Below are 54,422 nucleotides of genomic sequence, written 5' to 3'. Positions count from 1 at the left end.
GTGCGTTCGCGCTCCCGCGAAAAGGTGCCGAAAGCATCGGTGTCGAGCCCTTGGGCAAGGTCGCAGACAAGCCCGAGGGCATCGGCCAGCACCGGCGCGATCACCTGTTCCTTGCCATGCATGGTGGCGATCACCGCGCGCGCGCCCGCCAGCGCAAAGCGATCCGTGGCCGCGTCTGTCAGGCGATGGCGCGCACCAACCATGCCTTGCACCCCATCATGACGCCTTGGCCTGCGACATGGCGCTCGGTGAAAAGCGCCACCAGATCGGCCCGCGCGGCTGCTTGCACCGCTTCGCCATGGTCTGCGAGCGCGCGACCGGCCGCCATGGCCGCCAGCACGAAATCGGCAGCGTCCTCGGGCGAAGCCCCGGGCCCGCCGACCGCCTGCTGGCCGACATAAGGCATCACATCCATGCCAGTGAACCCGCCTGCGGCGAGCACGTCGGCGAGATAATCGAGATCCTCGAAGGCGAAGGGTCCCGGCGTGCGCGGCACCGCGGGCGGGATGTCGATATGCGCGCGCACCACGCCCATCATCTCCATCATCCACAGGTTGTCGCGCGGGTTCGCCCAGACCGCCAGATCGATCCGAGCGCCGGGCTTCAGCAGCGTGTGAAGGTGGGCAAAGGCTCGCTTGGGCTCGGCAAAGAACATCGAGCCAAAGCGCGAGAACAGCCGATCATAGGGTGCGTCTTCGAGCGGCGTGGTGGCGGCATCGCCGCAGACGAAGCGGGCATTGGCAAGGCCCATGGCGGCCGCACGCGCCTGCGCTTCGCGGGTCAGGTCGGGCGAGATATCAAGCCCGACCGCCTCGCCCCCCGGCGCGACGGCGGCGGCAATCACGCGGGTGGTGGCCCCGCCGCCGCAGCCGAGATCAATCACCCGTTCCCCGGGCTGGTATGCGGCGCGCGCCAGCAAGGCTTCGCCGATCGGGGCGATCATGCCTTCGAAGCGATCGAGATGGCTGAGCCACTTGGTGCCCATGTCGCCGGCCCAATCCTCGCCCTTCAGGGCTTCGACAGGCTTGGCGGGTGCGGTCTGTGTCATGGCAGGGCTTTCACGAAAGGCGCGCGAAGTGGGCAGCGCCGGGAGGGGAAGGGCGCGGCGCTGCGGGCGCGGCGCTGGGTACGGCCGCCTGTCCGGGAAGGAGGCCGGTGAGCACGTTCGACAGGGCAGCAAGTTCAGCAATCATCAGACGATAGAACACCAGCTTGGCTTCCTTGCGGGTCTCGACCAGTCCGGCTTTGCGCAGCACACTCAATTGCTGGGAGAGTGCTGGCTGCCCGATGCCGGTCGCCTGTTCGATCTCGCCGACATTGAGCTCGCTCTGGCCGAGCGCGGTGAGAATGCGCAGCCGCAAGGGATGGGCAACCGCCTTGAACTGCTCGACCAGCGCCTCTTCGGTCTTGGCATCGCGCATCAGCCTTGCTCCGACGAGAGATCGGCATCGCCGCGCAGAAACCATCCAGTGGGCTCGTCGCTCGCGAATACATCATCGAGCGATTGGGCGGCAGGGGCCAGCAGGGGGTCTCCTACTTGCCAATTGGCCGGAGCGAGCCCGCCCGCGGCATCAATCGCCTGAAGCCCATCGAGAATCCGCAGCATTTCGGGGACGGAGCGGCCGAGATTGGCCGGGTAACAATTCATCGCGCGGATCGTGCCCGCAGGATCGATAAAGAAGGTGGTGCGCACGGTGGCGCTGTTGCTGTCGGCCGGCGAGACCATGCCATAGGCGCGTCCGATCACCAGAGTGGGATCCTCGACAATCGGGAAGCGCACCTCGATGCCGAACCGGTCGCGGATCAGGCGCAGCCACGCGAAATGGGCAAACAGGCTGTCGACCGAAAGCGCCATCAGCGCGCAGTCACGGGCCTCGAAGGCAGCGCTTTCGCGGGCGAGGGCGACGAATTCTGTGGTACACACCGGGGTGAAATCCGCCGGGTGCGAGAACAGCACCAGCCAGCGACCGCGGAAAGCCGACAGGCGCACCGGGCCGATGGTGCTGCGCGCTTCAAAATCGGGCGCGGTGTCACCGATGCGCAAGCCTGCGCAAGGTGCAAGAGGGGATGGGGTAAGGGCGGTTGGATCGCTCATGCGGGTTTCATACCACTTGACTTCAGGATTGCAATACATATACACGATTTATGAAAATGAAGTGGAGAAATGCCATGACTGCCCACGATCCGGTGCTGGAAGCCGCCACCGCGCAAGTGCTGCGCGCGCGCGATGATGCCGCACTGCGGCCTGAAATCGCGGCTTTCTTTGATCCCGCCACTTTCACTGTCACCTACGTCGCGCATGATCCTGCAACCTTGGAGGCGGCAATCATCGATTCGGTGCTCGATTATGATCCCAATTCCGGGCGCACATCGACCGCATCGGCGGATGCGGTGATAGCTCATGTCACTTCGCATAATCTGAAAGTGACATGGCTGCTCGAAACCCATGCCCATGCCGATCACCTGTCGGCAGCGCCCTACCTCCAGGAGAAGCTGGGCGGCAAGATCGCCATCGGCGCGGATATTACCAAGGTGCAGAATGTCTTCGGCAAGCTGTTCAATGCCGGCACCGCGTTTGAGCGCGATGGCTCGCAATTCGACGCGCTGTTTTCGGATGGCGATACCTTCAGCATCGGCACACTGCCGGTGACGGTGATGCATGTCCCCGGCCATACCCCGGCCTGCATTGCCTATGTCGTGGGCGAGGCGGTGTTCGTCGGCGATACCATGTTCATGCCCGATTACGGCACTGCGCGGGCGGATTTCCCCGGTGGTGATGCACGCAGCCTGTTCCGCTCGCTGCGGCGCATCCTTGCGCTCCCGCCCGAAACCCGCCTGTTCATGTGCCACGATTATCTGCCCGCGGGCCGCACCGAATATTTCTGGGAGACGACGGTTGCCGCAGAACGCGCGGGCAATATCCATGCCCATGATGGTATCACCGAAGATGAATTCGTCGCCATGCGCGAAGCCCGCGATGCGACGCTCGCCATGCCGCGCCTGATCCTGCCATCCGTGCAGGTCAACATGCGCGCAGGCCACATGCCACCGCCGGATGAAAATGGCATTGTCTACCTCAAGATCCCGGTGAATGCGGTATGAGTATCCTCGCAACGAGCCTGCCCGGATTTCCTGATGCCGCTCCGGTGGCGGGGCTTGCCGGCGGGGTGCTGATTGGCCTTGCCGCAGCGCTGATGCTGCTGGGGGCAGGGCGGATTGCCGGAGTGTCCGGCATTGCCGCGCGCGCTTTTGCCATTGGCGAGGGTGCGATGCAGCGCAGCGCCGCTTTCGCCTTTCTCATCGGCCTGCCGCTTGGCGCGCTGATCGTGACGCTGCTGACAGGCGCGCCCGCGCCGCAATTTGCCTCACCGCTGCTGCTGGCAGTGGCCGGGGTGATTGTCGGCATCGGTACGCGGCTGGGTAGCGGCTGCACCAGTGGCCACGGCGTGTGCGGGATGAGCCGCCTGTCGCAGCGCTCGCTCGTCGCCACGGCCAGCTTCATGGTGACCGGCTTTGCCACCGTGGCGGTGATGAATGCGCTTGGCATCGTCGTGCTGCCATGATGCGCGCTGTTGTGGTGGCGCTCGCCTCAGGCACGATTTTCGGCGCGGGTCTGGCGCTTGGCGGGATGACCGATCCGGCACGCGTGCGCGGATTCCTTGACTTGTTTGGTGCGTGGGACCCGACGCTTGCCTTTGTGATGGGCGGTGCGGTGATGGTGATGGCGCTTGCCTGGATCGTGCAACGCAGCATGCAACGCCCGCTCTTTGCCGAAGCCTTTGCCTTGCCCAATCGCAGCGATTTGACGCCGCGGCTGATCGGCGGCTCGGCGCTGTTCGGCATCGGCTGGGGCATTGCCGGGCTGTGCCCGGGGCCTGGCTTCGCCGCGCTGGCAATCGATGCGCCTGCGGCGGCGATTTTCCTTGCGGCGATGCTGGCCGGCATGATGCTGGTGCGGCTGGTTGACCGGCCCGCCTGACCATGCGCCCGCACAGCCGCATGGCGGCCTTCTTCCCGATCCTCGCATGGGGGCGCAGCTATGATCGCGCTGTCCTGACAAGCGATCTGATGGCGGCGGTGATCGTCACCATCATGCTGATCCCGCAGAGCCTCGCCTATGCGATGCTGGCAGGCCTGCCGCCGGTGGTTGGGCTCTATGCCTCGATCATGCCGCTGGTGCTTTATGCGATCTTCGGCACCAGCCGCACGCTGGCCGTGGGGCCGGTGGCTGTCATCTCGCTGATGACAGCGAGCGCGGCGAGCGCGGTCGCGCCGGTTGGCACGCCCGAATATCTCGAAGCGGCGGTCACGCTTGCCGCGCTGTCGGGGGTGATGCTGACAGTGCTGGGACTGCTGCGCCTCGGCTTCCTTGCGAACCTGCTGTCGCACCCGGTCATCAGCGGCTTCATTACTGCGAGCGGGATCCTGATTGCGACCTCGCAGCTCAAGCATATCCTCGGGGTGAGGGCGGAGGGCGAGACTTGGCCCGCCATGCTGCATGGCCTCGTCAGCAATCTCGGTGCGATCAATCCGGCGACCGTGGCGATCGGCATTCCGGTGCTGGCATTCCTTTTCTGGGTGAGAAAGGGCCTGAAGCCTGCCCTGCAGGGCCTTGGCATGTCAGCCCGCGCGGCAGATATGAGCGCCAAGGCCGGGCCGGTGATGGCCGTGGCGCTTACCATTCTGGCGGTGATCGGCCTTGATCTGGGCAACCGCGGCGTCGCCGTGGTCGGCGCGGTCCCGCAGGGTCTGCCGCCGTTCACCGTGCCTTCGGCTGATCCCGCCCTGATCGCACAATTGTGGGTGCCAGCGCTGCTCATCTCGATCATCGGCTTTGTCGAGAGCGTCTCGGTGGCGCAGACCCTTGCGGCCAAGCGCCGCCAGCGCATCAGCCCGGATCAGGAGCTGATCGGCCTTGGCGCATCCAACATCGCGAGCGCGCTTTCGGGCGGCTATCCGGTGACGGGCGGCTTCGCCCGTTCGGTGGTCAATTTCGATGCTGGCGCGCAGACGCCCGCGGCGGGAGCCTTTACCGCTGTGGGGATCGCGCTCGCTTCGCTCTACCTCACGCCGCTGCTGTTCCATCTGCCGGTGGCTACGCTTGCCGCGACGATCATTGTTGCGGTGCTGAGCCTTGTCGATTTCAAGACTCCGCGCCAGCTCTGGGCCTATTCCAAAGCCGATTTTGCAGCCCATGCCGCAACGATTATTGTGACCCTGCTGGCAGGGGTTGAGCTGGGCGTGATCGCAGGCGTTGTGGTCGGGCTGCTGCTCTACCTGTGGCGCGCGAGCCGCCCCCATGCCGCCATTGTTGGCCGCGTTCCCGGCACCGGCCATTTCCGCAATGTCGAGCGGCACGCTGTCATCACCCTGCCGCACCTCCTGGCGCTGCGGATTGACGAAAGCCTGACTTATCTCAACGCCCGCTGGCTGGAGGAATACGTTCTCGAACTCGTCGCCGAGCGGTCGCAATTGCGCCATGTCGTGCTGATGTTCAGCGCGGTGAATGCGGTGGATGCGTCGGGGCTGGAAAGCCTTGAGGCGATCAACCACCGCCTTGGCGAGACAGGGGTGGGTTTGCATCTCTCCGAAGTCAAAGGCCCGGTGATGGATCGGCTGCACCGCAGCCATCTGATCGAAGAACTGAACGGCCGCGTGTTCCTGTCGCAGGATCAGGCCTTTGCCGAATTGGCCGATGATACCGGCGTGCCGCCGCCGCCGGTCGATCACTACGAGGCGCGCGGTTTCATCTGACACCTTGCAATCGCGCTCCAAGCGCTCACATCGACCGGGATGACATCTGCTCCGCTCAAGGTCTGGTATGATGGCGCCTGCCCGCTGTGCCTGCGCGAAATCGCGTTGATGCGGCGGCTCGATACACGCGGGGCGATCACCTTTGTCGATGTCGCGGCCGGGGCTGATCCGGCCTGTCCGATTGATCGGGCTGCGCTGCTCGCGCGCTTCCATGCTGAGGAGAATGGCGAAGTGGTCAGCGGCGCGGCGGCCTTTGCCGCGATGTGGCGGGCCATTCCTGTGCTGCGTCCCTTGGGGTTGCTCGCACGCAACCGGCTTGTGTTGCGCCTGCTCGAAGCGGCCTACCTGCAATTTCTCAAAGTGCGCCCGCGGCTCCAACGCTTCTTCGCCTGACCGCTTGGCAAGGCGGTGATTTGCCGCCAAGCTGCGGCGCATAGCACAAGCAACAGGGAGAGGCGCGCGTGAGCTATTTCGGCGCGATGCAGAACGAGATCTACAACGCTGGGCTGAAGGGCATCCTGCCCGATTATCCCGTCGATTTCGCCACGCTGGAAAAGCGCGCTCACGAAGCGCTTGGCCCGATGATGACCAATTATGTCGCGGGCGGCTGCGGCGACGAGCATACCCAGAACAGCAACGCTGCGGCTTTTCACCACTGGGGCATGGTGCCGCGGATGATGGTGGATTGCAGCACGCGCGATCTCTCGATCGAGCTGTTCGGTCACACCTACCCGACCCCGCTGTTCATGGCGCCGATTGGTCTCAATGGCGAAGCGACACAGGATCGCCACGGCGATCTGGCTGCGGCGCGGGCCTCGGCCATGACAGGTGTGCCATTCTGCGCCTCGACCTTGGCCAATGATCCGCTGGAGGATGTGAAAGCGGCCTGCGGTGATACGCCAGCCTGGTTCCAGCTTTACACGCCGCGCAACCGCGAGCTGGCGGAAAGCCTGATCCGCCGGGCCGAGGATGCGGGCTACAAGGCCTTGGTGGTGACGCTCGACACTTGGGTGACCGGCTGGCGCCCGCGCGATCTCAACGCTTCGAACTTCCCGCAGCTGCGCGGCAAGGTGCTGGTCAATTACTTCTCCGATCCGGTGTTCCGCTCGCTGCTGGCCAAGCCGCCCGAGGAAGATCCGGCGGCGGCGATCTTCACCTGGGCCGCGACCTTCGGGCAGGTGCTGACGTGGGAGGATATGGCGTGGTTCAAATCGGTGACGAAACTGCCGATCGTTCTCAAAGGGATCTGCCATCCCGATGATGCGCGCCGTGCGGTCGATACCGGGGCGGATGCGATCTATTGTTCGAACCACGGCGGGCGTCAGGCCAATGGCGGGATCGCGACCATCGATCTGCTGGCCGATGTGGTGAAAGCCGCAGGCGATGTGCCGGTGCTGTTTGACAGCGGCGTGCGTTCGGGCACCGACGCTGTCAAGGCGCTGGCGATGGGCGCGCGCGCCATCGGCGTCGGGCGGCCTTACACCTATGGCCTCGCGCTGGGCGGTGCCGCCGGGGCTGCGTGGGTGCTGTGTTCCATCCTCGCCGAGGCCGACTTGCTGATGGCGGTCAACGGCTATCCCACGCTGGCGGCGGTGCGCGAAGCCGGGGTGCAACGGGTCGGGTGAGGGGCCGTGACAAAAATTGCATTGTCCGCAGCTTGTTAATAGGTTTTCCACAGTTTCGTGTTATCCCGTCTCAATGATATTTTGCGAATCGGGGACGCGACTATGGAAAAGCCGACCATCTGGTCCAGCCGGCCAGATCGCATGTACCGCACTGTCTGCATTGATGATTCCCAGTCGCGCCGTGCCAGATACGGCCGGATCCGCCCGATGGAGCAGCCCGGCGCTTTGCGCAGCCTGATTGCGCGGATTATACCTCTGACCTGATGCGCACATCATCAGCCGTGGCGGCCATAGAAGGGCTGCTTCCGGCATGATGATCGCCGCGGAGGAACTCTCAACTGCACCCTGCGTTGTGTTTTTTTGAAACAGGGATCGGTCACACTGTGGTATGATCACACCGATCAGCGCAGTGTTTGGAGTGCAGGTGCAGTCATGAAGCCGTTTGATACCCGCCCGATGGTCCGGCAGGTCAACCTCGATGTTGATCTCGATGTCCATGTGGCCCCGCAAGGCACGAGCGACAAGGTCGCTTTCGGCTTTGTGAAGCTGCTGCGGTTCTTCGCCGACAAGTTCTTTGCCAAGCGGTACGGCCACCGCGCCGTCGTGCTTGAAACCGTGGCGGCGGTGCCCGGCATGGTTGGCGGGCTGTGGCAACACCTCACCGCGCTCCGGAAGATGCGCGATGATGAAGGCTGGATCCGCACGCTCCTCGACGAGGCCGAGAACGAGCGGATGCACCTGATGACCTTCATCGAGATCGCGCAGCCCAATTGGTTTGAGCGCGCGCTGATCGTGGCGGTGCAGCTGGTGTTCTACAATTTCTACTTCTTCCTCTATCTGCTCGCGCCGCGCACCGCGCACCGCGTGGTTGCCTATTTCGAGGAAGAGGCGGTGTTCAGCTACACCCAGTATCTCGCCGAGGTGGATGCAGGCCGCCATGAAAACGTGCCGGCGCCGCAGATCGCGATTGATTACTGGCAGCTTCCACAGGACGCACGGCTCCGCGATGTGATCCTCGCTGTGCGGGCCGATGAGGCCGAGCACCGCGATGTGAACCACTTCTTCGTGACAGCGCTGGATCGCCGTCACGACGAACAGGATGCCCCTGCAATCGTGCCCGATACGCTGTCCTGAGCAATCAGACCGCGACGACTTTCTGCTCAATCGCGCCGAAGATCGAATGATTGTGCGCATCGCGCATTTCGATCCGCACGCTGTCGCCTGCTTGCATGAACGGCGTTGTCGGCTGGCCGCCGGTGATGGTTTCGATCATGCGGATTTCGGCGATGCAGGAATAGCCCGTGCCGCCTTCTGACACCGGCTTGCCGGGGCCGCCATCCGCGCCCTTGTTCGAAACCGTGCCCGTGCCAATGATCGAGCCCGCGCCGAGATGGCGAGTCTTTGCCGCATGGGCGACCAATTGCGCGAGGTTGAAGGTTGCGTCCTTGCCCGCATTGGCCCGGCCAAAGGGCTGGCCATTGAGATCGACCATCAGCGGCAGGTGAATGAGGCAATCGGCCCAGGCCTCGCCGAGTTCGTCGGGCGTCACGGCTACAGGCGAGAAAGCGCTCGCGGGCTTCGACTGGAAGAAGCCGAAGCCCTTTTCCAGTTCAGCCGGGATCAGGCCGCGAAGGCTGACATCATTCACCAGCATCAGCAACTTGATGTGGCCAGCGGCCTCTTCAACCGAAACGCCCATCGGCACATCATCGGTGATGCAGGCGATTTCGCCTTCCATATCGCAGCCCCATGCCGGATCGCCCAACGGGATCGCGGCACGCGGCGGCAGAAACCCGTCCGATCCGCCCTGATACATCAGCGGATCGTGATAGAAGCTGTCGGGCACCTTGGCCCCGCGCGCCTGACGCACCAGCTCGACATGGTTGATGTAAGCACTGCCATCGGCCCATTGGAACGCGCGCGGCAGGGGAGAATGGGCCTCGCGCTCGTGGAACCGCTCGCACGGCACCGCTTCGTGTTCGACATCGCGGGCCAGCACTTCAAGCTGCGGGGCGATCCGCTCCCAATCATCCAGCGCGGCTTGCAGCGTAGGCGCAATGTAGCCAGCCGCGCAGCAGCGGGTGAGGTCTTTCGAGACCACCACCAGCTTGCCATCGCGGGTGCCATTGTTGAGGGATGCGAGCTTCATTGAGGTTTCCTCTCGGGGGAATCTTGCTGGTTATCGGGGTGCGCAGCCACGAAGGCGGGCAGGGCAAGGCAGGCGGCCTCGATGCGGGTCATATGCGGGCTCGCCGACAAGTCGTAGGCAAAGCGCCGCGCATTGGCGAGTTGCGGGATCAGCACCACTTCGAACAGGCCGGGCGCGTCACCACGCAGGTAATCGCCTGTCCCCAGCTGCGCCAGTCGCGCCTCGACCGGATCAAGCGTGCGCTTCAGCCACGTGCGATACCAGATATCGATCTCGTCCTGCGTGTGGCCAAGCGGGTCCTTCAGATACTTGAGCACTGGCAGGTTGTTGACCGCGTGGATCTCGGTCGCGATGCCATAGGCGAGTTCACGAACGGTGTAGCGCGCCTCGATATCCTGCGGGAGCAGGCGCGGTTCAGGATAGGCTTCGTCGAGCCATTCGAGCAGCGCCATCGACTGCGCCCGGTCACGCCCATCGGCTTCGAGCATCGGCAGCGAGCCGAAGGGGTTACGCGCGGTGAAGGCCGGGTCCTTGTTCTCGCCGGTAACAAGGCTGACAGGCACATTCTCGAAGGCGAGGCCTTTGAGGTTCAGTGCGATCCTGAGGCGATAAGAGGTGGACGAGCGGAAGTAGCCATAAAGCTTCATGAGCGTGTGCCGTTCATGTTCGGGGCCAATTTGCTTGCGTTGGATACACGTGAGACACTGTTATAAGGCGAAAAACGACGCCCCACGCAGGTCTTCCGGAAAACGGCCACAGGAAAGACGGTTGGCAACGCGGTCATTGCGTCATCATGGCGCAAAAGGCGACGGTAGGACATGGGCTCTGTGTCGCCCCGTGGCGGAGCGCGCATCAGAACGCCGCAATCCCCGTGATCGCGCGGCCCAGGATCAGCGCGTGGACATCATGCGTGCCTTCGTAGGTGTTGACCGTTTCAAGGTTCACCGCGTGGCGGATCACCTGATACTCCTCGGAAATGCCGTTGCCGCCGTGCATGTCGCGGGCCTGCCGGGCGATATCGAGCGCCTTGCCGACATTGTTGCGCTTCACGATCGAGATCATGTCGGGGGCGAAGCGGCCCTCGTCGATCAACCGTCCGACGCGCAGCGACGCTTGCAGCCCGAGCGCGATATCGCTCATCATGTCGGCGAGCTTCTTCTGGAACAGCTGTGTCGCGGCGAGCGGCCGCCCGAACTGGTGGCGATCAAGGCCGTATTGGCGCGCGGCGGCGAGGCAGAATTCCGCTGCGCCCATCGCGCCCCACGAAATCCCGTAACGCGCGCGGTTGAGGCAGCCGAACGGGCCTTTCAGCCCTTCGACATGGGGGAGCAGGGCCGAGGACGGCACCCGCACCTCGTCCATTATGATCATGCCGGTGGTGGATGCACGCAGGCTGATCTTGCCCTTGATCTTGGGGGCCGACAGCCCGGCCATGCCCTTTTCCAGCACGAAGCCGCGGATCGCGCCGCCGTGTTCTTCGGACTTGGCCCAGACGACAAAGACATCGGCAAAGGGCGCGTTGCTGATCCACGTCTTGGAGCCGGAGATGACGTAGTCGTCGCCGTCCTTCTTCGCCCAGGTCTTCATCCCCGCCGGGTCGGAACCCGCATCAGGCTCGGTCAGGCCGAAGCAGCCGATCAGCGTGCCGGCGGCCAAGCCGGGCAGGTACTTGCGGCGCTGCTCGTCCGAACCATAGGCGTAGATCGGATGCGTCACGAGGCTCGACTGCACGCTCGCCATCGACCGGTAGCCACTATCCACCCGCTCGATCTCGCGCGCGATCAGGCCATAGGCGACATAGCTTGCGCCTGCGCCGCCGAATTCTTCGGGAACGGTCGCGCCCAACAGCCCGGCCTGTCCCATCAGCGGAAACAGCTCGGGCGCATCGGCTTCTTCGCGGAACGCGTCGATCACACGCGGCTGGAGTTCGGATTGCGCAAAGCCGTGCGCGGCATCGCGGATCATCCGTTCTTCTTCGGTCAGCTGGCTTTCCAGATCAAAGGGATCTTCCCAGTTGAACGGGGCCATCGCGCCGCTTTTCGGCGAGCTGGGCGAGGTGCCGTGCATGGCGGTGCTCCTGCTGCTTGTTGTTTGCCTGCCGGCCTGCTCTTGCAGGCTTGGCGGGCCAGAGCAAGGGGGCAACGTCGCCCGCTGCCCCGGCGCCTAAGGTTTGGCCAGCATCCGGTGGATCGTATCGATGAATTGCGCAGGCGGGCAGGGCTTGGGCAGCGTCGCCGCTTTCGGAAAACGCGCCGCAATATCGGCAGGCACATCGGCCCCTGAATGGAAGATGATAGGCACGTTTTCTTCTTCGAGCTTCTGCGCGAGCGCGAACAGCGGGCCTTCCCCGAGCTGATAATCGAGGATCGCGAGATCGGGCCGCACTTTCTGCAAGGCGAGCATCGCCGAGCTCATCCCGAGATGCGGGCCTTCGACGAAATAGCCCGCTTCCTCGCAGGTGTCGCAGATGTCGACACCTTCAATGAAATCATCTTCAGCCACAAGAATCGTGTGAGTCATTTGCACCTCCCCAACGATCCCGGCGCAAGACTATCACAAGACGTGAGCAATCCTTGTATGAATATTATCCATTCTGGCCGAATTTTTTGGCAAATCCTGCTTCGTCGCCCGCGGCGAGCAATTGGGCCTGGGCAATCCACTGATCGCGGCTGATTCTTCCGCTGAACCGGCCGAGCTGCGCATCGATGGCTGCGGCGTCTTCCGCGCTCCAAGCTGCGATTTGGGCATAGCTTGTCACGCCCAGTTCGTTCAGCAGGGCCGCGATCTTGGGGCCGAGTCCCTTGATCCGGGTCAGATCATCCGCGCTTGCCGCAGGTGCCGGGGCGGCCACCGGCGGCGGAGTCGGCGCAGGGGCGGGCACAGGAGCAGGTGCAGGTGCAGGTGCAGGTTCAGGCTTCACCACCGCAGGCGGCGCGTCGATCAGCGCCTGGTTGCGGCTCGCGCGGGCAGCCCCTTCATCGAGCACATCGCGCTTGAGGCTCTCGGCTGCGTCGATCACCTTGGCTTTGCGGGTGGCGCGCAGCAGCGCCCACACCGCGATCGCCAGAACCAGCACCCCGATCAGGATGAAGGGCAGGGCATTGCTCATGTCAGCAGTCATGGCGCGATCAACTCCTTTGCAGGTGGGGACATCCGGGCCTTAAGGCCGTTCGGGTTCTGCCTCGGTTTCAGAAGCAATATTCTTGCGGAACAGCACGCGGTCTTCGGGGCCGAACCCGCGGTGCCAGATAACATAACCATAGACGGCGGCAATCGCAGGCACGCCGAGCAGCAATTCGGCCCATTCGGGCAGCAGCTTGGCCCCGAAGCCGACAACCACCGCCGCCGCTGCGGCATAGACCAGCGGCCAGCGCCAGTTGCTCACCGGCGCTTTGAGCAGGCTTTTCAGCAGCACCGCCTTGATCAGCGAGGAGGCGCCCAGCGCCAGCAGCAGCGCACCCGCGGCGCCCGCTGCCTTGAAGCCTTCGTCCATGCCCATGCGGTTGGCGAGCGTGATCAGCCCCATCGTCAGCGCGGCCTGCAAGGCGATGATGCCCACCGAGATCGCCAGATTGCGCTTGCGCGCGATGTAGACGAGCACGCTTTCGGCCACCACGGCGGTCGAGGCGGCGACTTCGGCGGCAAGCAGGAAGGCCAGCGCTGCCGTCCCTGCGACATAGCTCGGCCCCCACAGACCCATCACCGCTTCGCCCGGCAAGGCAAGCATCAGCGCAATCCCGGCCTGCACCGCGATGATCCAGAACCCGACCTGCCGCACTTGCGCGGCGATGGCAGCCAAATTGCCGGTGCGCAGGTTCTTGGTGATGACGGGCGAAAGGATCGGCTCGAAACTCGTCTTGAGCTTTTGCGGCAAGCTCGCGATCTGCTGCGCTGCGTAATAGATCCCCACCGCCGCGGGCGGGGCAAACAGGCCGAGGATAAAGATATCGAGCAGGCGCGTGCCTTTCTCGATGGCATCGGCGCCGATCAGCGGGAAAGCGCGGCTCGACATGCGCAGGAACTTGCGCGGCGAGGGCCGCCAGTCGCGCGGCAGGCCATAGGTGCGCAGGAACGGCCAGGCCGCGGTCAGCAAGCCGGCATAGACCGAAGCGATGAAGGCAAAGGCCAGCCCGGAATCGCGCGTGCCCGGCAGGTAGAAGAACACGCCTGCGCCAATCGAGATCACCCAAGGCTCCACCACCGCGCGGGTGCGCACCGTGGTGGCGATGTCAAAGCGGTACGCCTGTGCAGCCAGCAGGATTTCGGTGATGGCAAAGGCCGGGATCGCCGCGATCAGCCACATATCGGCAGGGCTGTTCATGCCATTGGGGAACATGGGCGCAGGGAAGAGCCACAGGATCAGCCCGGTCACGCCTGAATAGAGCAGCGAGAGCACAATCCCGTCATAGACGACGTTCGCCTCCTTGCTGCGATCATCGCCCGCACCTTCCGAGAGGCGTTGGGCAAGCCCGCGTTTCTCGCCCAGCGAACAGACCAGCGCGATAATGTCGATCAGCACAAGGGCCGAGGCAAAACGGCCCAGCGCATCGGGGCCATAAAGCCGCGTCGCAATGATCAGGAAGGGAATGCGCGCGATCAGGCGCAGGACAAAGCCCATGGTGTTGGTGCGCCCGCCCTTGGCAAGCGCGGCCATATCATCCTGATTGGCTTGGGGCTTGGTGGGGCTCACGCAGCAAAATCCTGTTCGGCCTTGAGCGGGCGCGCCATCAACCCGGCCACGACCGCGCGCGCTTCGGCTCCGTTCATCAAATCATTGACCGCGCTGACAATCGGCATAGCAATACCATGCTCCGCCGCCAGCCGCGCCAGCACCGGCGCGGTGAAGGCCCCTTCGGCCACCGTGCGCCGATCCGCCAGCAGGTCTGCGGCGCTATGCCCTTCGCCAAGCGCCTTGCCGAAGGAGAAATTGCGGCTTGCCGTGCTTGAACAGGTCAGCACCAGATCACCAAGGCCGCACAGGCCGGTGAGGGTTTCGGCGCGGGCGCCCAGCGCTTCGCCAAAGCGCAGCATTTCGGAAAAGCCGCGCGCGATAAGTGCGGCGCGGGCGTTCTGACCAAGCTGCAAGCCGTCTACCACCCCGCAGGCAATCGCCAGTACGTTCTTGATCGCGCCGCCAACCTCGGCGCCGGTGACATCATCGCTGTAATAGGGCCGGAACGCAGGGCGCGAGAGCGCCGGGGCGAGCCGCTGCCATTGCGCCTCGCCGCCTGCGCAGGCGAGCGTTACCGCCGTGGGCAGACCAGCTGCGACTTCGTGGGCAAAGGTCGGGCCGGACAACACGGCGAGCATGCTCGCTGGTGCGGCGCGCCGAGCGACATCATTCATCAGCTCGCCGGTGTTGGCATCAATCCCCTTGGAGCACAGCACCAGATCGCGCGGCAGCGCGGCAAGCCCGCCGAGCACCTTGCCGAGCACTTGGGCTGGGGTCACGACCAGCACGATCTCGCACCCGGCCAGATCGGCAAGATCGCCGGTGGCGCGGATCGTCGGCGCAAGGTTCGCTGACGGCAGATAGAGCGGATTGCTGTGGCTGGCGTTGATCGCGTCCACCACCTCGGCCTCATAGGCCCACAGCATCACGGTGCTGCCATCGCTCGCGAGCATCTGGGCGAGGGCGGTGCCCCAGGCTCCTGCGCCAATCACGCCGATCGGGGGAGGCGCGCCGGTCATGCCTTTACTCCGGCCCCGCGCACGGCTTCGGCGCTGTCATCGAGCGGCCAGCGCGGCCGCGCCCGCAGATCAAGCGGATCGCCTGCAAATTCAGCGCCTTGCGCGGCCATCCGTTCAAGGCCGGCCCAGGCGATCATCGCCGCATTGTCGGTGCACAAAGCCATTGGCGGAGCGCAAAAGCGCATTGCGTGGCGGCTGGCAAGCGCTTCGAGCGCGCCGCGCACCGCCTTGTTGGCGGCAACGCCGCCCGCCACCACGAGCGCAGGCAGCGCGCCGTGATCGCGCAGCGCCTTTTCCAGCCGGTCAATCAGGCAATCAATCGCCGCCTGCTGAAAACTCGCCGCGATATCAGCGGGCTGGTGCGCCCCGCTCTCGACCGCGCGCAGCGCCGCGCTTTTCAGCCCGGCAAAGGAGAAATGGGGTTCGGCCGACCCTTTGAGCGGGCGGGGCAGGGGCACGGCTTTGGGATCGCCCTCTAACGCCAGCCGCTCGACCGCTGGCCCGCCGGGATAGCCGAGCCCGAGGATCTTGGCGGTCTTGTCGAAGGCCTCGCCAAGCGCATCATCAATGGTCGTGGCGAGGCGGCGATAGCTTCCGACGCCTTCAACGCGCAGGATCTGGCAATGCCCGCCCGATACCAGCAGCAGCAGATAAGGGAATGCGAGATCCGCATCGGCAAGGCGCGGCGAGAGCGCGTGGCCTTCAAGATGGTTGACCGCGATCAGCGGCTTGCCGCTCGCCATGGCAAGCGCCTTGGCGCTGACCAGCCCGACCATCACCCCACCGATCAGACCCGGCCCGGCGGTCGCCGCAATCGCATCGACATCGCCAAGCGCCAGCCCGGCATCGCCCATCACCCCTTCAAGCATCGGGGCGAGCCGTTCGGCATGGGCGCGCGCGGCGATTTCCGGCACCACCCCGCCATAGGGCGCATGCTCCGCTTCCTGGCTGGCGATGCGCTGGGCGAGGATCGTGCGATCGGCGCGCACCAGCGCCACCGCGGTTTCATCGCAGCTCGATTCGATACCCAGAATGATCGCCGGACTGGCAGGATTGTGGGAGATCGCGCTCATGGCGCTTTCCCTTAGTCATTACCGGGGCTAGGGCAAGCATCGCCATGCACGACGAGCCTTTGTCCACCCCCACCATCCCGCGCGCCCCCGGTATCCGGATGCGCCTCGGCACCCGCCAGTCCCCGCTTGCGATGGCGCAGGCCGAGGAAACCCGCGCCCGCCTGTGCGCCGCGCATGGCTGGTCGCCTGACGAGATCGAATTGGTCCCCGTTGTGGCCAGCGGCGACAAGGTGCTTGATCGTCCCCTCGCGGAAATCGGCGGCAAGGCGCTGTGGACCAAGGAACTCGATGCCTGGCTCGCCGAAGGCCGGATCGATTGCGCGGTGCATTCGGCCAAGGATGTCGAAACCCAGCGTCCTTCGCAGTTTCACTTTGCGGCTTTTCTCCCGCGCGCGGACCGGCGTGATTGTCTGGTCGGCGCCAGCAGCATCGCAGATATTCCGCAAGGCGCGACCGTCGGCACCAGCGCGCCGCGCCGCGCTGCGCAATTGCTCAACCTGCGCCCCGATTGCCGCGTGGTGATGTTCCGCGGCAATGTCGCAACCCGGCTTGGCAAGCTGGCAGCGGGCGAAGCTGATGTGACGTTCCTTGCGGCGGCTGGCCTTGAACGGCTGGGGCAGAGCGAACATGGATCGCCGCTGGCGCCGACGGAATGGATCCCCGCCGCCGCGCAAGGCGTGATCGCGATCGAATGCCTTGCCGCTAATGCAGCGGTGACCGAGGCCTTGGCCGCGATCAACCACGCGCCAACCCGCGCCGAGATCGAGGCCGAACGCGCGCTGCTCGCCGAACTGGGCGGCACGTGCCATTCGCCGGTTGCCGTGCTGTGCGAAATGGCGGGAGACGGCCTTGCAATGCGCGCCGCGCTGTTCAGCCCTGACGGGGCCGAGCGGATCGAAGCCAGCGCCACCTTCGCCGTGGGCGATCATGCCGCGGTGCGTGCGCTTGCCGCCGATCTGCTGGCGCGGGCCACATCCGGCATCGCGCCGCATTTCCAGCTTGGCTGATACGCCGGTGCTGCTGGTGCTGCGCCCTGAGCCTGGCTGCGCCGCCACGCTCGCCGCGGCACAGGCGATGGGCATGGCAGCGGCAGGCTGCCCGCTCGGCCGGATTGTGCCGGTCGCTTGGGATGCGCCCGATCCGGCGGGTTTGGATGGGCTGCTGATCGGCAGCGCCAACGTGTTCCTCCATGGCGGCGCCGCGTTGGAGGCACTCCGCAGCAAACCCTGCTTTGTGGTCGGCAAGGCGACCGCCGATGCCGCGCTGGCGGCGGGTTTCACCGTGGCGACGGCGGGCGAGGGCGGCTTGCAGAAGGTGCTCGATCAGATCGCCGCGCCCGCGCATCTGTTGCGCATCGCGGGGGAGGAGCATCTGGCGCTCTATGTCCCCCAAGGTATCACCATCACCACGCGGATTGCCTATCGCAGCGAAGCTCTCGCACTCGATCCCGCGCTGCCGGTGCTGGAGCAGGCGGGTGTGATCGTGCTGCTGCATTCGGCCGCCACCGCCAGGCATTTTGCCGGGGAATGCGAGAGGCTTCGTGTCGATATTTCGCAGATCATCGTGGCTGCGCTTGGCCCCCGTATCGCCGCTGCGGCGGGGTCAGGCTGGCGCGCAGTGCATACCGCCGCGGCCCCCAATGATGCCGCACTGCTGGAATTGGCCCGTGACTTATGCAATGACGCCTGAGACAAGCGCGGGCACCTCGACATGCGGCTCACCCGGCTGCATCACCGGGCGACACCCGTAGCGGGCGCAGAACGGATTGTGATGGAATCGAATTACGGCAGTCGTCGCAAGCCTACCTCGACGCGCGCCCTTGTGCTGGCGGGCCTGCTCGCCTTTGCCGCAGGTGGCGGGTTGGTGGGCTGGGTGGTGTGGTACAATCTCCAATCACCGCGGGTCGCTGGCATGCTGGCGTCTTCCGCAGACGAAAGCACGCAAGACGCCGCAGCCTTGCCGGATGCCTCGGCAACAAGCGACACCGTATCCGAAGCGGCCGTTGCCGAGGCGAGCGAAGCCGTAACCCGCGTGGCCGAGCAACAAGGCGGGATCGATCAACGCCTCGCCGCTGCCGAACAGCGCCTCGCCCGGCTGGATCTGCAAGCCCAGGCCGCCGCCAGCAATGCCGCGCGCGCGGAAGGCCTGCTGATCGCCTTTGCCACAAGGCGTTCGGTCGAGCGCGGGGCAGAATTGGGTTATCTTGCGGATCAGTTGCGGCTGCGCTTTGGCGATCAATGGCCCAATGCGGTAGCGACGATCATCGATTTCTCGCGCAAGCCGGTGCGGCTCGACAGTCTGGTCGCCCGGCTCGAAGGGCTCGGCCCGCAATTGCGTGAACGGGACGCGGGGCCAAGCTTTGCGACCTTCCAGCGGGAGCTTTCGCAGCTTTTCGTGGTGCGGCGGGAAAGCACGCCGTCACCCCAGCCTGAACGGCGTCTGGAACGGGCGCGCTGGGCGTTGGAGCAGGGCCGCTATCAGACGGCCATCGACGAAGTGCGCAACATGCCGGGCGCGGACCGGGCGGAAGGCTGGATTGCCGATGCCGAACGCTACCGCGATGTGATGCGCGCGCTTGAAACCATCGAAACCGCTGCCGTGCTCGATCAGCGCGGGCTGCGCGACGGGGCAGGCAATCCGGTGCGCGAGTTGAACAGTCCGCTGATCAAGATGTAACCCTTACGCCTTGAGCAATTCGGGCAAATCGCCCGATACGCCGCGCGCTTCGTCCATGAAAAACTGCTTGAGCATCGGCGTGCGCTGGATGCCCGCCATGCCGATACGGCGGATCGCCGAGACGGTCTTGCCCGGCGCGCCGAAAATGCGGGTAAGGCCATCGGTGGCCAGCGCCACCATGAAGCTGTCGAGCCCGCGCCAGTTTTCATAGCGCTTGAGCAATTCGGGATCGCCCGGATCAAGCCCGAGCCGCGCCCCATCGGCCAGCACTTCGACGAGCGCGCCAACATCGCGCAGCCCGAGGTTGAGCCCTTGGCCCGCAATCGGATGGATGCCGTGGGCGCTATCGCCAATCAGGGCGAGGCGTTCGGCGGTGATTCTCGCGGTGTGGTGGAAGCCAAGCGGCCAGCTGGAACGCTTGCCCACCGACAGCACTGGCCCGAGCACTCCGCCCATCCGCTTTTCGACCTCGGCAAGGAAGGCGCGATCGCCGAGCTTCATCACGCCCGCGCCGTCTTCTTCCGACACCGTCCACACCAGCGAGGAGCGATGCGTGCCATCGGCATCATCATTCATCGGCAGCAGGGCAAACGGCCCTGCCGGATAGAAGATTTCCCACGCCACGTTGCCATGCGGCTTTTCATGGGTGAGCCCGGCGATGATGGCGCGGTGGTGATAATCCCACTTGGCGATGGTGATCCCGGCGGCATCACGGGTGGGCGATTGGCGGCCTTCGGCAGCAATCATCAGCCGCGCCTTGAGCTTGCGGCCATCGACCAAGACAGCGGCAACGCCGTAATCGCTGCGCTGCCGTTCGGTCACATCGGCCTTGGCGATCCAGTTGATAAGTGGCTCCTTCGCCGCCGCCTCGAACAGGGCAAGGCGCAGGCGGCGGTTGGGGAACATCCGGCCGAGCGTGCCATCATCCGGCCCCGGCACGAAATCGAGCCGTCCGGGCTTGTTCTGATCAGTCACCGCAATGCTGGCGATGTCGCAGGCGAATTGTTCGAGGCCCTCGGCGATGCCGATATTGTTGAACAGGTGCCAGCTTGCGGTTGAGATCGCGGTGGCGCGATCATCAAAGCCTTCCGCCGTCAACTCCGCCGGATCGGCGCGGTCGACCACGTGGCTCGCCATGCCCTTCTTCGCCGCGGCGAGCGCCAGGGTCATGCCCACAAGTCCTCCGCCCAGGATCAAAAGATCGGCGGTGTCGTTATCAGTGATGGCCATGGCGTTTGCTGCGCTTTCTCTTTGCAATGGGGCAGGCCGGGCCTATCTGGCCAGCCTCACCCGGTTCTTAGCGGCTTGACGATCAGAGAGACAAGTTTGTTCCAAGCATCCCGTCTTGCACCTTGCGCAAAGTCGCTGTGGCTCATGCTGTTGGCCGTGCTCACCGCTGCGCTGCTGCTGGTGGGCGGGAGCGCGCGGGCCGAAGTGCCGACCGCGGCCCGCTATGGCGATGCGAATATTGCCGCGCAGCTTTATGCCGAGGGCGCGCCGCGCGCGGGCGAGGTCTGGATGCTGGCGCTGCGATTCACCCCGAAAAGCGCGGAGTGGCATGGCTATTGGACCAATCCGGGGGATGCAGGGCAAGGGATGCGGTTGCAACTTGCCTTGCCGGAAGGCTGGCAGGCGGGAGAACCGCTCTATCCGGTGCCGGAAAAGCTGCTGATCAGCAGCCTGATGAACCATATCTACAAAGGCGCCTACACCGTGCTGGTGCCGGTGAACGTACCCGCAGGCGCCAACCTTGCCAACCTGCCGCCCATCACCGGGCATGTCGAATATCTCGCCTGCACCGATCAGATCTGCGTGCCGCAGGATGCGGTGCTGTCTGCCGCTGAGGGCGGCGATTTTGCCCGGTGGCGGGCCGAAGTCGCGCCGCTGATCGAGGCCAAGGCGCGCTTTGCGCTGGGTGGCACGGCGCTGCGCGTCGCGATCCCGCTGCCAGCGAGTGTGACGCTCGCCGATCCGCATGTCTTTGTCGCGAACGAGCGGCTGGTCGCCCATGCCGCTGCACAAGTCTTCCGCCGCACGGGTGATCTGCTGGTGGCGGAAATCCCGCTCGATCCGAACGGCGCAGGCCCAGCCGCGAACCTCGAAGGCATTCTTGCCTTTGGCGACGGCGCCGGTGTGCGCTTTGTCGCGATGCCCGGCGACGTGCCGAGCGGCGGCACCATGATCGCGGGCGCAGCCGCGCTGCCGGTCTTGCCGCCGCTGTGGACGCTGATCCTCGGCGCGCTCGCAGGGGGCTTGCTGCTCAACATCATGCCCTGCGTTTTTCCCATCCTCAGCCTCAAAGCGCTGTCGCTGGCCCGTGCAGGTGAGAGTGAGGCCAAGGCCCGTTCCGAAGGGCTCGCCTATACCGCCGGGGTCGTGCTGGCCTGCGTGGCGCTGGGCGCGCTGCTGCTGGCCTTGCGCGCAGCGGGCGAACAGGTCGGCTGGGCCTTCCAGTTGCAGGAGCCGGGCGTGGTGGTCGCCCTGCTGGTGCTGGCGAGTGCGATCACCGCGAATTTTGCCGGCGTGTTTGAATTGCCGTCGCTCAGCTTCACCCGTTCCGGCCAGCCTGCCGGAGCCTTTGCCACCGGGCTGCTGGCCGCCTTTGTCGCAACGCCGTGCACCGGCCCGTTCATGGCGGCCGCGATGGGCGCCGCGCTGATCCTGCCGATAGGTGAAGCCCTGCTGTTGTTCGCTTGCCTCGGGCTCGGGCTGGCCTTGCCCTTCCTGCTGCTGGGTTTTGTCCCGGCCTTGCGGCGGCGGCTGCCCAAGCCGGGTGCGTGGATGGAACGCTTCCGCCGGATCATGGCCGTGCCGATGGGCCTGACCGCGCTTGCGCTGCTGTGGCTCACCGTGCAGCTCGGCGGGCGCAGCTTTGCGCTGTTCGCGCTGATCATGCTGTTCGGGGTGATCCTTGGCCTGTGGGTGGTCGGGCGCTTGCAACGCGCTGGCAAGATGGCCTGGCCTGCCTTCGCACTGGTTGCGGCGCCCTTCCTGATCTTCGGCGCTTTTGCGCTTCCTGCCAGCTTTGCCGCACCTTCTGAGAAAGAGCGCGTCTCGCTCCATGCGCCGCTTCCCTTCAGCGAGGCGGCGCTTGCCGAAGCCCGCGCCACTGGCAAGCCGGTGTTCGTGTGGTTCACCGCCGATTGGTGTGTCACCTGCAAGGTCAATGAAAGCGTCGCGATCGAGCGCGAGGACGTGCGTGCGGCGTTCGAGCAGGCGGGGGTCATCACGATGGTCGGCGATTGGACGGTGCGCGATGAAGCGATCACGCGCTTCCTGACAGCGCAGGGCGCGGCGGGCGTTCCGCTTTACCTGTGGTACGCGCCGGGCGCGGCAGCCCCGCAGCAATTGCCGCAGGTGCTTACCCCCGACATGCTTATCCAGCGGGCACGAGGCTCCGGCACCCCTCCAGGAACGCCATCGGCAGCGGGCTCGGATTAAGCCGCACCAGGCCTGCGCCCGGCACCGTTGCGGTGATCTCGCGCGGGCCATCAAGCGGCTCCCAGCCGATATCATCGGCGGGGGCCTCGCCCTGCCAGATCTGGCGCTGGCCCTGACGGGTGGCATCCACGGCCAGCCGCCCGATCGCGCCATTGCCGATCAGCGCGAGCAAGGCGCCGGCATCGCGATCCGCCGGGGCGTAGCGCGCAATGCGGATGAAAGCGGGCGCGCTGCCTTCACCGGGGAGACATTCCAGCGTCAGCAGCGCAGGCTGCCCCGGAATGCCATAGACGATGCGGTTTTGCTGCTTGGTGCTGATGCTCCACACCGCGCCCTTGGTATCAGGGGAGGCGTGCGGTGCGGACGGAGCATCGAGGCTCACAATCGTGGTCACGCGCGCCATGTCGCTATCGGTTGGCGGCGGCTTGCACGCTGCCAACCCCGCAGCCAGCAGGGCAAGCAGAGAGGCCGCGTGACGGGATGACAGGGACAAGACGGGTCTCAGCGTGCCCGGATGAAAGCGCGCAGATCGGCGCTCAACTTGGCGCGATCCTCGTCACGAATATACATCATGTGGCCCGCATCGTAATATTTCCACGTGATCCGGTCCTGCGGCATGCCGGTGCGCTTGAGCGAGTATTCCGCGCCGAAAAACGGCGTGGCGAAATCATACCAGCCTTGCCCGTTGAACACGCGCAGCTGCGAATTTTGGCGCAGCGCGCGGCTAATCAGCGGCGCGATATTGAGATAGGCGTTGCGACCCCAGCCGCTGCCGAGGGACCAATCCCATTGCCGCCCCGGCTCGCTGCCGATCGACTGGTATTCGCGCGGCGTCTGATAGCCCAGCGTTTCGCGTGCCCAGCTGTTGATCGCTGCGGTATAGCCGCCATCAATCCCGTAGAAGCTCGGGTCCGCGTCAGGGGTTTCCCCGGCATTGTCGAAATCGCGCCCGGTGTAGCGCGAATCCAGCCGTCCGATGGTCAGCCCGCGATCGCGCAGCAATTCCTTGTAGAAGCGCTGGTCGGTGACGCGCAGATCTGCCTGCTCGAGATAGGTTTCCGAAAGGCCCGTCAACCGCGCGAGTTCGCGGCGCACGTTGGCGCGTTCTTCAGCGGGCAGCTCCTGCCCCTTGAGCAAGGCCGTGGCATAGGGCCCGATGGCAAAGCGGCGGGCTTCTTCCGCGATCGCCTCGACCGAGGGCGCCTGCACCTTGCCGTGGAACCATGCGGCGGTGGCCATGTTCGGGAGTGCAACGACATAGGCCATTTCATTGCCCGGTGTCGGCTCGCGCCCCGCGAAATCGAGGATCGTCGAGATCAGGATCAGCCCGTTGAAGGCGACATCATTATAGGTGCCGCCTTCGAGCTCGTCGATCACCATGGCGGTGCGGCTGGTGCCATAGCTTTCGCCGCCGAGATATTTCGGGCTGTTCCAGCGGCCATTGTCATTGAGCCAGCGGCGGATCACCTGTGCGACCGCGCGGCCATCCTGCTTGAGGCCATAATACTTTTTGGGATCAGTGCCTTGCGTGAGATAGCTGAAACCCGTTCCCGGCGGATCGATGAACACCAGATCAGCGACATCAAGCAGGCTGTCGGGATTGTCGAGCAGCGGATAGGGCGGGGCGCCGTCATCGCGCGCGTCAGACGGGATCGCCACGCGCTTGGGTCCGAAGGCGCCCATCTGGAGCCACACCGAACCCGAGCCCGGCCCGCCATTATAAATGAAGAACACCGGACGCGAGGGATCGGCCGGGGTCTTCACGTAGGAGGTGGTGACGATCACCGCTTCGGCCTTGCCCTCATCGGTGTTGAGGATCGTGTCCGCCATGGTGACGCGGTAATTGATCCGCTGCCCGCCAAAAGTGCCCGCCAGATCGCGGGTGCGGACCTGTGCGACGGGCGGCGCGGGGACCGGCTTTGCCGCCTCGGCCTTGGCGGCGTCAGGCTTGGGCGCGTCCTGCGCGGCGGTGGGGACGGCAAGGGCGGGGATGCTGGCAGCGGCCAGCAGCGCGAGGAATCGGATGCTCATGGAGCAAGGGAAGTGACAGGCTTGTGAACGCGGTTCAAGAGCAGGGCCAAAAGCTACCCACCCCTTCGCGACAGGATCACGCTGCGCGGGGTTGGATCCGGTCCAATTCACCGTTTAGCGCGCGCTTGGCCGTGCGCAGTTCGGCACTCGTCTGAAGGCGGAGGAAGAAGCCCTCCGACATGCGGAAATAGCGCGATAGCCGCAGGTCAAGTTCGCCGTCGATGCGCGTCTTGCCATCGATTATTGCCTGCAGACGCGCAGGATCGACCGCGATAGCATCAGCCAAAGCAGCGGTGTCGAGCTTCAGAGGCTCCATGAACTCGATAACCAGCATTTCACCCGCGTGCGGGATGTGCAGCCAGTCCGAGGTGTCAGTGGTAGTCGACGATTTCGACATCGTATGCGTTTCCGTTTTCCCAGCGGAAGCATATACGCCATTTCATGTTAATGGAAATGGAATGCTGACTCGCGCGGTCGCGGTTGAGCTCGTGCAGGCGGTTGCTCGGCGGCAGCTTGAGGTCGTCCAGCGTTTCGGCGGCATCAATCATGTTGAGCTTGGCGAGTGCGCGCTGCTGGATGTCCGCAGGCAGCTTGCGGCTGCGGCGGCCGTTCCAGATGCTCTCGGTTTCGGCACAGGCGAAGGAGTGGATCATGGCTGCCTCTTAGAAGTGCAGCCAATCAGTAATCAGGCAAAATCTAGTCGGGCAACAGTTCGATTTTAAAAAAAGTGAAATTTTCCTGTTGACTCGCTTCCAGCCCGCAGCACGCCTCACAGTATAATTTATTGACCATCTTCAAGTGTTGTGGAGAACTACGGCTTTCCACCCATGCGCTTGTAGCGCGTCTTGCCATAGCGGGTCTTGCGCGTGCCCGGCTTGCCTTCGTTCGAGCGGCCAACCATCGGCGCTTTCTTCTCGCCATCGGGAATGCCGAGCTCGTCCGCTTCCAAGCGGCGGATTTCATCGCGCAGGCGCCCGGCTTCCTCGAATTCGAGGTTGGCGGCGGCATCGCGCATCCGCTTTTCCAGATCCTCGATGTAGCTGCGCAGATTGTGGCCGACGAGATTGTTGCGTGTCTCATCGCCGGTGTCGATCACCACACCATCCTGCGAGGCGGTGTGGGCGACGATATCGTGGATGTTGCGCTTGATCGTCTGCGGCGTGATGCCGTGCTCTTCGTTGAACGCCTGCTGCTTGCTGCGACGGCGATCGGTTTCGGCCAGCGCGCGTTCCATGCTGCCCGTCACCCGGTCGGCATAGAGGATCACCCGGCCATCGACATTGCGCGCGGCGCGGCCGATGGTCTGGATGAGCGAGGTCTCGGAACGCAGGAAGCCTTCCTTGTCGGCATCGAGAATGCACACCAGCCCGCATTCGGGAATGTCGAGCCCCTCGCGCAGCAGGTTGATGCCGACCAGCACATCATAAACCCCGAGCCGCAGGTCGCGGATCAGCTCGATGCGCTCCAGCGTCTCGACGTCGGAGTGCATATAGCGCACCCGCACGCCGGCTTCGTGCATGAATTCGGTGAGGTCTTCGGCCATGCGTTTGGTGAGCGTCGTCACCAGCGTGCGGTAGCCGAGCTTGGCGGTGGCAAGGCATTCCTGGATACAATCCTGCACCTGATCTTCGACCGGGCGGATGGTGACTGGGGGATCGATCAGGCCGGTGGGGCGGATCACCTGTTCGGCAAATACCCCGCCGGTCTGCTCCATCTCCCACCCGCCGGGGGTGGCTGAAACGCAGACGGTCTGCGGGCGCATTGCGTCCCATTCGTTGAAGCGCAAGGGGCGGTTGTCGATGCAGGAGGGCAGGCGGAAGCCGTATTCGGCGAGCGTCAGCTTGCGACGGTGGTCCCCGCGCGCCATCGCGCCGATCTGCGGCACGGTCTGGTGGCTTTCGTCAACGAAGAGCAGGGCGTTTTCGGGAAGGTATTCGAACAGGGTTGGCGGCGGCTCCCCCGGCAGACGCCCGGTGAGGAAGCGCGAATAGTTCTCGATCCCCGCGCAGCTCCCCGTCGCGGCAATCATCTCAAGATCGAAGTGCGTGCGCTGTTCGAGGCGCTGGCGTTCCAGCAGCTTGCCTTCGGCTTCCAGCTCCTTGAGCCGCTCTTCCAGCTCGAACTTGATCGCCTCGGTCGCCTGCTTCATTGTCGGCCCGGGCGTCACATAGTGCGAATTGGCATAGACCCGCACCTTGTCCAGCTTCGCGCCCTTGGTGCCGGTGAGGGGATCGAATTCGGAGATTTCCTCGATCTCGTCCCCGAAAAAGCTGACCCGCCACGCCATGTCTTCATAGTGCGAGGGGAAGATTTCGAGGCTGTCCCCGCGCACCCGGAAGCACCCGCGGGTGAAGGCCGCGTCGTTGCGCTTGTATTGCAGCGCCACCAGCTTGCGGATGATGTCGCGCTGGTCCTGGGTTTCGCCGACCTTGAGATCGAAGATCATCGCCGAATAGGTCTCGACCGAGCCGATGCCGTAAAGGCACGAGACCGAGGCGACGATGATCACATCATCGCGTTCAAGCAGCGCCCGGGTGGCCGAGTGTCGCATCCGGTCAATCGCTTCGTTCACGCTCGATTCCTTCTCGATATAGGTATCGGAGCGCGGGACGTAGGCTTCGGGCTGGTAATAATCATAGTAGCTGACGAAATATTCGACCGCGTTTTCAGGAAAGAAGCTCTTGAATTCGCCGTAAAGCTGCGCGGCGAGGATCTTGTTGGGCGCGAGGATCAGGGCCGGGCGCTGCAAGGTTTCGATCACCTTGGCCATGGTGAAGGTCTTGCCCGAGCCGGTGACGCCGAGCAGCACCTGCGTTTTTTCGCCCGCAAGCGCGCTCTCGGTCAGTTCCTTGATCGCCGTCGGCTGGTCGCCGGCCGGCTCGTAATCCGAAACGATCTTGAACGGCCGCCCGCCCATCGACTTTTCAGGACGTGCGGGCCGGTGCGGCACGAAATCCGCGCCGGTTTCGGGCTCGGCAAGGCCCCTTCTGATCACGAGTTCAGCCATCCTTGCCCTATGCAGGCAGGGCGCGTGCTTGTGAAGTGGCGCAGCGCGGCGTAGGCTCATGATTTCTGAGGCGCGACAGGGGACATGCAATGCGAAACGGGGCATTTCTGGTGGGCGTGGCTGCCCTGATGCTGGCGGCCTGTTCGGGCGAGAGCGAGACGGATGGCGCTGATGCAGCAGACGGTGCCCGAGGCGCCGCCGCTGATGCCGCCGCCGACATGCCCAAGCCCGAGGCCGGGCTGTACCGCGCGACCATCACCATGACAGGGATCGATGTGCCCGGCATGGGCGCGGCGATGGAAGGTCATGGTGGCGGGATGACGACCACCAATGAATATTGCCTCACCCCCGCCGATGTCGAACAGGGCTTCAAAGAGATGATGAAGCGCGGGCAGGATGGTTCCTGCCGCTACGAGACATTCAACCTTGCGGACGGTCAGCTTGATGCCGTGATGCTGTGCCAGACCGATCAGGGCGAAGCGCGGATGGAAATGAAGGGCACCGCCACGCCGACCGCTTCGGAATTCGACGCCAGGATGCGGATGGACCTTGATGGCATGGGCAATGGCACCATGCGCTTCAACGCCAAGCACGAGCGTATCGGCGATTGTCCGTGAGCGCGCTGCCATTGCTTCATGCGCGATTCAGCGTGCGCGGCGGATAGGGCTCGCATGACCCGCCCCGAACCTCTTGATCCTGCCCCCCGCTGGCAAGCCGGGCGCGCGCGTGCCCGCGAACGTGCGCGCGCCGGTGCCCAAGCGGCGCGCGAGGCCTTTGCCGCGACCGATCTGGCGCGCCGGATCGCGCTCGCACGGGAAGAGCGTCCCGAAGAGGAGTTGGGCCGTCCGCAATTCACCCGCCTGATCGGCGAGCTTGATGTGCTGGCCGAACCTGCACGCCGCCTGCTGCGCCGCACCGACATCCCGCCCGCCCGCAATCCGCAACTGGTGATGATCCTGCCCGGCTTTGCGACCCATCCGGTGCGGATGCGCTACCTTGCGCGCCAGCTCGAACAGGCGGGCCACCGCACCAAGCGCTGGGGGCTGGGCTTCAACTGGGGGCCGGACCCGGAACGTTTCGATTTCCTCGAACAGCGCCTTGTCGATCTGAGCGAACGCCATGGCCGTCAGGTGGTGCTGCTCGGCTGGAGCCTTGGCGGGCTTTATGCGCGCGAATTGGCCAAGCGCCAGCCCGACAAGGTCGCCAAGGTGATCTCGATGGGCTCGCCTTTTTCCGGGAGCCCGCGCGCCAATAATGTGTGGCGGGTCTATCAATTCATCACCGGCCATTCGGTCGACTCCCCGCCGATCGAAGCGGATCTCGCGGTCAAGCCGCCGGTTGAGACCGTGGCGCTGTGGAGCCCGCTTGATGGTGTGATCGCGCCCGCCTGTGCGGCCGGTGTTCCGGGTGAACGCGACCGCGCCATCAAAGTGCGCTGCACCCATATCGGCTATACCTATGCGCCCGAAGTGGTGGCCGCCCTGCTCAAGGAGCTTGACGGGCAGGGCTGAACAGCCGCGCTGCTCGTCAAGCAGAGGCCGAACAAAAAACGTCCGGCAGTGCTTTTCTTTTGTCAATCGCCGGTTAGACTGCGCTTTCCACACAGCGTTGGAAACGGGGGGCAATGCAGGGATCGCCGGACACTTTCGATGAGATGTTCGATGCTGCCGGCCAGACGCGCGCCGCTTACAAGGACTATTGCCGCTGGTTCGGCGAACAGGAACCGGGCTGGCTGAAACGCAAGAGCCGCGAGGCGGATGATACCTTCCGCCGCACCGGTATCACCTTCAATGTCTATGGCGAGGAAGAGGCGGAAGAGCGCCTGATCCCCTTCGACATGGTGCCGCGCATCATCACGGCGGCGGAATGGCGGCGCCTGTCGCGCGGGATTGAACAGCGGGTGCGCGCGCTCAATTCCTTCCTCTATGATCTCTATCACCGGCAGGAAATCATCCGCGCCGGACGCGTGCCCGAACGCCTGCTCCACAATAACGAGGCGTGGCTTGCCAATATGGTGGGCTTCACGCCGCCCGGCGGGATCTACACCCACATTGTCGGGATTGATCTGGTGCGCACCGGGCCGGATGAATTCTTTGTGCTGGAGGATAATGCGCGCACGCCATCGGGGGTCTCCTACATGCTGGAGAACCGCGAGACGATGATGGGGATGTTCCCCGATCTGTTCAGCCGGATCGCGGTCGAACAGGTCTCGAACTACCCGCGCCGTCTGGCCCGTTCGCTTGCCGCCTGCGCGCCGCCCGCCTTTGCCGGCAATCGCAGCCGGGGTGAAAAGCCGACGGTGGCGGTGCTGACGCCGGGCGTGTTCAATTCGGCCTATTTCGAGCACGCGTTCCTCGCGGACCAGATGGGCGCCGAACTGGTTGAGGGCAGCGATCTGCGCGTGGTTGAAGGGCGGGTGCAGATGCGCACCACCCGCGGCTACAAGCCGATCGATGTGCTCTATCGCCGCGTCGATGACGAATTCCTCGATCCGCTGACCTTCAATCCCGATTCCGTGCTCGGCGTGCCGGGGATCATGGATGTCTATCGGGCAGGCGGGATCACCATTGCCAACGCGCCCGGCACCGGCGTGGCCGATGACAAGGCGATCTATTCCTTCATGCCGGACATCGTCGAATTCTACACCGGCGAAAAGCCGCTGCTGCCCAATGTCCAGACGTGGCGCTGTGCCGACCGGGACAGCCTGCAATATGTCCTCGATCACCTGTCCGAACTGGTGGTCAAGGAAGTCCACGGATCGGGCGGCTATGGCATGCTGATCGGCCCGGCGGCTTCGCGCCGTGAGATTGCCGCCTTCCGCCAGAAGCTGATGGCGCGGCCCGAGAATTACATCGCGCAGCCGACGCTCGCGCTGTCGACCTGTCCGATCTTCACTGCCAAGGGCTTGGCACCGCGCCATGTCGACCTGCGTCCCTTCGTGCTGGTGTCGCCTCAAGGGATCGATATCACCCCCGGCGGGCTCACCCGCGTAGCGCTCAAAAAAGGATCGCTGGTGGTCAATTCCTCGCAAGGGGGCGGCACCAAGGATACCTGGGTGCTCAAGGACTAGGATGGAGAGCCGCATCCCATGCTAGGCCGCACCGCCAACGCGCTGTTCTGGATGTTCCGCTATCTCGAACGGGCCGAGAACACCGCGCGCTTGCTCGAAGCGGGGCTGCGCATGGCCTTGACGCGCGATGTGGTGACGGCCGAGGCCGAATGGCGTTCGGTGATTGCCACGCTCGGCCAGCAGGCCGCGTTCGAGGCCGCGCATGATAGCTATGATGGCCTTGCGGTCTGGAACTTCGTGCTGCGCGGACCTTCCAATTCCGGCAATGTCCGGGCGATGTTCGCGATGGTGCGCGCCAATGCCCGCACCGCGCGCACCAATATCTCCAGCGACGTGTGGGAAGCGGTCAACGAAAACTGGATGAAGCTCGACAAGCTGCTCGCCCGCCCCGTCGGCCAGATGGCGGTGGGCGAAGTGCTGGGCGCGGTGCGGCGCGCGGGCACGCAGGTGCATGGCGCCTTTGATGGCTCGATCCTGCGCGACGAAGGCTATCACTTCGCCCGGTCGGGCACCTTCATCGAGCGCGCGGACAGCACGGCGCGGATTCTCGACATGAAGTATTTCCTGCTGCTGCCCTCGCTTTCCTACGTCGGATCGAGCCTTGATACCGGACAGTGGGAACAGGTGCTGCGCTCGGTCGCGGGGGCGAGCGCCTATAGCTGGCTCAACGCCGGGCAGATCGAGGCGCGGGGGATTGTCGAATTTCTGGTGCTTGATGAACGCTTCCCGCGCAGTCTCGCGTTTTGCCGCAATGCCTTGCGCGCCAATCTGGCGGAGCTTGCCCGGATGCATGGGATTGACGGGCAATGTCAGGCGCTGATGCGCGAGGCCGACAACCGCATCAATCATCTCACTGTCGATGAAGTGTTCGAGCAGGGGCTGCACGAATTTCTCGTCGATTTCATGGCCAGCAATGTCGGCATCGCCAATGCGATTGCGGCCGATTACCGGTTCCACGCATGAGAGGGCAGGGGCGATGAAACTGGCGATCCGCCACACCACGCATTACGCCTTTGCCGAGCCAGTGGCGCACGCGCTGCAACGCCTCCGGCTGACGCCAAAGGAAACGCAGGGCCAGCGCATTGTCGAATGGACGATGCAGTTCGAGAATGCCGAGCGCGAGCTCGAATTTGACGACCAGCATTGCAACACCGTCACCCTGATCGGGGTCAATGCCGGCATTCGCGAAGTCACCGTGATGTGTTCAGGCGTGGTTGAAACGCAGGACCATGCTGGCGTGATCGGCCGCCATTCGGGGCACTTGCCCTTGTGGAGTTTCCTGCGCCAGACCCCGCTGACCCGTCCGGGGCCGCGCCTGCGGGCGCTGCTGCGCGACCTGCCCGAACGCGATATGTCCGCGCCGCTCGGATATCTTCATGCGCTGTCCGATCTCATCCGCGAATGCATCACCTATCAAAGCGGCACGACCGGGGTGACCACCACGGCCGAGGAAGCGGTCGTCCACGGCTATGGCGTGTGTCAGGATCATGCGCATATCTTCATCGGTGCGGCGCGCGCGATCGGGATTCCGGCGCGCTATGTCAGCGGCTACCTGATGATGGATGACCGCATCGATCAGGACGCGACCCACGCCTGGGCCGAGGCACATGTCGATGGGCTGGGCTGGGTCGGGTTCGATATCTCCAACGGCATTTCGCCCGATCCGCGCTATGTCCGTGTCGCGACCGGCCATGACTATCGCGATGCCGCGCCGGTAACGGGGATCAGTTTCGGCGGGGCCGATCACGCCTTGCATGTCGAGGTTGCGGTGGAACGGCAGCAGGATCAGACCGCGCAATAGGCATGCGCAGATCGCAGGCCTTTGCGCGGCTGCGGCAATTGCGCTAGCGCGGCAGGCTGGCGGGCTCAGGAGAGATGTGGCGAGATGACCTATTGTGTGGGCATGGTGCTCGATCGCGGGCTGGTGCTGATGAGCGACACCCGCACCAATTCGGGCGTCGACAACATCTCGACCTTTCGCAAGCTGTTCCACTGGAGCGTGCCGGGCGAGCGCATGATTGCCGTGATGACAGCGGGCAATCTGGCGACGACGCAGGCGGTGATCAGCCAGCTTGAGGAACGCACCAAGGCACCGGACGAGCGTGACAACACGTTGATCAAGGGGCCGACAATGTTCAGCGTCGCCACCGAGATCGGCAGGCTGCTGCGCCAGACCATCGAGGAGGCGCAGGCCGCCAATGGCGAAGCCGGCAAAGGCCGCTTTTCCGCGACCATGATCCTCGCCGGGCAGATCAAGGGGATGCAGCCGCGGCTGTTCATGATCTACCCCGAAGGCAATTTCATCGAGGCAAGCTGGGACACGCCCTTTTTCCAGATCGGCGAGACCAAGTATGGCCGCCCGATCCTGCTGCGCGGCTATGATCGCGCCATGAGTTTCGAGGATGCTATCAAACTCCTGATGGTATCCTTCGATTCCACGCTGAAAGCGAACCTTTCGGTGGGCATGCCGCTCGATCTGCTGGTGATTGGCAAGGATGGCTTTGCGCCCGCCCACGAACACCGCGTGACCGCCGATGATCCCTATTTTGATCAGATTTCCAACGGCTGGAGCGATGCCCTGCGCTTGGCCTTTCACTCGCTGCCACCCTACACCTTCGGGTGATCCGGGCGGCGGTCGTCGCTGATAGCGGGGAATTTGCTCCAAAATCGAGGGTTTTCAACGTGTAAATGCGCGGCTCTGTAACAATCAGGGCCACGGATTTGTCCGTAATGGCAGCGGTCTGGCGTGAACTGGCGTGGGGGCTTGCGCATTATCGGCGGCATGACACGCAAAGCCTCTCTCCACTTCGTCGACCCTTGCAGCCGCCAGCGTGCCGAAATGGCGCGGATCGGTTTTGGCATGGGCCACCATTGCGAAGTCTATAGCGATATTGCCGAGCTGGCGGGGCACCCGCCGCGCGATGGCATTATCATCGCGCGCGACATGGTGCCCGATGGCGGGGTGGCCGCGATCCTCGGGCGGTTGAGCCGGATGGGGATCTGGCTGCCGCTGATCGCGGTCGAACTGCAACCGCGCCCGCGCCATATTGTCGAAGCGATCAAGGCGGGGGCGCTGGATTATCTCTCGCTCCCGCTCGACGCGGATCGCTTTGCGCGCTGTCTCGCGCGGATCGATCAAGAAGCGGCGCGCTACGGCGCCGCGCGGCGGCGGATGATCTGCGCGCGCGAACGCATCGCCACGCTTTCGGCCCGCGAACGCGAGGTGCTCGAATGGCTGGCAAGGGGTGGCAGCAACAAGATGATTGCCCGCGAACTGGCAATCAGCCCGCGCACAGTGGAAATCCACCGCGCCAATATGATGAGCAAACTGGGTGCGCGCCACGCCGCCGAAGCGGTGCGGCTGCGGCTTGAAGCCGCGATGGAAAGCGGGGCGCAGCTCTAGCTGGCTCAGGGGCGGGGCCGGCCAATGGCAAGGCGCAGCCTAGCGGCAGAACTTCGCGCCGGTGCCTTCGAGATGAAAATGATCGGCATGCGCGGCATTATATTCCGGGCCGAGCACGGTGCCGAAGCGCTTGCAGGCGCTGCCGTGCACGACCCGCAGGAATTCGCGCACCTCGGGCGGGCCGCCATGCCAATCGCGCTTGAGATCGATCCGGCGCCCGTCGGCAAGCACAAAGCCGGCCACATCAATCGCCTCGGCGCGGGCATGGGCCGAAAGGCGCTGGCTGCCCGCGACATTGCGGCAGGCATAGCTGCCCATGGTCTCGATCCGGGCAAGGCGACTGCCGAGAATTTCCCGCGCCGCGCGATCAACCCCGAAGCGCGCCCAATCGCTGAACGCCTTGGCCGTGCCGCATTGCACCGGGCCGATATTGCTGACCCCGAACACGGAGGCATCGCCTGCCAGGGCTGAAAGCTGCACGGTGCCGAGCTTGTTGCAGCCCGGTGCGGCGTAGGTATCGGCAACCGGGGTGAAGCGCGCGCCCGCTGCGCCAAGCTCGGTCATGCAGGCGCGATCATCGGGGCGCGGGGCATGGCTTTGCGGGGCTGAGGCGATGCGCGGGGCAGGGGTGGTGCTGGCCGTGCTGCGCGCGGCTGTGCCGCCGCCACTGCCTTGCGGCACTATACCGCACCCGGCGAGCGTGAGCGCGCCCAGCAGCAGCGTCCATCCGCGAAGAGTGTCTCTGGCCATCATGCCGAGGAACTATCACCCGAAGATGGTTAACGAAGAGTAAACATCGTTAGCCAGCGCCGGTCGATCCTGCCGGGATCGCGCAATTGCGCCAATAGGTTACCGGGCACGTCCGTCGTGCCGGGGCAAGTCAGGCGGTGCGCGGACGGGTCAGCAGGCTCACCACCACGATCGCGAGTAGCGCAGCGCAAAAGCCCGGCACGATCTCGTAAAGGCCGGGGCCGCCCAGGAAGGCCTGGTTCCATCCGAGCGCGATCCAACCCGCGACGACGCCCGCGCCCGTCACCAGGCCGGCCACGGCGCCCGCGCCGGTCATCCGGTCCCATGTCAGCGAAAGCAGGATCAGCGGCCCGAAGGCTGCACCGAACCCGGCCCAGGCATTGGCGACAAGGCCCAGCACCTCGCTTTCGGGATCAGCGGCAATCACCAGCGCGGCGGCGGCGACCAGCGCGACCGATAGCCGCCCGATATTGACCGCCTCGCGCTCGGATGCCGTGCGGCGCAGGAACAGGCGGTAGAAATCCTCGGTGAGCGAGGAAGAGGACACCAGCAGCTGCGAGGCAATGGTGCTCATGATCGCGGCCAGCAGCGCGGCATAGAGACAGCCTGTCACCGCCGGGTGGAACAGGACTTGAGACAGGATGATGAAAATCGTTTCGGGATCCTTCACCACCAGCCCGTTGGCTTCGGCATAGGCGCGCCCCGCAAGCCCGACCGTGACCGCACCCAGCAGCGAGATAACCATCCATCCCATGCCGATCATCCCTGCGCGCGGCACGTTCTCGACCCGGTCAATCGCCATGAAGCGCACGATGATGTGTGGCTGCCCGAAATAGCCGAGGCCCCAAGTGACCGCGCTGATCACGCCGACCAACGTGGCGCCTTGGGTGAGGCTCAGGAAGCCCTCCTGCGGCACCACCGAAAGGTTGAGCGGCGCGGTGCTGCCAAAGCCCGAAAGGATCACCAGCGGCATCACCACCAGCGCGATCATCATGATCATGCCTTGCACGAAATCGGTGAGGCTGACCGCGAGGAACCCGCCGATGGTGGTGTAGACGAGCACGATCCCGGCGGTGAGGAGGATGCCGAACATGTAGTCTGAAAGGCCCCCGGTCGGCAGGAAGCCGGCAAAGGCGGTGGCAAACAGCTTGCCCCCGGCGACCATGCCGCTCGCGGTGTAGACAGTGAAAAAGCCGACGATCACCACCGCCGCAACGACGCGCAGCAAGGTGCCGGCTTCCGGGAAGCGGTTGGCGAGGAATTGCGGGATAGTGAGCGCATCGCCCAGCCGCTCGGTCTGCTCGCGCAGCCGCGGGGCGACGATAATCCAGTTGAGCGCGGCGCCGACAGTAAGCCCGATGGCGATCCACGCTTCCACCAGCCCGCTGGCGAACAGCGCGCCCGGCAGGCCCAGCAACAGCCAGCCCGACATGTCGGAAGCGCCTGCGCTCAGCGCTGTCACCGCTGGCCCGAGCCCGCGCCCGGCCAGCAAATATCCCGATGAATCGGCCCGCGTCTTCGCCCAGGCATAAATCCCGATGGCGATCATCAGCGCGAAATAGGCGACCAGCGCCGCGAGCGTGTAGGCGTTCATGGGCGAGGGGGGTAACAAGCGCGATTGCGCGTGGCTACCTCATCCCGGCCTTTATCCCACAAAGGCGATCAATCGTCCTTCTTGCGCCGCGCCTTCTTGCGTTCGTGCGGGCACAGGATCGCCTTGCGCAGCCGGATCGACTGCGGCGTCACTTCGACCATTTCATCATCGTCGATATAGGCGATGGCCTGTTCAAGGCTCATCCGGCGCGGCGGGGTGAGGCGGATCGCATCATCCTTGCCCGACGAGCGGATGTTGGTGAGCTGCTTGGCCTTCAGCGGGTTCACTTCGAGATCATCGGGCTTGGCGTTCTCGCCGATCACCATGCCTTCATAGACCTTCATCTGCGGGCTGATGAACAGCGTGCCGCGCTCTTCCAGCGAGTTGAGCGCATAGGCCACGGCCTCACCATCACCGTTCGAGATCAGCACGCCGTTGATGCGGCCTTCGATCGGGCCCTTGTAGGGGCCATACTTCTCGAACAGACGGTTCATGATCCCGGTGCCGCGGGTGTCCGACAGGAATTCGCCATGATAGCCGATCAGCCCGCGCGAAGGGGCGGAGAAGGTGATGCGGGTCTTGCCCTGGCCTGATGGGCGCATTTCGGTGAGATCGGCCTTGCGGCGCTGCATCTTCTCGACAACCGTGCCGGAGTGTTCGTCATCCACGTCGATCACGACGGTTTCGTAAGGCTCGGTGCGCTTGCCGTCTTCCTCGCGGAACAGGACGCGCGGGCGGCTGATGCCAAGCTCAAAGCCTTCGCGGCGCATCGTCTCGATCAGCACGCCGAGCTGCAATTCGCCGCGCCCGGCGACTTCGTAGCTGTCCTTGTCCTCGCTCTCGGTGACGCGGATCGCGACATTCGTTTCCGCCTCGCGCAGCAGGCGATCGCGGATCATGCGGCTCGTCACCTTGCTGCCCTCACGGCCTGCGAGCGGCGAGTCATTCACCGAAAAGCGCATCGCGAGCGTCGGCGGATCGATCGGCTGGGCGGCGATGGGTTCGCTCACCGAGGGGTCGCAGATGGTGTTGGCGACGGTCGCCTTCTCGAGGCCGGCCAGCGCGATGATATCGCCCGCGCGCGCGGTTTCGACCGGGACGCGCTCGAGCCCGTCAAAGCTCATCAGCTTGGTGGCGCGGCCGACTTCGATCACCTTGCCATCCATGTCGATGGCGTGGATCGGATCATTGACCTTGATCGTGCCCGATTGCACCCGGCCCGTCAGCACGCGGCCCATGAAGTTGTCGCGATCCAACAGGGTGGCAAGGAAGCTGAACTTGGCATCGGGATCGAGCCCCGGCGGCGGCACATGGTCAACGATGCGGGCAAACAGCGGGGCAAGGGTGCCCGAACGCGCTTCCTGATCATCGCTGGCATAGCCATCGCGGCCCGAGGCAAACAGCACCGGGAAATCGAGCTGTTCGTCGGTCGCATCAAGGCTGACGAAGAGATCGAACACTTCGTCGAGCACTTCCTGCGGGCGGCCATCGGGGCGATCGATCTTGTTCACGACCACGATCGGGCGCAGGCCCAGCGCCAGTGCCTTGCCGGTGACGAACTTGGTCTGCGGCATCGCGCCTTCCGCGCTGTCGACCAGCAGGATCACGCCATCGACCATGCTCAGGATGCGCTCCACCTCGGCGCCGAAATCTGCGTGACCGGGGGTGTCGACAATATTGATGCGGGTGGTCTCGCCGGTGGCGTCATTGGTCCATTCGACACTGGTGCACTTGGCCAGAATGGTGATGCCGCGTTCCTTTTCGAGATCGCCCGAATCCATCGCGCGTTCTTCGACCCGCTGGTTGTCGCGGAAGGTCCCCGACTGGCGGAACAATTGGTCGACCAGCGTGGTCTTGCCGTGGTCAACGTGCGCGATGATCGCAATGTTTCTGAGGCCGGAGGGGCGCTGCGAGGAGGACATTCTTCTGGTTTCCATCATGCGGCCTGAACGTCACGGCGGGGTGCGTCAGGACAAGAACGAGGCCGGGCACATTTTTAGGCGCGCCGGGATAGTGCGGGTTTGTGGCGGGTTTGCGACAGGCGGGAGCATTGCGGACATGGCTGGCCCGCTCCCTGCTTGCTGCGTTGCAACATGGCGCGCCGCCTAGCGCAAGTCGGGCCTCACGGCAAGCATCGCTGCATCGGGGCTGCGCCATCGCGTGAGGGGGCATGGTTACAAAACTGCAACAACAGAGTCGCGGACAGGGCATAAATACTGCTTTCCGACTTGTCGGTCTTTGTCGGCTTGCCTATCAACTTCCCGAGGCACGGCGTAGTCGAGCAATAAGAGATCCGCCGCGTCAGGGATTGAGGAGAGGAATTTCCATGCGTTTCACCAAAACCGGCTTTGCCGGAATGCGTCGCTTTACCCTTTTGGCTGGCGCGGCAGCGATTGCCTTGCCCGGTGCAGCTTTCGCGCAGGCGACCGATCAGGATCAGGCCGACGAGCCCGAAGTCCGTAGTGATGTCATTATCGTCACCGCGTCGAAGCGCGAGCAGACCCTTCAGGACACCCCGATTGCGGTTTCGGTGACCAGCGAAGAAACGATCAAGGCTGCACAGATCCGTGACGTGCTTGACCTGCAAACCGTGGTGCCTTCCCTGCGAGTGAGCCAGCTGCAAAGCGCCTCGGCCACGACCTTCATCATCCGCGGCTTCGGCAACGGGGACAACAACTTCGGCATCGAGCCTTCGGTTGGTGTGTTCATCGACGGGGTGTTCCGTTCGCGTAGCGCCGGCGCCTTGTCCGACCTTCCCAACGTGCAGCGCATCGAAGTGCTGAACGGGCCGCAATCAACCCTGTTCGGCAAGAACGCTTCGGCGGGCGTGATCTCGATCGTCACCCGCGAACCGCAGTTCGAATGGGGCGGCATGGTCGAAGCCAGCTACGGCAATTTCAATGCGATGGTCTTGCAGGCCGACATCACCGGCCCGCTGAGTGACACGCTGGCTTTCTCGGTTGACGGTAGCTACAACCGGCGTGACGGCTACGCCCAGATCGTCAATCTCAATGAAGATATTTCCGATCGCAACCGCTGGTCGACCCGCGGGCAATTGCTGTGGGAGCCGAGTGCGGACTTCAAGGTCCGCATGATCGGTGACTATTCGCGCATTGATGAAGTGTGCTGTCAGGTTTCGACCGTGGTCGCAGGCCCTTCGGCAGGCGCGGTTTTTGCACTGGGCGGCGCGCTTGACACCGATATCTTCAGCTACAACACTTTCCTCAGCCAGGTGCCGCGCAACACCGTCGACAACTACGGTGGCTCGCTCCAGGCCGATTGGAACGTTGGCAATCTCACGGTCACATCGATCACCGCCTATCGCGAGCTGAAGAACTTCCTCGATCAGGATGTCGACTTCACCAGCCTCAACGTGGTGAGCGAGGTGCGCGATCAGCGCGTCAACACCTTCACCCAGGAACTGCGGATTGCCTCGGATTTCGACGGGCCGTTCAACTTCCTGCTTGGCGGCTTTTATTTCGATGAGAGCATCAGCCAGGACAGCCGCCTGACGACAGGTAACCAGACACGGAATTTCTTCGATCTCTTGGCCAGTGCGGCAGGCGGGGCCAATCCGCCGACGCTCGGGACGTTCAGCTTTGTCGAAGCGACCCTTGGCCTGCCCAGTGGTAGCATCTTCCGCCCCGGTCCCCTGACCGCGGAAAGCTTCAACATGAGCAACCGGGCTTACTCGCTGTTCGGGACCTTCGATTTCGAACCGCTTGATGGCCTCGTCTTCACTGCGGGCTTCAACTACACGGATGACCGCAAGAATTATGATCTGACCATGCAGGCCTTCGATCCGCTCGGGCAGATCAACCTTGCTGATGCGTTCATTGTGGGCGGCATCGCGCAGGCGACCGGCACGGCTCCGGGCAATATCGGCCCGGCACAGATCGCGGCGTTCCAGGCTGCCAATCCGGCCGCCTTTGCCCAGATCGCGGGCGCGGCAACCAATCCGGCGACCAACCCGCTGCTGGGCCTGTCGGCCTTCCAGTTCCAGCCGCCATTCCTCAATGTGCCCAACGCGGTGGAAGATGGCCGGACCAATGACGACGAACTCGTCTATCTGCTCCGTGTGGCCTACAAGATCTCGCGCAATTTGAACGTCTACGGCAGCTACGCCACGGGCTTCAAGGCGAGCTCGATCAACCTGTCGCGCGATTCCCGTCCGCTGTTCGGAGATTTCATCCCCGGCCCGGCTCGTTCGACCATCCTCGCGCCGTCCTCGCCGATCCGCAATGCCGGGCTGGCGGTGCCGAACCTTGGCACCGGTTCGCGCTTTGCGGCTCCGGAACTTGCGACGGTCTATGAAATTGGCGTCAAGGCCAATTGGGACGGTATCGGGTTCAACCTTGCGCTGTTCGATCAGAGCATCGAGGACTTCCAGAGCTTCCTGTTCACCGGCACGGGCTTTGCTCTTGCCAATGCGGGCAAGCAGTCCGTGCGCGGGTTCGAATTCGACAGCCGCGTGACGCCGGTTGACGGGCTCGTCTTCACCTTCGCGGCGACCTATCTCGATGCGGTGTTCGACAGCTTCCCGAACAGCCCCGTCGGCGATCTGTCCGGGCTTCGCCCCGGCGGTATCCCCGAGTGGAGCCTTGCCACCTCGGCGACCTACACGCACGAGTTCGGCAACAGCGGCACCAAGCTGATGACCCGCCTCGACTATGCTCACGAAAGCAACACGCCGATCAACAACGGCCTGCCGACGTTCAACATTGCACTTGGCAATCCGCAGATCTTCCAGCGTGAGGTCAACCTTGTGAACGCCTCGGTCATGCTGCAATTGGCGAACGGGCTTGAAGTGGGTGCGTGGGCGCGCAACCTGTTTGACGATCAATACCTGATCACGGTGTTTGATGGCGTCGCACAGGCTGGCACGGTCTCGGGCTATCCGAGCCAGCCGCGCACCTATGGCGGGATTGTGCGCTACCGCTTCTGATCGGTTTGACACCGTAGGGAACAAAGGCCTCGCAGCATGTGCTGCGGGGCCTTTTTGTTTGCTTTATCAAAGGGTTTGTGGTGCTTTGATGCTTCATGCAGAAGATCAGGAAGCAGGCTTATGCAGTACGCAGGGTTTTGGCGGCGCTTTGTCGCATACATTCTCGACACCATTCCGCTGGGCATCATCAGCTTGGTGCTGGCGATGATGTCAGGGCAAGACCTGCTGGATCCTGATGCCGCGTCGAGTTACGGCATCAGCGATTTTATCGGCCTGTTCCTGTCGATTGCCTATTTTGTCGGGTTTGAAACCTCGTCGTGGCAAGCAACGCCGGGCAAGCGTGCGCTGGGCATGATCGTTGTCGATGCAAATGGCGGGCGTATTTCGGTGGGGCAAGCAGTGGGGCGCTATTTCGCCAAAATCCTGTCGGGTCTGGTCATGCTGCTCGGGTTCATCATGATTGCGTTCACGGATCGCAAGCAGGGGCTGCACGACTTGTTGGCAAAAACCTTGGTGTTGGTGGCCGAGCCGGGCAGCACTGGCTACGACGCCAGCGTGTTTGAGTAAGCTGGCTTACAGCTCCCGCAGTGCTCGCGCGGGCTTGGCCTTGAGCAGGGGGAGCGAGCCTGCCAGCGCGAAGGCCAGCACCAGAGCAAGCCCGATGCCGAGCACGCCCAGCACCACCGGCCAATCGGGCAGCCAGTCAAAGCTGAACACCGCGGTGATGACAATCCACGCCAATACGCCGCCAAGCGCGAGGGCAACCAGCGCAAGCAGCCCCGCGATCATGCCATATTCGGCCAGTTGCAACATCAGGATCTGCCGGCGGCTCGCGCCCAGCACGCGCAGCACGACCGTATCATAGGTCCGCGCAGCGCGAGCGGCGGCAATCGCGCCGAGCAGCACCGCCAGCCCGGCAAGCACCGTCACCGCCGCTGCCGCCAGCGTGGCCAGCGCGACCTGTTCGAGCAGCTTGCGCCCTTCGACCAGCAGCCCGCCAATCTCCACCACCGAGCTTGACGGCAATTCGCGTACCAGCGTGCGCAGCAGCGCGCCGCGCGCTGCATCATCGGCGCCATCGGGCAGATCGATGGTTGCAGAGAGATTATGCGGCGCATCGACCAGCGCATTGCGCGAGAAGACGAGGGTGAAATTGAACCCCATATTCTCCCAATCGACTTCGCGCAGATTGGCGATGCGCGCCGTGCGCTCGACCCCGAGAATGCCGATGGTGATATAATCGCCAACGCCAACGCCGATGGCGCGGGCCTGTTCGGCATCGATCGAAACCAGCGGCTCGCCGTTGTGCAGCGGGCTCCACCAGCTGCCTTCCACCAGACGATTGCCTTGCGGCAGGCGATCCGAATAGGTCAGCCCGCGTTCGCCCCGCAGCGACCATGCGCCTTCTGGGAGTTCCGCGAGATCCGCCACGCGGGTCATCTTGTCCTTGGGGCCGAAGGCCAGCACCTTGCCGCGCAAAGTCGGGACGGTGCGCAGCGCCGCATCGGGGAAGGCTTCTTGTACCACGGCGAAGAAGCGCGGTTCCTTGTCGCGCGGGACATCAAGCACGAAGTAATCGGGGGCCTCACGCGGGACACGCTGCTGGATATTGCCATCAATCGCGCTCTGCACCGCGGCCAGCAGCACGAAGGCGGCAAGGCCAAAGCCCAGCGCGGTGACGAGCGCTCCGGTCGGTGCGCCGGGACGGTGGAGATTGGCAAGCGCGCTGCGCAGGATCGGGTTCGAAGGGCGGGGCAGGGCGCGTGCGAGGCGTTGCAAGGCCCAGCCGATCGCGGCAAGGATGATCAGCGCGCTGCCTGCGCCCAGCAGGAACCCGCCGGAAAGCAGCGGTTGCGCCGTGGTGGCGAGCGCCAGCGCGGAAATCGCCGCAAGCCCCAGCGCGGTCGCGCCCAAGGCGCGCCAATCGCGCGCCAGCGGCACGATCCCCGAACGCATCAGCGCCATCGCCGGAAAAGCCCGTGCGCGCAGCAGCGGTGCGGCGGCGAAGGTGAAGGCCACCAGCAAGCCATAGCTCGCCGCCAGCACCAGCGGCAGCGGTTCGATCACAAAGCCACTTTCAACCGGGAGCAGGCCTTGCAAGGCCGCGGAGAGCAGCGGGGTCACCAGCACACCCGCCGCCAGCCCGGCAAGGCTGCCAACCAGCGCGGCAATCGCGATCTGGAGCGCATAGATCCGCACGATATCGGCCGACGTCGCGCCGAGCACCTTGAAGGTCGCGATGCTGTTGCGGCGCTGATCGAGATAGGACGAAACACCGCCCGCAATCCCGATCCCGGCAATCACCAGCGCGGCGAGGCCCACGAGAGTAAGAAAATCGCTCATCTGGCGAACAAAGCGATCAGCGCCGGGGGAGGCGCGGTCGCGGGTGCGGATCGTGAACCCGGCGGAAGGAAAGCGTTCGTTGAGCGCTTCCTCGACCGTTTCGGGCGTGCTTGCGGGGTTGGCAAAGGCAACGCGCTGCTTGGTCTGGTAAAGCGCGCCGGGCTGGAGCAATCCGGCCACCGCCGGAACGCCCTCGGCAACAATGATGGTCGGGCCAAGCTGGAAGCCTTCAGACAGGCGATCCGGCTCGTTGGCAATCACGCCCGCGGCGCGCAGGGTGACGCTGCCAATCGTGAAGCGCTCGCCGACTGCAATGCCAAGGCGATCCAGCGCGCCCTTGGCGAGCCAGGCATCCCTGCCCTGCGGTGCGCCGACATTGCGGCCATCGGCAAGCGTAAGCGCGCCATAAAGCGGCCATTTCGCATCCACCGCCTTCAGTTCGACGGGCGCGGCATTGTCTCCCGCCACAGCCATGGCTTGCAGGCGAAAGCCTTCGGACACCGTGCCATAGGCAGCAAGCGCGCTGCGCTCCTCATCGGTCAAACCGCGTTGCCACAAGGCAATTTCAATATCGCCGCCGAGCAATTCCTGCCCGTTGGCGGCCAGTTCGCGCTCGATCGCGGCGGTGAGCGTGCCGATCGCGGCGAGCGCGGCGGTGCCGAGGAAAATGCACAGCACCAGCAGGCGCAGCCCTTTGAAGCGCGCATTGAGATCGCGCCGGGCAATCTGCCACACCGTGCCCCACGGGAGCCGCGCCGCAGCGCTCACGCCGGGTTCCTCGTATCCGAAATGATCCGCCCGTCGGCCATGGTCAGTACCCGTTCGCAGCGCGCGGCAAGGCTTGCATCGTGGGTGATAATGAGCAAGGTCGCGCCGGTTTCGGCGCGGCGGGCGAGCAACAGATCGATGATTTCCGCCCCGGTCGCCGCATCGAGATTGCCGGTCGGCTCATCTGCGAAGATCAGCGCCGGGCGCGCTGCCAGCGCGCGGGCAATCGCCACACGCTGCTGTTCGCCGCCCGAAAGCTGGGTGGGATAGTGATCGGTGCGGTGGCCAAGGCCGACAGCGGCCAGTTCCGTCAAGGCGCGCGGTGCGGCATCCTTGTCACCCGCGAGTTCCATCGGCGTTGCGACATTTTCCGCCGCGGTCATCGTCGGCAGCAGGTGAAAGGCCTGGAGCACAATCCCGATCCGCCCGCGCCGGGCTGCGGCAAGGCCGTCTTCGCTCAAGCCGCTGAAATCGGCATCGGCCACCATGAGGCTGCCGCTGCTTGCCCGTTCCAACCCGGACAGCACCGCCATCAGCGAGCTCTTGCCCGAACCGGAGGGGCCGAGCAGGGCCACCACCTCGCCATTGGCAATATCGAGATCAATCCCGCGCAGGACATCGACCGGGGCCGAGGCGTTGCCGAGAGTAAGTTTCAGGTTTCGCGCGGAAATCGCAAGAGAGGGGCTTGTCACAGGCTTCCGATGGCATAGGTGTGGTTCTGCAACAAGATACCTCACAGGAAGGCTCGCAGATGCAGGGTTGCGGTTGGTCGAATATAGGGCGCTGGCAAGGCTTTGCGAGTGGTGCGCTTGGAATTCTCTTGGTGCTGAGCGCGTGCAGCGCGAGCGAGGAGAGCGATCAGGCGACGACGCCCGCCAGCCGCGCCGAGGCCGAGGCGGCGGGCGCGCTCCCGCCGATTCCGGTGATGGGGCCGGAACGGCGCATCGTCGCCTTTGGCGACAGCCTGTTTGCCGGCTATGGCCTGAAAGAGGGCGAAAGCTATCCCGATCGCCTGCAATCTGCCCTGCGCGCGCGCGGGATCAACGCTAGTATCACCAATGCCGGGGTGTCGGGCGATACCTCGGCCGCCGGACGCCAGCGGCTTGCCTTCACGCTGGATGCCCAGCCGCAAAAACCTGATCTGTTCATCCTTGAGCTGGGCGGCAATGATTTGCTGCGCGGCCTTTCCCCGGAAGAGACCCGCGCCAACCTTGCCGCGATGCTCGAGGAGCTGAACAAGCGCGATATTCCGGTGCTGATGATGGGTATGCGCGCACCCCCCAATTACGGATCGGAATATCAGACGCAGTTCGATGCGCTCTACCGCGATCTTGCCAAGCAATATGGCGCGGCGCTGATCCCGTTCTGGCTTGAGGATATCTATCAGGATCAGAGCCTGTTCCTGCCCGATCGCATTCATCCGACTGCTGAAGGGATCGAACGCGTGGTCAACGGCACGATTGCCGCGGTGCGGGCCGCCTTGCCGGAAGATCAGCCCGCCTAGCTAGGCGCGAACCGCGCTTCCGCCGCTTACCTGCCAGATCGCGACATCTGCCCCGATATCGGCGAAGGGGGCAAGTTCCGTGCCGGTCATCCAGACTTGCGCTTTGCCCTGTGCGAGCCTGCGGAACAATTCGGCGCGGCGCAGCGGATCGATATGCGCGGCGACCTCATCCAGCAAAAGCACGCTCGGGCGGCCCGCGGCGGCCAAGGTGCCATGCGCCAGCGTGATCGCGATCAGCATCGCTTTCTGCTCGCCGGTTGAGCAGGCAGCGGCGGGCTGGCCGTTTGAGGCCATCACCACCTCCAACTCGTCACGCTGCGGCCCGGCCAGCGCACGGCCCGCTGCGCGATCCCGCGGGCGGTTGCGTGCAAGTTCGGCGCGCAGGCCTGCGGCATCAATCGGCCCGCCGGGGCGCAAGGTCAGATGCGGCTTGGCAAAGGGCTCTGGCGGCAGGGCGGATAATTCATCGCGCAGCAGGCTCACCAATTCCGCGCGGGTGCGATGCAGGCCCGCGCCATGCTCGGCCACTTGCACTTCGATGGCATCGAGCCATCCGGCATCCCCGCGCGCTTCGAGCAAGCGGCCGCGTTCGCGCAAGGCAGCTTCGAACTGCGCGACCCGCCGCGCGTGATCGGGCGCAATCGCCAGCGCCATGCGATCGATGAAGCGGCGCCGGGCACCCGCGCTGTCGGTAAACAGTCCGTCCATCGCCGGGGTCAGCCACGACAAGGCGAGCCATTCGCCCAGCGCATTGGCGCTGGCTGCCGCACCATTGATCCGCACCAGCCGGCGGCCGGGCTGACCCGCTTCGGTATAGGTGCCGATCCGCGCGGAGACCTGCCCCTGTTCGATCAGGCTTGCCCCGATGGCGAAGGGCTGGGCGGGTTCGCCCGCAGCGGCCTTGCGCGGCAGATCAGCCAACGCCGCGCGCCGCAGCCCCCGGCCCGCGCCAAGCAAGGAAATCGCTTCGAGCAGATTGGTCTTCCCCGCGCCATTGGCCCCGACCAGCAGGTTGAAATGCGCGGTCTCGCCCAGCGTTGTCGCGGCGTGATTGCGGAAGTTGGCAATAGTGATCTTGCTCAGCGCCATGGCTTTTGTGCGGTTAGCGAGAGGCCCTGCCAATGGAAAGGGCGCAGCGTGAAATCTATCGATCCCAAGACTTGGCAAATTCCACCAAGCTTTCGGATGGGTGAATGAGCTGTTTGCGCAGTGAAAGCATCAAAATGGCCGATTTCCGCCATTTTTCGAGTTTGGCACGCCTTGTGCAAGGTGGTGGGCATTCCCCGGATGGTCCGGGGAACCTGCAAAACCTACCAAGGAGTACACACCATGTTCGCACCCAATTTCGCTGATCGCTTCTTCGCTGCTGCTGTCTCGCTCGCCATTTCGGCTAGCCTGCTTGCCTATGCGATCCTTCCCGCCAGCCCCAGCATCATCGCCTGACGCACCGCGCGCCAGACTGCAACACAAGGAAACCTGACCCATGTTCGGCAACAACTTCGGCATCCGCTTCGCTTCTGCGGCGTTCTCGGTGGTGATCTCGGCGGCGTTTCTCGCCTATGCGATCGTCCCGGCCAGCCCGAGCTTGATGGCGTAAACCCGTGTCCACAGGAATGCCTCACATGAACAGCATTACCCCAAATGGCAGCAAGCCGCCGAGCGCGGGTTTCCGCCTCGACAAGAGCCAATCGAAGATCTTTGGCGTGTGCGCCGGGATCGGCAATTACTTCGCGATTGATCCGATGCTCGTGCGGATCGGCTTTGTCGCCGGCGCGTTGCTCGGCTTCGGGAGCTTCATCCTGATCTACCTCGCGATTTCCCTGATCGCGGATTGATCACAGGCCAACGGGCGCCGGACGGGGCGCCCGCCTGCCTGCGGGCTACATCGCGGAAATCCCGCCATCGAGCTTGATTTCTGCCCCCGTCATGAAGCGGCTTTCATCACTCGCCAGATAGACCACGGCATTGGCGATATCATTGGGTTCGCCCACGAATTTGAGCGGAATCTGCCGCGCCAGCTTTTCCATCAGCACCGCCTTGTCGAGCGCATGGGCCTTGGCCGTGCCATCGAGGATCGGGGTGTCGACAAAGGTCGGATGCACCGAATTGCAGCGGATCTGCATGCCCTTCTTCGCGCAGTGGAGCGCAATCGACTTGGACAGCATCCAGACCGCCGCCTTGGACGCATTATAGGCGGGCATGGTGTCGCTCGCGATCAGGCCCGCGATCGACGAGATATTGATGATCGAACCCGGCGCGTGCTCGCGCATCAGCGGCAGCGCCTTCTGGCAGCCGTGGAAGATCGAATTCACGTTGATATCGAAGCAGCGCTGCCAATCCGCGAAATCGCAGGTCTCGATATTGCCCGCGACCCCGATCCCGGCATTGTTCACCAGGACATTGAGCCCGCCGAGATGTTCGCGCGCGGCGTCGACGGCCGCTTCCCACTGCACCGGATCCGTGACATCGTGGCCCATCCCGAAAGCCGTGCCTGCGCCCAGCCGTTCATTGATGAGCGCGGCGGTTTCCTCCGCGCCTGCGGCGTTGATATCGGTTACCAGCACCCGCGCGCCTTCTTCGGCGAGCCTGATGCAATGCGCCCGGCCAAGCCCTTGCGCGCCGCCCGTCACCAAGGCGAGCTTGCCCGCCACCCGTCCTGCCATGTTCACTCTCCCAGAAATTCTTGCGTAAGAAATAATGCAATCCGCACATCCACCGCGTGGCCTGCTTCGCGCCATGCCGCAACAAATGGCGCCACCTCATCCACGGGAATGCGGTGGACAAGGATGTTTTCATCGCCTTCGCCGCCGCCCGCGCTGATCTGTTCGAGCTGCGTGGCGCGCAGCAGGGTGAAGCATTCGGAGATCATGCCGGGGGATGAATAGAATTCGCCGATGATCTCAAGCTGGCCTGCGCGGTAGCCGGTTTCCTCTTCAAGCTCGCGCGCCGCGGCAGCCAGAGCGCTTTCCCCTTCCGATCCGGCCTGATCGCCGATCAGACCGGCCGGGATTTCAAGACAGAACCGGCCGAGCGGGACGCGGTATTGGCTGACAAGGATCACATGGCGGGTGCCATCAGCATCGCAATCAAGCGCGATGATGGCCGCCGCGCGGATATTGCGCGGACGGCCGACATATTCCCAGCGCCCGCGCCGCTTGGCGGTGATAAAGCGGCCCGGCCAGACGACTTCCTCTCCGGCATCGGCATCGCGATCGCGCACAAAGGCATCCGCCGGGGGGAGCAGGGGATGGGTGGGCATTGAGGGGCTGTCCTAGATTTCGATCAGCGCGTCGGGCAATTGGTTGCGATCACCCTGCGGCTTGGGAAAGTGCTGGGCGAGCACGAAGCCCACATCGCGTACGGCTGCGGCAAGCCCTTCGGCAATGCGGCCCTTGCGGATTTCGACCAGCATATCGCCCATCGCCTCACCCCAGACCTCGGGCGCGACTTTCGCTGCGATCGTGGTGTCGGCGAGGATTTCGGCGCGGTGATCGGCGAGGCTGAGGTAGATCAGCACCCCGGTGTGATCGCTCGTGCGCTGTTCGGTCCCGGCCTTGAACAGACGGATCGCCGCCGCATGGGCGCGCGCGGTCTTGAGCGCGCCGGGCACCAGCGCCAGCTTGATCGGCTGATATTGCTGGAGCGCGAGCATCACGCAAAAGGCGACGAGCCCCAGCGCGATCACCATGCTGGCGAGTTCGCCGCTTGTCCATTGATGGCCCCAGCCTGCCACCAGCCGATCCCACAGATCGAGAAAGGGGCGGGGAAGGAAGGCAAACAGGCTCATCGCGGCAAAGCTGGCGCCCGCCGACCACATCATCGCGACATCATTGTAGCTGTCGCTCTGATCGGTGAGGATCGTGACGATCTCACCCGATGTACCGGCTTCGGCCTCGGCCACGGCGGCTGCGACCAGCGCACGGCCGCGTTCATCGAGATAGGCCATCACCACCCCCCGGAGGCGCCGCCGCCTCCGAATGAGCCGCCACCGCCGCCAAAGCCGCCGCCGCCGCCCCAGCCACCGCCGCCACCTCTTCCGCCGCCGGACAAGGCTCCGCGCAGGATGGCACTGCCGACTTCCCACAGGATGATGTCGGTGGCGGTGTCGCGCGCGCTGCGCGCCGCCGCATGGCGATCCCCCCACGGCCCGGCACCGCGCGCGGCATAGCGGCGCGATTTGCCGGCGCGGATGATCGGGAGGATGAAGAACAGGAAGACAAACAACACGAAGAAAATCAGCCCCACCGGAATCCCGCCCTTGGCAGCGCGCTTCTTGCCCGCATTGGCCGCGATTTTTGCGGCCTCTTCCGGGGGCAGTTGCAACTGTTCGATGATCGCGGCGGTGCCGGCTTCGATCCCGCCTGGGAAATCGCCATCCTTGAAGCGCGGGATGATGGTGTTCTGGATGATCAGCGCGGACAGCGCATCGGTGAGATAGCCTTCGAGGCCATAGCCGACTTCGATCCGCACGCGGCGTTCATTGGGCGCGACCAGCAACAGCGCGCCATCATTGCGTTCATTGTCCCCGATCCCCCAGGCCCGGCCAAGCTGGTAGCCGTAATCCGAGATATCATAGCCATCGAGATCGCTGATGGTGGCCACCACCAACTGGCGCTGGGTGGTGGTTTCGAGCTGTTCGAGCTGCGCGGTCAGCCGCGTTTCGACTTCGGGCGGAAGAATGCCCGCCTCGTCCACGACGAGCCCCGTCAGCTCAGGGAACTTGGGCTGCGCTGCCAGTGGTGCAAAGACAGCCGGTGCCAGCAGCCCTGCCAGCACTGCCAGCAGGGCAAGCATGGCCCGGTTGATCGGGCGGATCACGCCGCTCAACCTGTGGTCAGATCAAGCGTCGGCGCGACTTCCGCTCCCGGCGTTGCCGCCTTGTAGGGCACCAGCGGCTGGGCGCCGTGGATCACCTTGGCGCCGATGATATCGGGGAAGGTGCGGATCGTGGTGTTATACTGGCGCACCGCTTCGTTGTAGTCGCGAATGGCAACAGCGATGCGGTTCTCGGTGCCTTCAAGCTGGCTTTGCAGCGCGAGGTAGTTCTGGTTCGACTGGATCTGGGGATAGGCCTCGAAGCTCGCCAGCAGGCGGCCGATCCCCTGGCTGATCTGGCCCTGTGCCGCGGCGAATTGTTCCATCTTGGCCGGATCATCCAGATCATCGGCGGTGATGTTGACGCTTGTGGCGCGGGCGCGGGCCTCGGTCACCTGGGTAAGGATCGTGCGCTCGTTCTCGGCAGCGCCCTTGGTGACTTCAGCGAGATTGGGAATGAGGTTCGAGCGGCGCTGGAATTGCGCTTCGACATCGGCCCACTTGGCCTTGGCCTGTTCCTCGGCTGCCGGGACCGAGTTGATCCCGCAGGCTGCAAGGCTCATCGCCACCACCGCGACCAGCGCGCCGCGGACAAGGTTGGTAAGCTTCATGGGGTGCTGTCTCCTCAAGGCACCGCACGCGCCACAGGCTCGGGCGCGCCGCGTGTTCTGTATTGTGGATATAGCACACCGCTTTGCCGGTTCAAGCGGTGCAAGGACAACGCGCATGGGTTGGCAGGGCGCGACGAGGCTGCCACAAGAGTGCGGTTATGACATGAAGGGGATAGTCATGCTTTCGGAATTCAAGGCCTTTATTGCCAAGGGCAATGTGATTGATTTGGCCGTCGGGGTCATTATCGGTGCGGCATTCGGGGCGATCGTGAAATCGCTGACCGATGAAATCATCATGCCGATCGTGGGGGCGATCTTTGGCAATATCGACTTCTCTGATCGCTATCTCGTGCTCTCGGGCGACGTCGTACCGGGCACACCGCTGGCCGCCGCGCGCGAGGCGGGGGCCAATGTGCTGGGGCTGGGGGCCTTTGTCTCGGTGGTGATCAATTTCCTGATCCTTGCCTTCATCATCTTCCTGATGGTGCGCTATGTGAACAAGGTCACCGCGCAATTCGCCAAGCCCGAAGAGCCGGCATCCGCCGGGCCGACCGAGGTGGAATTGCTCACCGAGATCCGCGACGCGCTGAAGAAGTGAAGTTCGGGCCAGAGGGCTGCGCCAGACGGCCCGATGGGCCGGCGGAGGGGCGCGCACAAACAAGGTCCCATCCACTTCACATTCAGCTTGGGCGCGCTATATGGGACGCGTCGGGCAACCGACTATGGCGATAAACTGCGGCGTGCAATAGGCACAACGGACCCGGGGGCAGTACCCGGCGGCTCCACCAGAAGCGGCGGCTCCTTACAAAAGGGCGCTGCCTCTCCTGACGGGGCCGAACTAGGATCGACGTGTGTTGAAAGACGTTGTTTTCGCCCGGGCTGAGTAACCCGTTCAAGGCTCAAAACCCATAAGTGCCAACGACAACGAAGCACTTGCTCTCGCTGCGTAATGTGACGGCCTAACGGCCTGAATCTACAAAGCCCAGAGCACGGTTCGGACCGAACCGGGTAACAGAATCGGAGACCGGGGGCCCGGGGGAGCCTAGCAACAGAATCCCCCACCTTCCTTCAGATGTGGGCTGGCGGCACGCTTCGTGCGGCAAGAGTGCCCTGCTCCCCCCGGCAAAGGCGCGGAGCCTAGCAACAGAATCCCCCACCTTCCTTCATATGTGGGCTGACGGCACGCTTCGGGCGGCAAGAGGGCTCTGCTCCCCTCGGCAAAGGCCGGAGGTGGACAAAAGAATTCCCCATCTTTTTTTGATGTGCGTTAGAGAGGTGCCACGGTGCATCAAGCGGCCCGATCAGCCCCGCGCGCTCCCCTCAAGTGTGATCAATCGTCCTTGTGATCGACGGTGCGCTCGCTCAATTGCCGTTCCAGCCGCAGGCAATCGAGGATCTTCGCTCCGCCGAGGAACACCGCGCCGGTTGTCGCCAGAAACAGCAATTGGCCACCAAGTCCGGGAAATTGTTCGAGATAGGCACTGCCGCGCGAGGTTGCTCCCAAAGCGAGGGCAAAGATGATCGCATAGGCTTCAAAGCGGTTCTTGATGACGAACAACTGCCGGATTTTTCGTAGCATCTCGCCTCCGCGACCTGACCCGTCGCTTGAGGTCAAAATTCTGACCCGCGCCGCGACTCTTCGTGGAGACACTACTGCCGTGACTGTGGTTTTGGCAAATTTGTTAACCAAGTTTGTTAAGCAAAAGAATCTCGAGCAACCTGGCCCGCGCAGCTTGAACAGTGCGTGCAAGGCTTTCGCTGCCCAGATCCGCCGGGTCAATCTGCTCCGGCCAATACGTAGCGATAACCTGCTCGATCGCATCAGCCTTGGCATCATCGAGGAGAAAGCGCGGATCGACCGTGGCCGGATCGCACACCACGCGCAGCCGAAGACAGGCCGGGCCGCCGCCATTGGCCATCGATTGGCGCACATCAACCGGGATCACCTGTCGGATCGGGCCGTTTCCGGCGAGCATCGTCTCCACCCAGCTCCACACGGCGGCGCTTTCGCGGCATTCCTCGGGCACGATCAGCGCCATGCTGCCATCAGGCAAGGTCAGAAGTTGGGCGTTGAACAGGTAAGTTCGGATTGCCTCTGCGAGGCTAACGGCAGACGCGGGCACTTCCACCACCTCGAGCGCGGGGAAAGCGGCGCGGATCGCGGCATAGGCGGCCTGCTGATCGGTAAAGGCCTCGGCGTGAGTGAACAGCACCGGGCCATTGGCGACCGCGACCACATCATTGTGGAAGGCGCCAGCGGCAATGGCTTCGGGGTTCTGCTCGATGAAGACCGTGCGCGCCGGATCGAGCCCGTGCGCGCGGGCGACGAGGCGGCTCGCCTGTTCGTGCTGGCGTGCGGGGAAGCGCCCGCCGGTCTTGCCATAGACGAACACCTCGACGCCGGGAGCATCGTGGCTTTCGCACAGGCGCATGTGATTGGCTGCGCCCTCATCGCCGAAAGTTGGCGGCACCGCATCGTGGACGGCGAAGTGCTTTGTGTCCCCGAAGGCAATGTCGAGCTGTCGCTTGGTATCGGGCCATTCCTGCGCGCGGTGGAGCATGGTAACGAGATTGGCGGGGGTGAGATGGCAGCGGCCATCGCGGGTATCGGGCGCCGGGCTGACGGTTGCTGCATTGGCTGTCCACATGCTCGAGGCGGACCACGGCGCGGCGCGCAATTGCGGCGGTTCGGAACCGTCGAGCGCCAGCGCGCTCTGCAAGGCGCGATTGGGGCGGGGCAAGGGGAGCAGGAAGCCCTGCACCCCGAGCCGTGCGAGATTGCCGCGCATCTTGGCCACCCCCTGCAAGGCGGCGGCGCGCGGGTAGGACGGATCGCCTGCGTGGCTCGCACTCGCGATATTGCCAAGGCTGAGCCCGGCGTAATTGTGCGAGGGGCCAACGATCCCGTCGAAATTGATTTCGGTGAGCACAGTCACAAATCTCCGTTCGCCCTGAGCCTGTCGAAGGGCCGTTTTTCTTTTCGACCCGTGGCACCGAAGACAGTGCGGGGCTTCGACAAGCTCAGCCCGAACGGGTTTGGGGCAAGCCTTACCGCCCCACGCTCCACACCCTATCGCCCTCGCGCACATCGAGCAGATCGGCCGAGGCGGAATCAATCGCGATGCCGCCTTCGCCATCGAGCAGCCGCGCGCCGAAACAGGCGCGGAAGGTG

The 54,422-nt window shown here is 64.3% G+C and carries 57 protein-coding genes and 1 other RNA gene (2 of these 58 only partly in view); 26 read left to right on the top strand and 32 right to left on the bottom strand.

Going from position 1 to position 54,422, the window contains the following annotated elements; translation table 11 throughout:
- The 4 genes in view from SOQ14_RS03135 to SOQ14_RS03120 are tightly spaced (at most 10 nt apart) and all read right to left on the bottom strand, a layout consistent with a single transcriptional unit that may run on beyond the window.
- Nucleotides 1-203, bottom strand: the start of a protein-coding gene (locus tag SOQ14_RS03135) for a DUF6671 family protein (RefSeq protein ID WP_322896585.1). It extends 694 nt beyond the left edge of the window; the window shows 203 of its 897 coding nt (coding positions 1-203); the start codon lies at nt 201-203; its stop codon lies beyond the left edge, outside the window.
- Nucleotides 179-1,048, bottom strand: a complete 870-nt coding sequence (locus SOQ14_RS03130) for a class I SAM-dependent methyltransferase (protein WP_322896584.1) — start codon at nt 1,046-1,048, stop codon at nt 179-181. Before SOQ14_RS03130 ends, SOQ14_RS03135 begins: the two co-directional genes overlap by 25 nt.
- A gap of 10 nt (nt 1,049-1,058) precedes the next feature.
- On the bottom strand, nt 1,059-1,421 hold the full coding sequence (locus SOQ14_RS03125; protein ID WP_322896583.1) for an ArsR/SmtB family transcription factor: 363 nt from the start codon (nt 1,419-1,421) through the stop codon (nt 1,059-1,061).
- A complete protein-coding gene (locus tag SOQ14_RS03120) occupies nt 1,421-2,095 on the bottom strand; it encodes a peroxiredoxin (protein ID WP_322896582.1) in 675 nt (224 codons plus the stop codon). Before SOQ14_RS03120 ends, SOQ14_RS03125 begins: the two co-directional genes overlap by 1 nt.
- Nucleotides 2,096-2,169: 74 nt before the next feature.
- On the opposite strand from SOQ14_RS03120, the gene SOQ14_RS03115 reads away from it, so the two are divergent.
- The 7 genes from SOQ14_RS03115 (at nt 2,170) to SOQ14_RS03085 (ending at nt 8,513) form a co-directional block, all read left to right on the top strand.
- A complete protein-coding gene (locus SOQ14_RS03115; RefSeq protein WP_322896581.1) occupies nt 2,170-3,102 on the top strand; it encodes an MBL fold metallo-hydrolase in 933 nt (310 codons plus the stop codon).
- Nucleotides 3,099-3,563 carry a YeeE/YedE family protein gene (locus tag SOQ14_RS03110; protein WP_322896580.1) on the top strand — a complete coding sequence of 155 codons (465 nt, stop codon included), beginning with the start codon at nt 3,099-3,101 and terminating at the stop codon, nt 3,561-3,563. Before SOQ14_RS03115 ends, SOQ14_RS03110 begins: the two co-directional genes overlap by 4 nt.
- The gene (locus SOQ14_RS03105; protein WP_322896579.1) at nt 3,560-3,979 is read left to right on the top strand and encodes a DUF6691 family protein; all 420 of its coding nucleotides are present in this window, start codon (nt 3,560-3,562) and stop codon (nt 3,977-3,979) included. Before SOQ14_RS03110 ends, SOQ14_RS03105 begins: the two co-directional genes overlap by 4 nt.
- Nucleotides 3,980-3,981: 2 nt before the next feature.
- On the top strand, nt 3,982-5,754 hold the full coding sequence (sulP, locus tag SOQ14_RS03100; RefSeq protein ID WP_322896578.1) for a SulP family inorganic anion transporter: 1,773 nt from the start codon (nt 3,982-3,984) through the stop codon (nt 5,752-5,754).
- Between the two features lie 39 nt (nt 5,755-5,793).
- On the top strand, nt 5,794-6,147 hold the full coding sequence (locus SOQ14_RS03095; protein ID WP_322896577.1) for a thiol-disulfide oxidoreductase DCC family protein: 354 nt from the start codon (nt 5,794-5,796) through the stop codon (nt 6,145-6,147).
- 68 nt (nt 6,148-6,215) lie between these two features.
- Entirely contained in the window at nt 6,216-7,379 is a 1,164-nt protein-coding gene (locus SOQ14_RS03090) for an alpha-hydroxy-acid oxidizing protein (RefSeq protein ID WP_322896576.1), read from the top strand.
- A 432-nt stretch (nt 7,380-7,811) separates the two neighbouring features.
- Nucleotides 7,812-8,513, top strand: coding sequence for an alternative oxidase (locus tag SOQ14_RS03085; RefSeq protein WP_322896575.1), 702 nt, complete (start codon nt 7,812-7,814; stop codon nt 8,511-8,513).
- A 4-nt stretch (nt 8,514-8,517) separates the two neighbouring features.
- Here the strand turns inward: SOQ14_RS03085 and SOQ14_RS03080 are convergent, their stop codons facing one another.
- From SOQ14_RS03080 to tsaD, 8 genes are all read right to left on the bottom strand, one after another.
- A complete protein-coding gene (locus SOQ14_RS03080) occupies nt 8,518-9,528 on the bottom strand; it encodes a fumarylacetoacetate hydrolase family protein (protein WP_322896574.1) in 1,011 nt (336 codons plus the stop codon).
- Nucleotides 9,525-10,175, bottom strand: a complete 651-nt coding sequence (gene maiA / locus SOQ14_RS03075) for a maleylacetoacetate isomerase (protein WP_322896573.1) — start codon at nt 10,173-10,175, stop codon at nt 9,525-9,527. The genes SOQ14_RS03080 and maiA overlap by 4 nt, the downstream gene beginning before the upstream one ends.
- Before the next feature lie 205 nt (nt 10,176-10,380).
- A complete protein-coding gene (locus SOQ14_RS03070) occupies nt 10,381-11,556 on the bottom strand; it encodes an acyl-CoA dehydrogenase (protein ID WP_322896716.1) in 1,176 nt (391 codons plus the stop codon).
- A 135-nt stretch (nt 11,557-11,691) separates the two neighbouring features.
- Entirely contained in the window at nt 11,692-12,048 is a 357-nt protein-coding gene (locus SOQ14_RS03065; RefSeq protein WP_322896572.1) for a response regulator, read from the bottom strand.
- Nucleotides 12,049-12,112: 64 nt separating this feature from the next.
- Nucleotides 12,113-12,649: a helix-hairpin-helix domain-containing protein gene (locus tag SOQ14_RS03060; RefSeq protein ID WP_322896571.1), complete on the bottom strand. Its 537-nt coding sequence runs from the start codon at nt 12,647-12,649 to the stop codon at nt 12,113-12,115.
- A 39-nt stretch (nt 12,650-12,688) separates the two neighbouring features.
- Nucleotides 12,689-14,182, bottom strand: coding sequence for a lipopolysaccharide biosynthesis protein (locus SOQ14_RS03055; protein ID WP_322896715.1), 1,494 nt, complete (start codon nt 14,180-14,182; stop codon nt 12,689-12,691).
- Nucleotides 14,183-14,214: 32 nt separating this feature from the next.
- Complete coding sequence (locus tag SOQ14_RS03050; RefSeq protein ID WP_322896570.1) at nt 14,215-15,219, bottom strand: NAD(P)H-dependent glycerol-3-phosphate dehydrogenase; 1,005 nt, start codon at nt 15,217-15,219, stop codon at nt 14,215-14,217.
- Nucleotides 15,216-16,292: a tRNA (adenosine(37)-N6)-threonylcarbamoyltransferase complex transferase subunit TsaD gene (gene tsaD, locus SOQ14_RS03045; RefSeq protein ID WP_322896569.1), complete on the bottom strand. Its 1,077-nt coding sequence runs from the start codon at nt 16,290-16,292 to the stop codon at nt 15,216-15,218. Before tsaD ends, SOQ14_RS03050 begins: the two co-directional genes overlap by 4 nt.
- Nucleotides 16,293-16,390: 98 nt before the next feature.
- Between tsaD and hemC the strand changes: the two genes are divergently transcribed.
- Genes hemC through SOQ14_RS03030 form a run of 3 tightly spaced genes read left to right on the top strand, consistent with a single transcriptional unit; the run spans nt 16,391 to nt 18,968 of the window.
- Nucleotides 16,391-17,299 (top strand): hydroxymethylbilane synthase, encoded by a 909-nt coding sequence (hemC, locus tag SOQ14_RS03040; protein ID WP_322896714.1) that lies wholly within the window; start codon nt 16,391-16,393, stop codon nt 17,297-17,299.
- On the top strand, nt 17,292-17,981 hold the full coding sequence (locus tag SOQ14_RS03035; RefSeq protein ID WP_322896568.1) for a uroporphyrinogen-III synthase: 690 nt from the start codon (nt 17,292-17,294) through the stop codon (nt 17,979-17,981). Before hemC ends, SOQ14_RS03035 begins: the two co-directional genes overlap by 8 nt.
- 21 nt (nt 17,982-18,002) lie before the next feature.
- Nucleotides 18,003-18,968 (top strand): hypothetical protein, encoded by a 966-nt coding sequence (locus SOQ14_RS03030; RefSeq protein WP_322896567.1) that lies wholly within the window; start codon nt 18,003-18,005, stop codon nt 18,966-18,968.
- A 3-nt stretch (nt 18,969-18,971) separates the two neighbouring features.
- Here the strand turns inward: SOQ14_RS03030 and SOQ14_RS03025 are convergent, their stop codons facing one another.
- Nucleotides 18,972-20,198, bottom strand: coding sequence for an FAD-dependent monooxygenase (locus SOQ14_RS03025; protein ID WP_322896566.1), 1,227 nt, complete (start codon nt 20,196-20,198; stop codon nt 18,972-18,974).
- A gap of 144 nt (nt 20,199-20,342) precedes the next feature.
- Between SOQ14_RS03025 and SOQ14_RS03020 the strand changes: the two genes are divergently transcribed.
- Nucleotides 20,343-22,409 carry a protein-disulfide reductase DsbD family protein gene (locus tag SOQ14_RS03020; protein WP_322896565.1) on the top strand — a complete coding sequence of 689 codons (2,067 nt, stop codon included), beginning with the start codon at nt 20,343-20,345 and terminating at the stop codon, nt 22,407-22,409.
- Here the strand turns inward: SOQ14_RS03020 and SOQ14_RS03015 are convergent.
- From SOQ14_RS03015 to uvrB, 5 genes are all read right to left on the bottom strand, one after another.
- Nucleotides 22,345-22,812: a hypothetical protein gene (locus tag SOQ14_RS03015; protein ID WP_322896564.1), complete on the bottom strand. Its 468-nt coding sequence runs from the start codon at nt 22,810-22,812 to the stop codon at nt 22,345-22,347. The genes SOQ14_RS03020 and SOQ14_RS03015 overlap by 65 nt on opposite strands.
- A gap of 98 nt (nt 22,813-22,910) precedes the next feature.
- Nucleotides 22,911-24,440 carry a S10 family peptidase gene (locus tag SOQ14_RS03010; RefSeq protein ID WP_322896563.1) on the bottom strand — a complete coding sequence of 510 codons (1,530 nt, stop codon included), beginning with the start codon at nt 24,438-24,440 and terminating at the stop codon, nt 22,911-22,913.
- A gap of 76 nt (nt 24,441-24,516) precedes the next feature.
- On the bottom strand, nt 24,517-24,837 hold the full coding sequence (locus SOQ14_RS03005) for a HigA family addiction module antitoxin (protein ID WP_322896562.1): 321 nt from the start codon (nt 24,835-24,837) through the stop codon (nt 24,517-24,519).
- On the bottom strand, nt 24,812-25,093 hold the full coding sequence (locus SOQ14_RS03000) for a type II toxin-antitoxin system RelE/ParE family toxin (protein WP_322896561.1): 282 nt from the start codon (nt 25,091-25,093) through the stop codon (nt 24,812-24,814). The genes SOQ14_RS03005 and SOQ14_RS03000 overlap by 26 nt, the downstream gene beginning before the upstream one ends.
- Before the next feature lie 158 nt (nt 25,094-25,251).
- Nucleotides 25,252-27,447, bottom strand: coding sequence for an excinuclease ABC subunit UvrB (gene uvrB / locus SOQ14_RS02995; protein WP_322896560.1), 2,196 nt, complete (start codon nt 27,445-27,447; stop codon nt 25,252-25,254).
- Nucleotides 27,448-27,536: 89 nt separating this feature from the next.
- On the opposite strand from uvrB, the gene SOQ14_RS02990 reads away from it, so the two are divergent.
- The 7 genes from SOQ14_RS02990 to SOQ14_RS02960 all read left to right on the top strand — a co-directional run bounded on the left by SOQ14_RS02990 (nt 27,537) and on the right by SOQ14_RS02960 (nt 33,920).
- A complete protein-coding gene (locus tag SOQ14_RS02990) occupies nt 27,537-28,064 on the top strand; it encodes a DUF3617 domain-containing protein (RefSeq protein WP_322896559.1) in 528 nt (175 codons plus the stop codon).
- A 54-nt stretch (nt 28,065-28,118) separates the two neighbouring features.
- Complete coding sequence (locus tag SOQ14_RS02985; RefSeq protein ID WP_322896558.1) at nt 28,119-28,958, top strand: esterase/lipase family protein; 840 nt, start codon at nt 28,119-28,121, stop codon at nt 28,956-28,958.
- Nucleotides 28,959-29,071: 113 nt separating this feature from the next.
- Nucleotides 29,072-30,517 carry a circularly permuted type 2 ATP-grasp protein gene (locus SOQ14_RS02980; RefSeq protein ID WP_322896557.1) on the top strand — a complete coding sequence of 482 codons (1,446 nt, stop codon included), beginning with the start codon at nt 29,072-29,074 and terminating at the stop codon, nt 30,515-30,517.
- An 18-nt stretch (nt 30,518-30,535) separates the two neighbouring features.
- Nucleotides 30,536-31,480, top strand: coding sequence for an alpha-E domain-containing protein (locus SOQ14_RS02975; RefSeq protein WP_322896556.1), 945 nt, complete (start codon nt 30,536-30,538; stop codon nt 31,478-31,480).
- Nucleotides 31,481-31,493: 13 nt separating this feature from the next.
- Entirely contained in the window at nt 31,494-32,318 is an 825-nt protein-coding gene (locus SOQ14_RS02970; protein ID WP_322896555.1) for a transglutaminase family protein, read from the top strand.
- An 84-nt stretch (nt 32,319-32,402) separates the two neighbouring features.
- A complete protein-coding gene (locus SOQ14_RS02965) occupies nt 32,403-33,140 on the top strand; it encodes a proteasome-type protease (RefSeq protein ID WP_322896554.1) in 738 nt (245 codons plus the stop codon).
- 159 nt (nt 33,141-33,299) lie between these two features.
- Nucleotides 33,300-33,920 (top strand): response regulator transcription factor, encoded by a 621-nt coding sequence (locus SOQ14_RS02960; RefSeq protein WP_322896553.1) that lies wholly within the window; start codon nt 33,300-33,302, stop codon nt 33,918-33,920.
- 39 nt (nt 33,921-33,959) lie between these two features.
- Here SOQ14_RS02960 and SOQ14_RS02955 read toward each other — a convergent pair whose 3' ends face one another.
- The 3 genes from SOQ14_RS02955 to typA form a co-directional block, all read right to left on the bottom strand.
- Nucleotides 33,960-34,670, bottom strand: a complete 711-nt coding sequence (locus SOQ14_RS02955; RefSeq protein WP_322896552.1) for an extensin-like domain-containing protein — start codon at nt 34,668-34,670, stop codon at nt 33,960-33,962.
- Nucleotides 34,671-34,800: 130 nt separating this feature from the next.
- Nucleotides 34,801-36,264 (bottom strand): sodium/proline symporter PutP, encoded by a 1,464-nt coding sequence (gene putP, locus SOQ14_RS02950; RefSeq protein ID WP_322896551.1) that lies wholly within the window; start codon nt 36,262-36,264, stop codon nt 34,801-34,803.
- A gap of 68 nt (nt 36,265-36,332) precedes the next feature.
- A complete protein-coding gene (typA, locus tag SOQ14_RS02945) occupies nt 36,333-38,186 on the bottom strand; it encodes a translational GTPase TypA (RefSeq protein ID WP_416232723.1) in 1,854 nt (617 codons plus the stop codon).
- Nucleotides 38,187-38,590: 404 nt separating this feature from the next.
- Between typA and SOQ14_RS02940 the strand changes: the two genes are divergently transcribed.
- Together SOQ14_RS02940 and SOQ14_RS02935 are read left to right on the top strand one after the other, a co-directional pair.
- Nucleotides 38,591-41,209, top strand: coding sequence for a TonB-dependent receptor (locus SOQ14_RS02940; protein WP_322896549.1), 2,619 nt, complete (start codon nt 38,591-38,593; stop codon nt 41,207-41,209).
- 120 nt (nt 41,210-41,329) lie between these two features.
- Nucleotides 41,330-41,776, top strand: a complete 447-nt coding sequence (locus tag SOQ14_RS02935) for an RDD family protein (RefSeq protein WP_322896548.1) — start codon at nt 41,330-41,332, stop codon at nt 41,774-41,776.
- Nucleotides 41,777-41,782: 6 nt separating this feature from the next.
- Here the strand turns inward: SOQ14_RS02935 and SOQ14_RS02930 are convergent, their stop codons facing one another.
- Nucleotides 41,783-44,320 carry an ABC transporter permease gene (locus tag SOQ14_RS02930; RefSeq protein ID WP_322896547.1) on the bottom strand — a complete coding sequence of 846 codons (2,538 nt, stop codon included), beginning with the start codon at nt 44,318-44,320 and terminating at the stop codon, nt 41,783-41,785.
- Nucleotides 44,317-45,012, bottom strand: a complete 696-nt coding sequence (locus tag SOQ14_RS02925; protein ID WP_322896546.1) for an ABC transporter ATP-binding protein — start codon at nt 45,010-45,012, stop codon at nt 44,317-44,319. Before SOQ14_RS02925 ends, SOQ14_RS02930 begins: the two co-directional genes overlap by 4 nt.
- Nucleotides 45,013-45,032: 20 nt before the next feature.
- Between SOQ14_RS02925 and SOQ14_RS02920 the strand changes: the two genes are divergently transcribed.
- Nucleotides 45,033-45,824 carry an arylesterase gene (locus SOQ14_RS02920; RefSeq protein WP_322896545.1) on the top strand — a complete coding sequence of 264 codons (792 nt, stop codon included), beginning with the start codon at nt 45,033-45,035 and terminating at the stop codon, nt 45,822-45,824.
- Here the strand turns inward: SOQ14_RS02920 and recF are convergent, their stop codons facing one another.
- Nucleotides 45,825-46,913 carry a DNA replication/repair protein RecF gene (gene recF, locus SOQ14_RS02915; protein WP_322896544.1) on the bottom strand — a complete coding sequence of 363 codons (1,089 nt, stop codon included), beginning with the start codon at nt 46,911-46,913 and terminating at the stop codon, nt 45,825-45,827.
- 240 nt (nt 46,914-47,153) lie between these two features.
- On the opposite strand from recF, the gene SOQ14_RS02910 reads away from it, so the two are divergent.
- Genes SOQ14_RS02910 through SOQ14_RS02900 form a run of 3 tightly spaced genes read left to right on the top strand, consistent with a single transcriptional unit; the run spans nt 47,154 to nt 47,659 of the window.
- Entirely contained in the window at nt 47,154-47,267 is a 114-nt protein-coding gene (locus SOQ14_RS02910) for an enoyl-CoA hydratase (protein ID WP_322896543.1), read from the top strand.
- Between the two features lie 40 nt (nt 47,268-47,307).
- Entirely contained in the window at nt 47,308-47,421 is a 114-nt protein-coding gene (locus SOQ14_RS02905; RefSeq protein ID WP_322896542.1) for an enoyl-CoA hydratase, read from the top strand.
- A gap of 25 nt (nt 47,422-47,446) precedes the next feature.
- On the top strand, nt 47,447-47,659 hold the full coding sequence (locus SOQ14_RS02900; protein WP_322896541.1) for a PspC domain-containing protein: 213 nt from the start codon (nt 47,447-47,449) through the stop codon (nt 47,657-47,659).
- Nucleotides 47,660-47,704: 45 nt separating this feature from the next.
- On the opposite strand, the gene SOQ14_RS02895 is transcribed toward SOQ14_RS02900, so the two are convergent.
- From SOQ14_RS02895 to SOQ14_RS02875, 5 genes are read right to left on the bottom strand one after another with little or no spacing between them, the layout of a single operon-like run.
- Nucleotides 47,705-48,487: an SDR family oxidoreductase gene (locus SOQ14_RS02895; protein ID WP_322896540.1), complete on the bottom strand. Its 783-nt coding sequence runs from the start codon at nt 48,485-48,487 to the stop codon at nt 47,705-47,707.
- A gap of 2 nt (nt 48,488-48,489) precedes the next feature.
- Entirely contained in the window at nt 48,490-49,083 is a 594-nt protein-coding gene (locus SOQ14_RS02890; protein WP_322896539.1) for an NUDIX hydrolase, read from the bottom strand.
- A gap of 12 nt (nt 49,084-49,095) precedes the next feature.
- Nucleotides 49,096-49,770 (bottom strand): TPM domain-containing protein, encoded by a 675-nt coding sequence (locus SOQ14_RS02885; RefSeq protein ID WP_322896538.1) that lies wholly within the window; start codon nt 49,768-49,770, stop codon nt 49,096-49,098.
- Nucleotides 49,770-50,618 carry a TPM domain-containing protein gene (locus SOQ14_RS02880; protein ID WP_416232722.1) on the bottom strand — a complete coding sequence of 283 codons (849 nt, stop codon included), beginning with the start codon at nt 50,616-50,618 and terminating at the stop codon, nt 49,770-49,772. The genes SOQ14_RS02885 and SOQ14_RS02880 overlap by 1 nt, the downstream gene beginning before the upstream one ends.
- 29 nt (nt 50,619-50,647) lie before the next feature.
- Nucleotides 50,648-51,250 (bottom strand): LemA family protein, encoded by a 603-nt coding sequence (locus SOQ14_RS02875; RefSeq protein ID WP_322896536.1) that lies wholly within the window; start codon nt 51,248-51,250, stop codon nt 50,648-50,650.
- A 178-nt stretch (nt 51,251-51,428) separates the two neighbouring features.
- Between SOQ14_RS02875 and mscL the strand changes: the two genes are divergently transcribed.
- Together mscL and ssrA are read left to right on the top strand one after the other, a co-directional pair.
- A complete protein-coding gene (gene mscL, locus SOQ14_RS02870) occupies nt 51,429-51,848 on the top strand; it encodes a large conductance mechanosensitive channel protein MscL (protein ID WP_322896535.1) in 420 nt (139 codons plus the stop codon).
- Nucleotides 51,849-51,919: 71 nt separating this feature from the next.
- Nucleotides 51,920-52,276, top strand: a transfer-messenger RNA (tmRNA) gene (gene ssrA / locus SOQ14_RS02865).
- Nucleotides 52,277-52,580: 304 nt separating this feature from the next.
- On the opposite strand, the gene SOQ14_RS02860 is transcribed toward ssrA, so the two are convergent.
- From SOQ14_RS02860 to astA, 3 genes are all read right to left on the bottom strand, one after another.
- Nucleotides 52,581-52,829, bottom strand: coding sequence for a hypothetical protein (locus tag SOQ14_RS02860; RefSeq protein ID WP_322896534.1), 249 nt, complete (start codon nt 52,827-52,829; stop codon nt 52,581-52,583).
- Between the two features lie 103 nt (nt 52,830-52,932).
- On the bottom strand, nt 52,933-54,180 hold the full coding sequence (locus SOQ14_RS02855; protein ID WP_322896713.1) for an N-succinylarginine dihydrolase: 1,248 nt from the start codon (nt 54,178-54,180) through the stop codon (nt 52,933-52,935).
- Nucleotides 54,181-54,298: 118 nt separating this feature from the next.
- Nucleotides 54,299-54,422 carry the end of an arginine N-succinyltransferase gene (gene astA, locus SOQ14_RS02850; RefSeq protein WP_322896533.1) on the bottom strand. The gene runs 893 nt beyond the window's last position, so the window shows 124 of its 1,017 coding nt (coding positions 894-1,017); its start codon lies beyond the right edge, outside the window; it ends in the stop codon at nt 54,299-54,301.

It is taken from the genome of Erythrobacter epiphyticus, assembly GCF_034653295.1.
In the GTDB taxonomy this organism is placed as follows: Bacteria; Pseudomonadota; Alphaproteobacteria; order Sphingomonadales; family Sphingomonadaceae; genus Erythrobacter.
The sequence above is the reverse complement of the archived record's forward strand: the minus strand, read 5'-3'. Positions and strand labels throughout refer to the sequence as shown.

What these genes read in the sequence shown, in the direction of transcription:
- SOQ14_RS03130 (WP_322896584.1), bottom strand. Translation starts at nt 1,048, where the DNA reads ATGACACAGACCGCACCCGCCAAGCCTGTCGAAGCCCTGAAGGGCGAG.
- SOQ14_RS03125 (WP_322896583.1), bottom strand. Translation starts at nt 1,421, where the DNA reads ATGCGCGATGCCAAGACCGAAGAGGCGCTGGTCGAGCAGTTCAAGGCG.
- SOQ14_RS03120 (WP_322896582.1), bottom strand. Translation starts at nt 2,095, where the DNA reads ATGAGCGATCCAACCGCCCTTACCCCATCCCCTCTTGCACCTTGCGCA.
- SOQ14_RS03115 (WP_322896581.1), top strand. Translation starts at nt 2,170, where the DNA reads ATGACTGCCCACGATCCGGTGCTGGAAGCCGCCACCGCGCAAGTGCTG.
- SOQ14_RS03110 (WP_322896580.1), top strand. Translation starts at nt 3,099, where the DNA reads ATGAGTATCCTCGCAACGAGCCTGCCCGGATTTCCTGATGCCGCTCCG.
- SOQ14_RS03105 (WP_322896579.1), top strand. Translation starts at nt 3,560, where the DNA reads ATGATGCGCGCTGTTGTGGTGGCGCTCGCCTCAGGCACGATTTTCGGC.
- sulP (WP_322896578.1), top strand. Translation starts at nt 3,982, where the DNA reads ATGCGCCCGCACAGCCGCATGGCGGCCTTCTTCCCGATCCTCGCATGG.
- SOQ14_RS03095 (WP_322896577.1), top strand. Translation starts at nt 5,794, where the DNA reads ATGACATCTGCTCCGCTCAAGGTCTGGTATGATGGCGCCTGCCCGCTG.
- SOQ14_RS03085 (WP_322896575.1), top strand. Translation starts at nt 7,812, where the DNA reads ATGAAGCCGTTTGATACCCGCCCGATGGTCCGGCAGGTCAACCTCGAT.
- SOQ14_RS03080 (WP_322896574.1), bottom strand. Translation starts at nt 9,528, where the DNA reads ATGAAGCTCGCATCCCTCAACAATGGCACCCGCGATGGCAAGCTGGTG.
- maiA (WP_322896573.1), bottom strand. Translation starts at nt 10,175, where the DNA reads ATGAAGCTTTATGGCTACTTCCGCTCGTCCACCTCTTATCGCCTCAGG.
- SOQ14_RS03070 (WP_322896716.1), bottom strand. Translation starts at nt 11,556, where the DNA reads ATGGCCCCGTTCAACTGGGAAGATCCCTTTGATCTGGAAAGCCAGCTG.
- SOQ14_RS03065 (WP_322896572.1), bottom strand. Translation starts at nt 12,048, where the DNA reads ATGACTCACACGATTCTTGTGGCTGAAGATGATTTCATTGAAGGTGTC.
- SOQ14_RS03060 (WP_322896571.1), bottom strand. Translation starts at nt 12,649, where the DNA reads ATGACTGCTGACATGAGCAATGCCCTGCCCTTCATCCTGATCGGGGTG.
- SOQ14_RS03055 (WP_322896715.1), bottom strand. Translation starts at nt 14,182, where the DNA reads ATGGCCGCGCTTGCCAAGGGCGGGCGCACCAACACCATGGGCTTTGTC.
- SOQ14_RS03050 (WP_322896570.1), bottom strand. Translation starts at nt 15,219, where the DNA reads ATGACCGGCGCGCCTCCCCCGATCGGCGTGATTGGCGCAGGAGCCTGG.
- tsaD (WP_322896569.1), bottom strand. Translation starts at nt 16,292, where the DNA reads ATGAGCGCGATCTCCCACAATCCTGCCAGTCCGGCGATCATTCTGGGT.
- hemC (WP_322896714.1), top strand. Translation starts at nt 16,391, where the DNA reads ATGCGCCTCGGCACCCGCCAGTCCCCGCTTGCGATGGCGCAGGCCGAG.
- SOQ14_RS03030 (WP_322896567.1), top strand. Translation starts at nt 18,003, where the DNA reads ATGCGGCTCACCCGGCTGCATCACCGGGCGACACCCGTAGCGGGCGCA.
- SOQ14_RS03025 (WP_322896566.1), bottom strand. Translation starts at nt 20,198, where the DNA reads ATGGCCATCACTGATAACGACACCGCCGATCTTTTGATCCTGGGCGGA.
- SOQ14_RS03020 (WP_322896565.1), top strand. Translation starts at nt 20,343, where the DNA reads ATGCTGTTGGCCGTGCTCACCGCTGCGCTGCTGCTGGTGGGCGGGAGC.
- SOQ14_RS03015 (WP_322896564.1), bottom strand. Translation starts at nt 22,812, where the DNA reads ATGGCGCGCGTGACCACGATTGTGAGCCTCGATGCTCCGTCCGCACCG.
- SOQ14_RS03010 (WP_322896563.1), bottom strand. Translation starts at nt 24,440, where the DNA reads ATGAGCATCCGATTCCTCGCGCTGCTGGCCGCTGCCAGCATCCCCGCC.
- SOQ14_RS03005 (WP_322896562.1), bottom strand. Translation starts at nt 24,837, where the DNA reads ATGTCGAAATCGTCGACTACCACTGACACCTCGGACTGGCTGCACATC.
- SOQ14_RS03000 (WP_322896561.1), bottom strand. Translation starts at nt 25,093, where the DNA reads ATGATCCACTCCTTCGCCTGTGCCGAAACCGAGAGCATCTGGAACGGC.
- uvrB (WP_322896560.1), bottom strand. Translation starts at nt 27,447, where the DNA reads ATGGCTGAACTCGTGATCAGAAGGGGCCTTGCCGAGCCCGAAACCGGC.
- SOQ14_RS02990 (WP_322896559.1), top strand. Translation starts at nt 27,537, where the DNA reads ATGCGAAACGGGGCATTTCTGGTGGGCGTGGCTGCCCTGATGCTGGCG.
- SOQ14_RS02985 (WP_322896558.1), top strand. Translation starts at nt 28,119, where the DNA reads ATGACCCGCCCCGAACCTCTTGATCCTGCCCCCCGCTGGCAAGCCGGG.
- SOQ14_RS02980 (WP_322896557.1), top strand. Translation starts at nt 29,072, where the DNA reads ATGCAGGGATCGCCGGACACTTTCGATGAGATGTTCGATGCTGCCGGC.
- SOQ14_RS02975 (WP_322896556.1), top strand. Translation starts at nt 30,536, where the DNA reads ATGCTAGGCCGCACCGCCAACGCGCTGTTCTGGATGTTCCGCTATCTC.
- SOQ14_RS02970 (WP_322896555.1), top strand. Translation starts at nt 31,494, where the DNA reads ATGAAACTGGCGATCCGCCACACCACGCATTACGCCTTTGCCGAGCCA.
- SOQ14_RS02965 (WP_322896554.1), top strand. Translation starts at nt 32,403, where the DNA reads ATGACCTATTGTGTGGGCATGGTGCTCGATCGCGGGCTGGTGCTGATG.
- SOQ14_RS02960 (WP_322896553.1), top strand. Translation starts at nt 33,300, where the DNA reads ATGACACGCAAAGCCTCTCTCCACTTCGTCGACCCTTGCAGCCGCCAG.
- SOQ14_RS02955 (WP_322896552.1), bottom strand. Translation starts at nt 34,670, where the DNA reads ATGGCCAGAGACACTCTTCGCGGATGGACGCTGCTGCTGGGCGCGCTC.
- putP (WP_322896551.1), bottom strand. Translation starts at nt 36,264, where the DNA reads ATGAACGCCTACACGCTCGCGGCGCTGGTCGCCTATTTCGCGCTGATG.
- typA (WP_416232723.1), bottom strand. Translation starts at nt 38,186, where the DNA reads ATGTCCTCCTCGCAGCGCCCCTCCGGCCTCAGAAACATTGCGATCATC.
- SOQ14_RS02940 (WP_322896549.1), top strand. Translation starts at nt 38,591, where the DNA reads ATGCGTTTCACCAAAACCGGCTTTGCCGGAATGCGTCGCTTTACCCTT.
- SOQ14_RS02935 (WP_322896548.1), top strand. Translation starts at nt 41,330, where the DNA reads ATGCAGTACGCAGGGTTTTGGCGGCGCTTTGTCGCATACATTCTCGAC.
- recF (WP_322896544.1), bottom strand. Translation starts at nt 46,913, where the DNA reads ATGGCGCTGAGCAAGATCACTATTGCCAACTTCCGCAATCACGCCGCG.
- SOQ14_RS02910 (WP_322896543.1), top strand. Translation starts at nt 47,154, where the DNA reads ATGTTCGCACCCAATTTCGCTGATCGCTTCTTCGCTGCTGCTGTCTCG.
- SOQ14_RS02905 (WP_322896542.1), top strand. Translation starts at nt 47,308, where the DNA reads ATGTTCGGCAACAACTTCGGCATCCGCTTCGCTTCTGCGGCGTTCTCG.
- SOQ14_RS02900 (WP_322896541.1), top strand. Translation starts at nt 47,447, where the DNA reads ATGAACAGCATTACCCCAAATGGCAGCAAGCCGCCGAGCGCGGGTTTC.
- SOQ14_RS02895 (WP_322896540.1), bottom strand. Translation starts at nt 48,487, where the DNA reads ATGGCAGGACGGGTGGCGGGCAAGCTCGCCTTGGTGACGGGCGGCGCG.
- SOQ14_RS02890 (WP_322896539.1), bottom strand. Translation starts at nt 49,083, where the DNA reads ATGCCCACCCATCCCCTGCTCCCCCCGGCGGATGCCTTTGTGCGCGAT.
- SOQ14_RS02885 (WP_322896538.1), bottom strand. Translation starts at nt 49,770, where the DNA reads ATGGCCTATCTCGATGAACGCGGCCGTGCGCTGGTCGCAGCCGCCGTG.
- SOQ14_RS02880 (WP_416232722.1), bottom strand. Translation starts at nt 50,618, where the DNA reads ATGCTTGCCCTGCTGGCAGTGCTGGCAGGGCTGCTGGCACCGGCTGTC.
- SOQ14_RS02875 (WP_322896536.1), bottom strand. Translation starts at nt 51,250, where the DNA reads ATGAAGCTTACCAACCTTGTCCGCGGCGCGCTGGTCGCGGTGGTGGCG.
- mscL (WP_322896535.1), top strand. Translation starts at nt 51,429, where the DNA reads ATGCTTTCGGAATTCAAGGCCTTTATTGCCAAGGGCAATGTGATTGAT.
- SOQ14_RS02860 (WP_322896534.1), bottom strand. Translation starts at nt 52,829, where the DNA reads ATGCTACGAAAAATCCGGCAGTTGTTCGTCATCAAGAACCGCTTTGAA.